Source organism: Duganella sp. Dugasp78, from assembly GCF_059491455.1.
This window is the reverse complement of sequence record NZ_CP168506.1, coordinates 2,444,422-2,500,976: the sequence shown is the minus strand read 5'-3', so window position 1 is coordinate 2,500,976 and position 56,555 is coordinate 2,444,422. Positions and strand designations below refer to the sequence as shown.

At 63.9% G+C, this 56,555-nt stretch carries 52 protein-coding genes (2 of these 52 only partly in view); 14 read left to right on the top strand and 38 right to left on the bottom strand.

Annotated elements, in window-relative coordinates:
- Positions 1–597 carry the final stretch of an FUSC family protein gene (locus ACEN9O_RS11030; protein WP_495617584.1) on the top strand. The gene continues 1,569 nt to the left of window position 1, outside the view, so 597 of the gene's 2,166 nt are visible here — the last part of the coding sequence; its start codon lies beyond the left edge, outside the window; its stop codon occupies positions 595–597.
- Positions 598–645: 48 nt separating this feature from the next.
- Complete coding sequence (locus ACEN9O_RS11025) at positions 646–1,569, top strand: EamA family transporter (RefSeq protein ID WP_495617583.1); 924 nt, start codon at positions 646–648, stop codon at positions 1,567–1,569.
- A 14-nt stretch (positions 1,570–1,583) separates the two neighbouring features.
- Here the strand turns inward: ACEN9O_RS11025 and ACEN9O_RS11020 are convergent, their stop codons facing one another.
- Positions 1,584–2,918 carry a GGDEF domain-containing protein gene (locus ACEN9O_RS11020; protein WP_495617582.1) on the bottom strand — a complete coding sequence of 445 codons (1,335 nt, stop codon included), beginning with the start codon at positions 2,916–2,918 and terminating at the stop codon, positions 1,584–1,586.
- 225 nt (positions 2,919–3,143) lie between these two features.
- Between ACEN9O_RS11020 and ACEN9O_RS11015 the strand changes: the two genes are divergently transcribed.
- Positions 3,144–3,398: a hypothetical protein gene (locus tag ACEN9O_RS11015; RefSeq protein ID WP_495617581.1), complete on the top strand. Its 255-nt coding sequence runs from the start codon at positions 3,144–3,146 to the stop codon at positions 3,396–3,398.
- 219 nt (positions 3,399–3,617) lie between these two features.
- Here the strand turns inward: ACEN9O_RS11015 and ACEN9O_RS11010 are convergent, their stop codons facing one another.
- The 14 genes from ACEN9O_RS11010 to ACEN9O_RS10945 all read right to left on the bottom strand — a co-directional run bounded on the left by ACEN9O_RS11010 (position 3,618) and on the right by ACEN9O_RS10945 (position 21,701).
- Complete coding sequence (locus ACEN9O_RS11010; RefSeq protein WP_495617580.1) at positions 3,618–5,084, bottom strand: APC family permease; 1,467 nt, start codon at positions 5,082–5,084, stop codon at positions 3,618–3,620.
- 341 nt (positions 5,085–5,425) lie between these two features.
- Entirely contained in the window at positions 5,426–5,935 is a 510-nt protein-coding gene (locus ACEN9O_RS11005; RefSeq protein ID WP_495617579.1) for a DUF1993 domain-containing protein, read from the bottom strand.
- 45 nt (positions 5,936–5,980) lie between these two features.
- On the bottom strand, positions 5,981–6,376 hold the full coding sequence (locus ACEN9O_RS11000) for a type II toxin-antitoxin system VapC family toxin (protein ID WP_495617578.1): 396 nt from the start codon (positions 6,374–6,376) through the stop codon (positions 5,981–5,983).
- Positions 6,373–6,618 carry an AbrB/MazE/SpoVT family DNA-binding domain-containing protein gene (locus tag ACEN9O_RS10995; RefSeq protein ID WP_495617577.1) on the bottom strand — a complete coding sequence of 82 codons (246 nt, stop codon included), beginning with the start codon at positions 6,616–6,618 and terminating at the stop codon, positions 6,373–6,375. The genes ACEN9O_RS11000 and ACEN9O_RS10995 overlap by 4 nt, the downstream gene beginning before the upstream one ends.
- 119 nt (positions 6,619–6,737) lie before the next feature.
- Complete coding sequence (locus tag ACEN9O_RS10990) at positions 6,738–7,262, bottom strand: EF-hand domain-containing protein (RefSeq protein ID WP_495617576.1); 525 nt, start codon at positions 7,260–7,262, stop codon at positions 6,738–6,740.
- A 90-nt stretch (positions 7,263–7,352) separates the two neighbouring features.
- The gene (locus ACEN9O_RS10985; RefSeq protein ID WP_495617575.1) at positions 7,353–8,342 is read right to left on the bottom strand and encodes a succinylglutamate desuccinylase; all 990 of its coding nucleotides are present in this window, start codon (positions 8,340–8,342) and stop codon (positions 7,353–7,355) included.
- Between the two features lie 4 nt (positions 8,343–8,346).
- On the bottom strand, positions 8,347–13,059 hold the full coding sequence (locus ACEN9O_RS10980) for an NAD-glutamate dehydrogenase domain-containing protein (protein WP_495617574.1): 4,713 nt from the start codon (positions 13,057–13,059) through the stop codon (positions 8,347–8,349).
- Between the two features lie 198 nt (positions 13,060–13,257).
- Positions 13,258–14,598 carry an N-succinylarginine dihydrolase gene (gene astB / locus ACEN9O_RS10975; protein ID WP_495617573.1) on the bottom strand — a complete coding sequence of 447 codons (1,341 nt, stop codon included), beginning with the start codon at positions 14,596–14,598 and terminating at the stop codon, positions 13,258–13,260.
- A 9-nt stretch (positions 14,599–14,607) separates the two neighbouring features.
- The gene (gene astD, locus ACEN9O_RS10970; protein ID WP_495617572.1) at positions 14,608–16,080 is read right to left on the bottom strand and encodes a succinylglutamate-semialdehyde dehydrogenase; all 1,473 of its coding nucleotides are present in this window, start codon (positions 16,078–16,080) and stop codon (positions 14,608–14,610) included.
- The gene (gene astA / locus ACEN9O_RS10965) at positions 16,073–17,131 is read right to left on the bottom strand and encodes an arginine N-succinyltransferase (RefSeq protein ID WP_495617571.1); all 1,059 of its coding nucleotides are present in this window, start codon (positions 17,129–17,131) and stop codon (positions 16,073–16,075) included. Before astA ends, astD begins: the two co-directional genes overlap by 8 nt.
- 13 nt (positions 17,132–17,144) lie before the next feature.
- Positions 17,145–18,182 carry an arginine N-succinyltransferase gene (locus tag ACEN9O_RS10960; RefSeq protein ID WP_495617570.1) on the bottom strand — a complete coding sequence of 346 codons (1,038 nt, stop codon included), beginning with the start codon at positions 18,180–18,182 and terminating at the stop codon, positions 17,145–17,147.
- A gap of 154 nt (positions 18,183–18,336) precedes the next feature.
- Positions 18,337–19,581 carry an acetylornithine/succinylornithine family transaminase gene (gene astC, locus ACEN9O_RS10955; protein ID WP_495617569.1) on the bottom strand — a complete coding sequence of 415 codons (1,245 nt, stop codon included), beginning with the start codon at positions 19,579–19,581 and terminating at the stop codon, positions 18,337–18,339.
- Between the two features lie 244 nt (positions 19,582–19,825).
- On the bottom strand, positions 19,826–20,779 hold the full coding sequence (locus ACEN9O_RS10950) for a GlxA family transcriptional regulator (RefSeq protein ID WP_495617568.1): 954 nt from the start codon (positions 20,777–20,779) through the stop codon (positions 19,826–19,828).
- A gap of 7 nt (positions 20,780–20,786) precedes the next feature.
- Positions 20,787–21,701, bottom strand: coding sequence for a DMT family transporter (locus ACEN9O_RS10945; protein ID WP_495617567.1), 915 nt, complete (start codon positions 21,699–21,701; stop codon positions 20,787–20,789).
- A gap of 80 nt (positions 21,702–21,781) precedes the next feature.
- Between ACEN9O_RS10945 and ACEN9O_RS10940 the strand changes: the two genes are divergently transcribed.
- From ACEN9O_RS10940 to ACEN9O_RS10930, 3 genes are all read left to right on the top strand, one after another.
- Entirely contained in the window at positions 21,782–22,255 is a 474-nt protein-coding gene (locus ACEN9O_RS10940; protein ID WP_495617566.1) for a MarR family winged helix-turn-helix transcriptional regulator, read from the top strand.
- Positions 22,252–22,533, top strand: coding sequence for a hypothetical protein (locus tag ACEN9O_RS10935; protein WP_020700711.1), 282 nt, complete (start codon positions 22,252–22,254; stop codon positions 22,531–22,533). Before ACEN9O_RS10940 ends, ACEN9O_RS10935 begins: the two co-directional genes overlap by 4 nt.
- Positions 22,534–22,632: 99 nt before the next feature.
- The gene (locus ACEN9O_RS10930; RefSeq protein ID WP_495617565.1) at positions 22,633–23,469 is read left to right on the top strand and encodes an HDOD domain-containing protein; all 837 of its coding nucleotides are present in this window, start codon (positions 22,633–22,635) and stop codon (positions 23,467–23,469) included.
- Positions 23,470–23,685: 216 nt separating this feature from the next.
- Here ACEN9O_RS10930 and ACEN9O_RS10925 read toward each other — a convergent pair whose 3' ends face one another.
- The 6 genes from ACEN9O_RS10925 to eat form a co-directional block, all read right to left on the bottom strand.
- Entirely contained in the window at positions 23,686–24,303 is a 618-nt protein-coding gene (locus ACEN9O_RS10925; protein ID WP_495617564.1) for a glutathione S-transferase family protein, read from the bottom strand.
- Between the two features lie 61 nt (positions 24,304–24,364).
- A complete protein-coding gene (locus ACEN9O_RS10920; RefSeq protein ID WP_495617563.1) occupies positions 24,365–25,060 on the bottom strand; it encodes a helix-turn-helix transcriptional regulator in 696 nt (231 codons plus the stop codon).
- 45 nt (positions 25,061–25,105) lie between these two features.
- On the bottom strand, positions 25,106–25,960 hold the full coding sequence (eutC, locus tag ACEN9O_RS10915) for an ethanolamine ammonia-lyase subunit EutC (protein ID WP_495617562.1): 855 nt from the start codon (positions 25,958–25,960) through the stop codon (positions 25,106–25,108).
- A gap of 11 nt (positions 25,961–25,971) precedes the next feature.
- Entirely contained in the window at positions 25,972–27,363 is a 1,392-nt protein-coding gene (locus tag ACEN9O_RS10910) for an ethanolamine ammonia-lyase subunit EutB (RefSeq protein ID WP_495617561.1), read from the bottom strand.
- A 118-nt stretch (positions 27,364–27,481) separates the two neighbouring features.
- Positions 27,482–28,309 carry a TorF family putative porin gene (locus ACEN9O_RS10905; RefSeq protein WP_495617560.1) on the bottom strand — a complete coding sequence of 276 codons (828 nt, stop codon included), beginning with the start codon at positions 28,307–28,309 and terminating at the stop codon, positions 27,482–27,484.
- Between the two features lie 23 nt (positions 28,310–28,332).
- Positions 28,333–29,712, bottom strand: coding sequence for an ethanolamine permease (gene eat, locus ACEN9O_RS10900; RefSeq protein ID WP_495617559.1), 1,380 nt, complete (start codon positions 29,710–29,712; stop codon positions 28,333–28,335).
- A 206-nt stretch (positions 29,713–29,918) separates the two neighbouring features.
- Between eat and ACEN9O_RS10895 the strand changes: the two genes are divergently transcribed.
- A complete protein-coding gene (locus ACEN9O_RS10895; RefSeq protein ID WP_495617558.1) occupies positions 29,919–30,827 on the top strand; it encodes a helix-turn-helix domain-containing protein in 909 nt (302 codons plus the stop codon).
- Here the strand turns inward: ACEN9O_RS10895 and ACEN9O_RS10890 are convergent.
- Entirely contained in the window at positions 30,820–31,353 is a 534-nt protein-coding gene (locus ACEN9O_RS10890) for a chromate transporter (protein WP_495617557.1), read from the bottom strand. The genes ACEN9O_RS10895 and ACEN9O_RS10890 overlap by 8 nt on opposite strands.
- Positions 31,350–31,904, bottom strand: coding sequence for a chromate transporter (locus ACEN9O_RS10885; RefSeq protein WP_495617556.1), 555 nt, complete (start codon positions 31,902–31,904; stop codon positions 31,350–31,352). Before ACEN9O_RS10885 ends, ACEN9O_RS10890 begins: the two co-directional genes overlap by 4 nt.
- Before the next feature lie 92 nt (positions 31,905–31,996).
- Here ACEN9O_RS10885 and ACEN9O_RS10880 point away from each other — a divergent pair, with 92 nt between their 5' ends.
- Positions 31,997–32,887, top strand: coding sequence for a LysR family transcriptional regulator (locus ACEN9O_RS10880; RefSeq protein ID WP_495617555.1), 891 nt, complete (start codon positions 31,997–31,999; stop codon positions 32,885–32,887).
- 98 nt (positions 32,888–32,985) lie between these two features.
- Here ACEN9O_RS10880 and ACEN9O_RS10875 read toward each other — a convergent pair whose 3' ends face one another.
- The 6 genes from ACEN9O_RS10875 to queA all read right to left on the bottom strand — a co-directional run bounded on the left by ACEN9O_RS10875 (position 32,986) and on the right by queA (position 40,845).
- Positions 32,986–35,055 carry a hypothetical protein gene (locus ACEN9O_RS10875; RefSeq protein WP_495617554.1) on the bottom strand — a complete coding sequence of 690 codons (2,070 nt, stop codon included), beginning with the start codon at positions 35,053–35,055 and terminating at the stop codon, positions 32,986–32,988.
- Positions 35,056–35,140: 85 nt separating this feature from the next.
- Entirely contained in the window at positions 35,141–36,163 is a 1,023-nt protein-coding gene (gene secF, locus ACEN9O_RS10870) for a protein translocase subunit SecF (RefSeq protein ID WP_495617553.1), read from the bottom strand.
- A gap of 12 nt (positions 36,164–36,175) precedes the next feature.
- Positions 36,176–38,038, bottom strand: coding sequence for a protein translocase subunit SecD (gene secD, locus ACEN9O_RS10865; protein ID WP_495617552.1), 1,863 nt, complete (start codon positions 38,036–38,038; stop codon positions 36,176–36,178).
- 65 nt (positions 38,039–38,103) lie between these two features.
- Entirely contained in the window at positions 38,104–38,439 is a 336-nt protein-coding gene (gene yajC, locus ACEN9O_RS10860; RefSeq protein ID WP_495617551.1) for a preprotein translocase subunit YajC, read from the bottom strand.
- 116 nt (positions 38,440–38,555) lie between these two features.
- Complete coding sequence (gene tgt, locus ACEN9O_RS10855) at positions 38,556–39,695, bottom strand: tRNA guanosine(34) transglycosylase Tgt (protein WP_495617550.1); 1,140 nt, start codon at positions 39,693–39,695, stop codon at positions 38,556–38,558.
- A gap of 124 nt (positions 39,696–39,819) precedes the next feature.
- On the bottom strand, positions 39,820–40,845 hold the full coding sequence (queA, locus tag ACEN9O_RS10850; protein WP_495617549.1) for a tRNA preQ1(34) S-adenosylmethionine ribosyltransferase-isomerase QueA: 1,026 nt from the start codon (positions 40,843–40,845) through the stop codon (positions 39,820–39,822).
- A 129-nt stretch (positions 40,846–40,974) separates the two neighbouring features.
- Between queA and recG the strand changes: the two genes are divergently transcribed.
- Positions 40,975–43,041 (top strand): ATP-dependent DNA helicase RecG, encoded by a 2,067-nt coding sequence (gene recG, locus ACEN9O_RS10845; RefSeq protein ID WP_495617548.1) that lies wholly within the window; start codon positions 40,975–40,977, stop codon positions 43,039–43,041.
- Between the two features lie 214 nt (positions 43,042–43,255).
- Here recG and ACEN9O_RS10840 read toward each other — a convergent pair whose 3' ends face one another.
- From ACEN9O_RS10840 to pyrC, 4 genes are all read right to left on the bottom strand, one after another.
- Complete coding sequence (locus tag ACEN9O_RS10840; protein WP_495617547.1) at positions 43,256–44,473, bottom strand: MFS transporter; 1,218 nt, start codon at positions 44,471–44,473, stop codon at positions 43,256–43,258.
- 70 nt (positions 44,474–44,543) lie between these two features.
- A complete protein-coding gene (locus ACEN9O_RS10835; RefSeq protein WP_495617546.1) occupies positions 44,544–45,539 on the bottom strand; it encodes a Gfo/Idh/MocA family protein in 996 nt (331 codons plus the stop codon).
- Positions 45,540–45,583: 44 nt separating this feature from the next.
- Positions 45,584–46,381: a DUF3025 domain-containing protein gene (locus tag ACEN9O_RS10830; RefSeq protein WP_495617545.1), complete on the bottom strand. Its 798-nt coding sequence runs from the start codon at positions 46,379–46,381 to the stop codon at positions 45,584–45,586.
- A 3-nt stretch (positions 46,382–46,384) separates the two neighbouring features.
- A complete protein-coding gene (gene pyrC / locus ACEN9O_RS10825) occupies positions 46,385–47,437 on the bottom strand; it encodes a dihydroorotase (RefSeq protein WP_161083517.1) in 1,053 nt (350 codons plus the stop codon).
- A gap of 116 nt (positions 47,438–47,553) precedes the next feature.
- Between pyrC and ACEN9O_RS10820 the strand changes: the two genes are divergently transcribed.
- Positions 47,554–47,796 carry a type II toxin-antitoxin system Phd/YefM family antitoxin gene (locus ACEN9O_RS10820; RefSeq protein WP_495617544.1) on the top strand — a complete coding sequence of 81 codons (243 nt, stop codon included), beginning with the start codon at positions 47,554–47,556 and terminating at the stop codon, positions 47,794–47,796.
- Complete coding sequence (locus ACEN9O_RS10815) at positions 47,793–48,056, top strand: Txe/YoeB family addiction module toxin (RefSeq protein ID WP_495617543.1); 264 nt, start codon at positions 47,793–47,795, stop codon at positions 48,054–48,056. The genes ACEN9O_RS10820 and ACEN9O_RS10815 overlap by 4 nt, the downstream gene beginning before the upstream one ends.
- A 14-nt stretch (positions 48,057–48,070) precedes the next feature.
- On the opposite strand, the gene ACEN9O_RS10810 is transcribed toward ACEN9O_RS10815, so the two are convergent.
- The gene (locus ACEN9O_RS10810; protein WP_495617542.1) at positions 48,071–50,074 is read right to left on the bottom strand and encodes an oxidoreductase; all 2,004 of its coding nucleotides are present in this window, start codon (positions 50,072–50,074) and stop codon (positions 48,071–48,073) included.
- A gap of 105 nt (positions 50,075–50,179) precedes the next feature.
- On the opposite strand from ACEN9O_RS10810, the gene ACEN9O_RS10805 reads away from it, so the two are divergent.
- Positions 50,180–51,082 carry a LysR family transcriptional regulator gene (locus ACEN9O_RS10805; protein WP_495617541.1) on the top strand — a complete coding sequence of 301 codons (903 nt, stop codon included), beginning with the start codon at positions 50,180–50,182 and terminating at the stop codon, positions 51,080–51,082.
- Between the two features lie 12 nt (positions 51,083–51,094).
- On the opposite strand, the gene ACEN9O_RS10800 is transcribed toward ACEN9O_RS10805, so the two are convergent.
- On the bottom strand, positions 51,095–51,820 hold the full coding sequence (locus ACEN9O_RS10800) for an amino acid ABC transporter ATP-binding protein (protein ID WP_495617540.1): 726 nt from the start codon (positions 51,818–51,820) through the stop codon (positions 51,095–51,097).
- Between the two features lie 217 nt (positions 51,821–52,037).
- On the opposite strand from ACEN9O_RS10800, the gene ACEN9O_RS10795 reads away from it, so the two are divergent.
- Positions 52,038–53,291, top strand: coding sequence for a dicarboxylate/amino acid:cation symporter (locus ACEN9O_RS10795; RefSeq protein WP_495617539.1), 1,254 nt, complete (start codon positions 52,038–52,040; stop codon positions 53,289–53,291).
- Between the two features lie 35 nt (positions 53,292–53,326).
- On the opposite strand, the gene ACEN9O_RS10790 is transcribed toward ACEN9O_RS10795, so the two are convergent.
- Positions 53,327–53,527, bottom strand: a complete 201-nt coding sequence (locus ACEN9O_RS10790; RefSeq protein WP_495617538.1) for a hypothetical protein — start codon at positions 53,525–53,527, stop codon at positions 53,327–53,329.
- A gap of 172 nt (positions 53,528–53,699) precedes the next feature.
- On the opposite strand from ACEN9O_RS10790, the gene ACEN9O_RS10785 reads away from it, so the two are divergent.
- Positions 53,700–55,259, top strand: coding sequence for a family 43 glycosylhydrolase (locus tag ACEN9O_RS10785; RefSeq protein ID WP_495617537.1), 1,560 nt, complete (start codon positions 53,700–53,702; stop codon positions 55,257–55,259).
- 4 nt (positions 55,260–55,263) lie between these two features.
- On the opposite strand, the gene ACEN9O_RS10780 is transcribed toward ACEN9O_RS10785, so the two are convergent.
- Together ACEN9O_RS10780 and ACEN9O_RS10775 are read right to left on the bottom strand one after the other, a co-directional pair.
- Entirely contained in the window at positions 55,264–55,416 is a 153-nt protein-coding gene (locus tag ACEN9O_RS10780) for a hypothetical protein (RefSeq protein WP_495617536.1), read from the bottom strand.
- Positions 55,417–55,443: 27 nt separating this feature from the next.
- Positions 55,444–56,555, bottom strand: partial view of an ABCB family ABC transporter ATP-binding protein/permease gene (locus tag ACEN9O_RS10775; RefSeq protein WP_495617535.1) — the 3' portion only. 745 nt of this gene lie beyond the right edge of the window; the window shows 1,112 of its 1,857 coding nt (coding positions 746–1,857); its start codon lies off the right edge, out of view — the gene reads right to left on this strand; it ends in the stop codon at positions 55,444–55,446.

The following is a 56,555-nucleotide window of genomic DNA, read 5'->3' as shown; positions in this document are numbered from 1 at the left end:
GTGGCGACGGCGTTCAGCTTCGTGCTGGCCAGCTGGGAATATCAAACCCTGCCAAGGTTGATCCGCGAAGTGCTGGATGTGAACCTGCGCTACATGCAGGCCAGCTTCGATCTGCTGCAAGGCAAAGGCAAGGACGATTTCGCCTACCGCATCGAACGCAAGCGCCTGATGGACAGCCTGGCCGCGCTCAGCTCCGCGCTGGTGCGCATGCTCGACGAGCCGGCCCGCAAGCAGCGCGCGGTGGAGGACATCAACCAGTTCATCGTGCAGAACTACCTGCTGGTGGCGCACGTAGCGGCGCTGCGCGCCATCCTGCGCCGCCATGTCAAGGAGCTGCCGACGGCGCCCGTCAACGCCATGCTGCGCGAGAGCCACGAGCAGGTCGTGCGCACGCTGGCGCAGGCGCTGGCGCCGCAGGCCGCAAGCGTCGCCGCTGCGTCGCCCGCAACCGCGCCGGCAAGCGCGCCCGCCGCCGTGGACGGCGCCAGCGTGCCGTGGTCCGGCTGGCCGCTGGTCCAGCGCCGCATCCGCCTGCTGCAGGCGGACGCCGTCAAGATCATCGTCCACAGCGAAGCCATCGTCCGCAACGTGGCCTGATCCGGCCCGTCGCCTGCGCGGCTGGCGCAGGCCTGCTAAGATGGCATCATGACCGCCTCCACCTCCCCGTCCTCCTTCAGCACCCGTGACCTGATCTCCGCCCTGTTCGTCGTCCTGATCTGGGGTACCAACTTCGTCGCGATGAAAGTCGGCCTGCGCAACCTGACGCCGTTCCAGATGGGCGCCGCGCGCTACATCTTCGCCGTGCTGCCGCTGATCGTGTTCATTCGCCCACCGAAGGTGCCGGGGAAGTGGATCATCGCTTACGGCCTGTGTCAGGGTGTCGGTCAATTCGGCCTGCTGTTCCTGTCGCTGAAAGTCGGCATGTCGGCGGCGCTGGCCTCCGTGATCCTGCAAACGCAGGTCTTCTTCACCGCCTTCTTCGGTTTCGCCCTGCTGCACGAACGCGCCAGCCGCCAGTTGCAAGCGGGCCTGGTGCTGGCCGCTGTGGGCCTGGTCTGCTTCGGCATGAACTACGTGCAGCCCGGCCACGCGGGCGCCACCACCGCCGGCGGCTTCGTGCTATGCCTGGCCGCCGCCGCGATGTGGGCGGCGTCGAACATCGTCGTGCGCCGCGCGCAGCAGGCCACGCCGCAATTCGATGTGGTGGGATTCATGGTCTGGTGCAGCCTGGTGCCGATACTGCCGTTCATCGGCCTGTCGCTGGCCTTCGACGATCCGGCCACGCGCTGGAGCTGGACCGGCGCGCCGCTGGCCACCTGGATCTCGGCCGCCTACCTGGGTTGGATGGCGACCATCCTCGGCTACGCCATGTGGACGCGCTTACTGAAACGCCACCCGGTCAATCGTGTGGCGCCGTTCAGCCTTGGGGTGCCGGTGGTCGGCATCAGCGCCGGCATGATCGCGCTGGGCGACGTCATCACCGGCTGGCAGTGGGCCGGCATCGCGCTGATCGTCGCCTCGCTGATCTGCACCATGTTCGGCGGACGCTGGTTCGGCCAGCGCGGCTAGCCAAGTAAATCAAATTAAGCGAAGCAGACCCGGTTGCGGCCCGTCTGTTTGGCGCGGTACAGCAGCGCATCGGCCTTTTGCAGCATGGCCTCGGCGGTGCCGGCGGCCAGGTCGGCGTACACGCCCATGCTCATCGTGACCTTCAGGTCCGGATGCACCTCGTGCCACGGGAAGCCTTCGATCAGGTTGCGCAGCTTGTCGCACAGCGCCGCCGCTTGCGGCAGCTCGGTCTCCGGGAAGGCGATCACGAATTCCTCGCCACCGTAGCGCGCCACCAGGTCGCTCAGGCGCATATGGCTGCGCAGGATCTCGCCGACCTGACGCAGCACCGCGTCGCCGGTGGCGTGCGAGAACTGGTCGTTGATACGCTTGAAGAAATCGATGTCCCCTATCACCACGCTCAACGGCCGCTTGTGGCGCACCGCGTGGCTGAACAGCGTGGTCGCATGCTCGTCGAAATGGCGGCGGTTGTGCAGCTTGGTCAGGGCGTCGCGCACGCTCAGTTCGCGCATCTGCTCGGCCTGCGCCAGGATGGTCTGGTGCGACTCCTTCAGCTCCGCGTGCGAGCGCGCCAATTGCTCGCTCATGTCGTTGAAGGCGCTGGCCAGCACTGCCACTTCGTCCCTGCCCTCGACCGGCACCCGTTGCAGCAGCGAGCCGCCGTGCATGGCGCGCACCGCGCCGGTCAGGTGACTGAGCTTGCGGCTCAGCCCCCGGCTCAGCAGAACGCCCAGCACCAGCGCCAGCGCCGCCGCGCCGGTCACGCCGGCCAGCAGCGCTTCGCGCATCGCATCCATGTATTGCTGTTCCTGTTTGCTGGGAGTGAAAATGCCTTCTGGCGAAATGTAGGCCATCACGCGCTCGCCCACCTTGACGGCGCGCGCATCCTTGCGGGCCGATTCAGGCAGCAATTCCTTGGGCCGGTACACGCCGGCTCCCAGCAGCACGCGGTAATCCTGGTCTGCCACAATGAAGTGATACGGCGGCTCGCCTCCGGCGCGGCGCGGCGGCGGACGGTCGCCGGGACGCGGCGGCCCTTCGCCCGGCGGCCCATCGCCCGGCGGCGGGCCGGGACGCTCCTCGCCATCCGGCGGCGGCGGCCGCGTGCCATGCGCGTCGTTGTAGCTGTGCATGAATTCGTCAAAGGGCTCGGCTGCGGTGGCCGCTTGCCAGCTGCCGTACTTTTGCAGATAGCCGCTCATGCCCTCGTAAAAGTTGTCAGCGGCATGCTGGCGACGGATGACGTCAACCTTCTTGGACATCCCCACGTAAGCCAGGCCGCCCACCATCGCCACCGCAGCCAGCCCGGTCAGCAGCAAGGCGAGCATGAATTTCGTGCGCAGGGACATCGGAGCTCCATCAAATTATTGCCAGTTGGACAGTAATCATACCCGATGGCGCCCGGCCCGTAAAAAATCTACAGCGAAAAAAGTTACTGCTCAGAACGCTTCCGTCATAGGGGAAATCTCCAGTTATATCGATTACTTATGGCGAGTATCATAAATCAAAATTTTATTTATTACTGAAAGACGCGCATACTGCACTGCAACAAACGAATATTTAAGGAGCTTCTCATGAGCGCATCGAACAACCTGACCTACAACGACTTCGCCACCCCTGGCTACGCAAGCAATGTTGCCGCCGCAGCGCGCCAGCTGTTTGCCGCACTGTTTGCCGTCAAGCCGCGTCCAGCCATCGTGGCGGACGAGGTTGTTTCGCAGCGCGAGATGGAAGCCTCCGCATCCTGGCTGAACCGCCTGGCCAATGACTGCGAACGTCATTCCCCTAACCTGTCCGCCGAACTGCGCTTCATGGCGTCACGCGGCTAATCGAAACCGAATTTAACTTCCTGGAGATCACCATGCTGACCATCATCGAAAACCTGCCTGCCGCCATCGCCCTGTCCGGCCTCGTACTGCGCCTCTACCTGGGCGCCAAGCCTGGCAAAGACGAAGCATAAGCAAACCGACGTAAAAAAGCCCCCATCAGCCTGAACGCGCTCAAGATCGCGCTCAGTGCCGATGGGGGCTTTTTTTCGTCTCGCCGTTTTATTGGGCGTGATTCAGTCGCGAATTGCGCATGCCGTACAGGAAGTAGGTCAGGATCGCCGCGCTCATCCAGATGATGAAGATGGTGTAGGTCGTCATCGACAGGCCGAACATCAGGTACAGGCAGGCGATAATGCTCAGGCCCGGCACCACATACGGGCCGAACGGCACGCGGAAGCCCTTGGTGCCCTTGCCGTTTTCCTTCTTGCGCATCACCGGCACCGCCAGCGACACCACGATGAAGGCGGTCAGCGTGCCCATGCTGACCATATCCCACAGGAAGGTCGCATCGACGAAACCGGCCACCAGGCCGACCACCATGCAGACGATCAGCGTGTTATGCACCGGCGACGCCGTACGCGGGTTGACCTTACGGAACGACGGCGAGATCAGGCCGTCCTTCGAGATCGCGTACAGGATGCGGGTCTGGCCGTAGATCGTCACCAGCGTCACGCTGAACACCGAGATCACGGCGCCGGCCGCCAGCACCAGCGCCGGCCAGGTCTTGCCCGTCACGTTTTGCAGGATCACGGCCAGGCCGGCTTCCTGCCCGGCGAACTTGTAGGCAGGCTGCGCACCCATCGCGGCCACGGCCACCAGCAGGTAGAACAGGGTCACGATGCCCAGCGCCGCCAGGATGCCGATCGGCACGTTGCGCTTGGGGTCGCGCACTTCCTCGCCGGCGGTGGCCACGGTGTCCAGCCCGATGAAGGAGAAGAACACGGTCGCCGCCGCCGCCGTCACGCCGGTCATGCCGGTGATGTGCACGCCGTTGTCCGGGCTGAAGAAAGGGTGGAAATTGTTTATATCAAAGCCGGCGAAGGCGATCACCACGAAGAAGATCAGGATCGCCAGCTTGATCATGACCATGATGGCGTTGGTGGTGGCCGATTCCTTGGTGCCGCGTATCAGCAGCAGGCAGCACAGGCCGACCAGCATCACCGGCGGCAGGTTGATATGCCCGGGATGGAACTCGATGCCCTTGGCCGTGGAGACGATCATCGGCGAGCGCAACACTTCGGGGATATGCCAGCCGAAGGCGTTGTTGAGGAAGTTGTTCAGGTAGTCGGACCAGCCGATCGCCGTCGCGCTGGCCGCCAATCCATATTCAAGCAGCAGGCAGGCCGCCATGATGAAGGCCAGGAACTCGCCGACCGTGGCATAGGCAAACGAATACGACGAGCCGGACGCCGGAATGCGGAACGACAGTTCGGCGTAGCACAGCGCGGTCAGGCCGGCGGTGATGGCGGCGAACAGGAAGGACAGGATCACGGAAGGCCCGGCTTTCGGCACGGCTTCCACCATCGTGAAGAAGATACCGGTGCCGATCGTGGCGCCGACACCTATCATTGTCAGGGGAAACAAGCCTATGGAGCGGTGCAGGCTATTGCTACTGGTATGAGCAGTTTCTACTGTGTTATCGACCGGCTTGGTACGGGTCAGTTTCTGGACCAGCGTTTGGTTCACAGGCTATCCTTGTGGGAAATATGTACGGGCAAAAAAACTAAGCGATTATAGGGCCTTCCGGTCCGTCGCATTACAGTAATTTTGTGTTAGAAAAACAACTCAAACCCCAGGCGGGGCAAGGGCTCCGTTACAGTTGCTTACTTTTGATACAGCCGGATGTATAGATTGGAAATTGTTGTCAAGCTACTCTAGGCTCAAGTATTACATCAAGCCAAGAGAGAGCCCATCATGCCAATTCAAAAGATCCCTACCGTATCCCGGCGTTTCCCTCCTGCCGTCGCGGGCGCCGCCGTTGTTTTGCTGGGCCTGGCGGGCACGCTGGCGGCCTGGCTGGTGCGCGGCTAAGCGAACGGTCCGAGATAGTCGCGCTTGCCGACCGGGACGCCCTGGTTGCGCAGGATGTCGTGGGCGGTGGCGATGTGGAAGAAGAAGTTCGGCAGCGCGAACGTCAGCAGATACTCGTCCCCTTTGAACTCCGGCTGGAACGAACCAAAATTAAGTTTGATCGCGCGCGCTTCGCTGCCGGCGAAATCGCTTTCCGCGACGCTGTTCAAGTAAGTGATGGTATCGGCTATCCGCTGTTGTAATTGCGCGAACGACGTTTCGTTGTCTTCAAACTTGGGGGCGGCCACGCCGCTCAAGCGCTCCACCGACAATTTCGACGTATCGCTGGCGCGCTGCACCTGCGCCGACAACGGCAACATATCGTCCGCCAGCCGCGCGGAGATCATCGCATCCGGCACCGAGCCATGCTGCTCGACATGCGCCTCCGCCTTCTTCAGTAAATCCGACAACACCTTCAAGCCACGCACAAACACGGGCACCGAAACCTGATGCATCGATAACGACATCGCGAACTCCAAACGATAGGAACAGGTTGTGAGTGTAACGCAAGCCTAGTCGACACGCAGCACGCCGGGAACCTTGGTAGCTTTTCGATCGAAGGTCGCAGTGTGGGAGCAGCCAGCTCGCTTGGCCACACTGACAATCAAGCAGTCGATAAAATCTGCCGACGACGTATTGCAGAGCCGAAGCGCCTGCAAGAAGACCACTATTTTTTCCAGCTTGAATTCCGGCATCCTGGATAGCCTGCCAAGCATTTCGTGAACATCATTTCTTGACAGCTGAAAGACATAACTCAAAACCCAGACGAACTCTGAAATCACAACCAGGCTGATAAAGCCTCTGTTCGATAACGAAAGCGAGTTAACCAACGCTCTGGCCTGAGCAGACTGACGAGCGTCGTCCTGCATAAAATATCGCACCAGCACATTGGTGTCCAGGCCTATCATTTGGACGCCAAAGCTGCACGCTTCGCCGCAATCTCAACCATCTCCTCAACTGAACAATTAAGATCCGGCTTGGGCAAAATTCCCTCCACCATCTTGGGAGACAAATTCATTGCAATCATAACGACCTGTCCATCGCCGAACGGTAGAAACTCAATACGGCCGCCATTCTCAAGACCAAGCGCTTTCCTCACTGAGCGCGGTACAGTTACCGTACCGTCTGGAGCCACAAAAGCAGTAGTCATGATTTGCTCCTCAACGCATATGCCCTTTACTCTAGGCGTATGCGCGGAAAAATCAAGAGAACGCAGCGTTGCCTTTGCGAGGCCTCAATTCATTAACTCAGGCCATTGTTGGCTAGCGCTCAGGCCAACTGGTCGACGTTGTTGCCGATCTTGCTGGCGTCGGACGTTTTGTCGGGATGGGAGATGCTGTAGACCAGCTGCTCCTGCGCGGAGACCGTGCCGTCCTTGTTGGTGTCGGCCGCTTCGTAGGTTTTGGTCGAGCTGCTGGAGCTGCTGACGCCGCCCGCGCCACCACCACCCGCGCCGCGCGCTCCTTCCGCATGCTGGCCGCCTTGCGGGCCGCCTGCACCGCCGTTGGGGCGCGGTGGCGCAAAGGTGCCGCTCTTGATCGCGGTTTCCAGATCGGACTGGGTGATCGAACCATTCTTCTGCGTATCGATCGCGTCGAACTGCTTGGTGGCGTCATCGGCCGACACGCCTTTCTTTTCCAAGCCGGATACGAATTCGTCTTTATTGACCTTGCCGTCCTTGTCGGCATCAAGGTCTTTGAAGACCTTGGCCGCAAAGCGCGCCGCCCCTTTCGCGGGATCGAAGGTGGGGGCCTGGGTACTGCCGCTTGTAACGCCGCTGATTGCTGTTGTCATGGTGATTGCTCCGTTGTGAGGACACTGTTGTCCTGTTAACGAACCAATCGATGTAACTATGACCCCGCAAAGTGTAAAGCGACGTAAAGATCAGGCGACGCGCACCACCATCAAACCGGCGCGCAGCCCGATGCGCACGTCCGGATTAGGAAACACCACCAGCTCCTCTGGATACTGGACGGTGTAGACGGTATCGCCATCGCGCGCGATTTCCTCGCCCTGCTTGAGCGCCGTGAAGTTGTGCGTGTCTTTGCCGAACGCCATCTGGAACTTGTCGCTCAACTTGATGATCTGGCGCGCCGTGTTGAACACGTGCGGCTGCTGCTTGGCCTCACGCTTGGCCGCGCCGCGCAGCAGGTCGTCCAGCGCCAGCGAGGCATCGGCAAACTGCGACAGATCGTTCTGCCCCAAGGTGCCGATGCGCCCCAACTCCACCGTGGTCCCAGCCGCCGCGTGATGCTCGGCCGAGTAGTAGCTGTACGTTCCGACCGAAGCCGGGTTCATGATGACCGCGCCGATGCCGGCCAAGCCGAGCCACTCGATCAACTCGCGGCGCGGCTGGTCGGGAATCAGCTCCGGCACGATGGCGAAGGTTGGATACACCGACGGCCGTATCGCCGTATGCAGATCCAGATGCCAGCGCACCGGCCCCGCGCCATCGAAGAACGCCGAGGTCGCGGCGATCATCACATCGGCGCGCGCCGCCTCGGACGTGCCTTCCAGCGAACCTCGCTCCTTGCGGAACATGCGGTTCAAGTCCGCATCGATGAAGCGCTTGCCGGCCCTGATCGCGCCGATATTGCCGACGCAAAGCATCAGGTTCACCGCCAGCGCGGAAGCCTGCTGTGACAAGGCGTCCAGCAGATACGCCACCACCTCGATCGGTCCGGTCTCGTCACCGTGCACGCCGACCGAAATCAGCACGCTCGGACGCTCGCCCCCGGCCTTGATCGTCAGGATACCGTCGGCCGGCTGCGTCACCGCAAAACCGGCCGCCGAAAAGCGCTGCGCGACGACGCTGAAATCCGCTTCAGCCAGCGCGCGCACAGATTCCGGCAAAGCCTTGGGCAAATCGCTCATCTACTTACACCGCCAGCATCGTGTTACTGGCGTTGGTCGCTTCGGACAAGGCCCAAACATCCAGCATCGCCTGTTCCAGATCGGTCGCCGCCGCATAGCCGGACAAGCCCAGCGTGTTGGCCACGACTTCCACCGCTTCCGCCGCCGTATGGTCGCCGGTCGCATGCTGCAGCACTTGCGACAGCAAGCGTTGCTGCGTGCGGCGCAGCGCGTTCTGCGCGTAGCTGCGCAGCTGCTCCTGCGAGCGACTGGTGGCCGGCAGCTTCAGGCCGCGCTCCAGCGTATCGATGCCAACTTGGCCGCGCAGCGCCAGGCCAACCTGCAGGAACGCCGGCAGGTCCATGCCCTGCGGACGCGATACCGACAGCGCCGCGAACACAAACGCCGCCACCGCATCGATCGCCTCGACAGCCTTCCAGGCCTGAACGAATTCGGCGCGCAGGCCGGAGGTGATGTCCGCATCCGACTGGCCGTCCGCTGGCGTCAGCTGCGCCAGCGTTTCCGGTTTGGCGAACAGCTTGGTCAGCTCGGCGACACCAGCACGCAACTGGTCGGTAGGCACCGTCAGCACGCCTTCGATGACGGACTTCTGCAGCACACGGGTACGGCCATCGACCTTGATCGACACGGCACGCGGCACCTTCAGCGCATCCGCATCCAGCGTCGTGAAGATCGGCGCCAGGTTCAATGCGGACCATGCCTGGCCCCACGCCAGGATCACATCCGATTCGTCCACGCCATGCTCGCCGGCCAACTGGCGCAGCATCAGCGGACCGCAACGGTTGACCGATTCATTGGCCAGCACGGTCGCCAGGATGGCGTTGGCCAGCGGGTGCGCCAGCGCAGGACGAGTGGCCACCAGCAGATCCGGGAAGTACGGCTTCAGCACCGACTCGGCCCAGCTCAGGTCCGTCAGCGGCAGTGCCGACAGGATGCGCTTGTAGCGGTTCTTGACGTTGGCGATCACCACCGCCAGTTCCGGCGTGGTCAGGCCACGGCCGTCGGCCTTGCGGCGCGCCAGCTCGGCCACCGATGGCAGCTGCTCCAGTTCACGCGACAGCGCGCCCTCCTCCTCCAGCGACGCGATCAGCGCGGCATAGCCGTCCTGCACCGCGGCGTCGGTCTGCGCCTGGGCTTCACGCACCAGCAGCTGCGTTTGCAGCGTGTTGTCGCGCAGGACCAGGCGTTCGATGTCGGCGGTCATTTCGTTCAGCACGCGGTTGCGGTCCGCTTCGCTCAGCTGGCCCGCGTTCATTTCCACGTCCAGCCACATCTTCGCGTTCACTTCATGGTCCGAGCAATCCACGCCGGCCGAATTGTCGATCGCATCGGTGAAGATACGGCCGCCCGCCAGCGCGAACTCGATACGGCCGGCCTGGGTCGCGCCCAGGTTGCCGCCTTCGGCCACGACCTTGCAGCGCAGCTGGTTGCCGTCGACGCGGATGTTGTCGTTGGCGCGGTCCTTCACCTGCGCGTGCGATTCGGTCGACGCCTTGATGTAGGTGCCGATGCCGCCGTTGTAGAACAGGTCCACAGGCGCCAGCAGGATGCGGTGCATCAGTTCTTCAGGCGGCAGCGAGGTTTCCTCGATGTCCAGCGCGGTGCGGATCTGCGGCGACAGTTCGATGCTGCGGGCAGTACGCGGGTACACGCCGCCGCCGGCCGAGATCAGTTCCTTGTTGTAGTCGTCCCACGAGGAGCGCGGCAGCGCGAACATGCGTTCGCGTTCGACGAAGGATTTTTCCATGTCCGGATTCGGATCGAGGAAGATATGACGGTGATCGAAGGCCGCCACGATTTTCAGTTTGCGCGACAGCAGCGCGCCGTTGCCGAACACGTCGCCGGACATGTCGCCCACGCCGACCATGGTCACCGGCGTGGCGTGGATGTCGTGGTCCATTTCATAGAAGTGGCGCTTGACCGCTTCGAACGCGCCCTTGGCGGTGATGCCCATCTTCTTGTGATCGTAGCCATTCGAGCCACCCGACGCGAACGCGTCGCCCAGCCAGAAACCGCGCTGCACGGCGATGCCGTTGGCGATGTCGGAGAAGGTCGCGGTGCCCTTGTCGGCCGCCACCACCAGGTACGGGTCGTTGCCGTCGTAGCACACGGTGTCGGCTGGCGAAACGATCTTGCCCAGCACGCGGTTGTCGGTCATTTCCAGCAGGCTGGCGATGAACAGGCGATACACTGCTTCGCCTTCGGCCGCGATGGTTTCACGCACGGCGTCTTTCGGCATCTGCTTGCAGACGAAGCCGCCCTTGGCGCCGGCCGGCACGATGACGGCGTTCTTCACCATCTGCGCCTTCACCAGGCCGAGGACCTCGGTGCGGTAGTCTTCCATGCGGTCCGACCAGCGCAGGCCGCCGCGGGCGACCGGGCCGCCGCGCAGGTGCACGCCTTCGAAGCGACGCGAGAACACGAAGATCTCGCGGAACGGACGCGGTTCCGGCACCAGCGACAGGCTGCTGGTGTCGAACTTGAAGATGATCTTGTCGCCCTTCTGATTATTCTGGAAGTAGTTGGTGCGCAGCGTGGCGACCATCAGGTCGGTCATCGCGCCCAGCACTTCTTCGGTATCGGCGTGGTTGATCGCCGGCAGACGGCTCTTGATGCCGGCCAGCTTGTCCAGCGCGGCGGTGCGGGTGGCTTCGTCCAGCGCCGGGTTGAAGCGCTGCAGGAAGGCCTCCACCAGCTCACGGATCACCACCGGCTGCTTGCGCAGCGTCTCGGCGATATAGCGCACCGAGAAACGGGTGCCGGTCTGGCGCCAGTAGCTCATGTAGGCACGCACCAGTTGTACCTGGCGCACGCTCAAGCCGCCCTCGATGACCAGGCCATTCAGGCGGCCGTCTTCGGCTTCGTTGTTGAACAGCGCGGCGAACAGTTCCTGCGCGACCGGCACGATCTCCGGCTTGGCCAGGTTGGCGCCGCTGACAGCATCCACCGACAGGCTGGTGACATAGTGACGCTGGCCGTCCACGCGCAGCGAGTGCGCCTGTTCGCGGTCGATCGCCACGCCGGCGTTATGCAGTGCAGGCAGGATGGTCGACAGCGACGGTACGCGGTCGACGGAATACAGACGGATGGTGGTCGCATCGGCGACCGTCTCCACACGCACGTCCACGCGCGATGGATCGGTATTGCGCAGGATGGTGCCCAGGTCGTGGAAGGCCGCTTCCGGCGCGGTGGAGGCGACGTAATCGGTCGGCAGCGTGGCGCACATCTTGCGCAGGCGGGCGCGCAGCGGCACGTCCGGCACGGCATCGGCCAGCGCGGAGAACTGGTCATGCCAGCCGTCCAGCACCGACACCAGCGGCAGCTGGATATCGGTTTCCAGGTCCAGCGGATAACGCGCGGCGTGGGCGATCAGGTACACGCGGGCCAGCGGGCCGTCGGCCACCAGCGTCTGCGAGCTGACATGCTGGGCGCCGGAGCTGGCCTGCAGCGCCTTGGCCAGCGACGAAGCGACGCTTGCGCTGTAACGCTCGCGCGGCAGGTAGACCAGCACGTTCAGGTGACGCGCGTACACGTCGCGGCGGGCGAACACCTTGGTACGCGGCTGCTTGTACAGCGAAACGACGGCGCCGCAGACTTCGGCCAGCCATTCAGGTTCCGCTTCCAGCGCCTCGGTGCGCGGCAGCGATTCCAGGATCTCGATGAATTTCTCGGCGCGGAAACCTTCCTGGCGCACGCCGGCGATGCTCAGCACCTTGGCCACGCGGCCGCGTGCGAACGGCAGGCGGTTCAGCGGCGTCGCGGTGGCGGCGCGGGTGAACAGGCCCACGAAGCAGTACTCGCCGAGAATCGCGCCTTGCGCGTCGGTGTGGCGGATGCCGATGAAGTCCAGTTGCTGGTCGCGGTGCAGCGTGCCCTCAACGTCGGCCTTGACGATGGAGAGCGTGTGGGCGCGCTTCGACAGCGTGTCGAAGTCGCCGGGGATATTGGCCAGGCAGGTGCCGTAGACCGGATGCGAAGTATCCTGCAGCACGCCGATGCGGCTGGGGATATCGCGTTCCAGCTCGCGCACGCCCGGTTTGACCTGGTAGTAGGCGTAGCCGAACGGCTCGAAGCCTTCGGTCTTGGCCCATTCCAGGAAGGCTGCGACTTCCTTGCCTTCGTCGCCGTGCGAGGCGGCTTCGGCGCCGATGCGGCTGAAGTGTTCCTGCATCGCGGCTTTGTCGCGGCGCACCACGGCGGCGTCGCGCGACACCATTTCGATACGCTCGACCAGCATGCCCAGTTCAGCTTCAGGCAGATCTTCGGCCAGCAGGCACAGTACATAGGATTCGAGTTTGCCGCCGCTCTGTCCAACTGCGGTGACCACGCCGTCGGCGTTGCGCGCGACCGGCAGCACCGAGTTCAATACACCGCTCACGCCCACGCGCAGTTTGCGCATCGCCATGACGATGGAGTCGACCAGGTAAGGCATGTCGTCGTTCAGCACCAGCAGCGCGGTGGCCATGCCGCCGCGGCCGTCCGCGTAGCGCAGCTTGGCGATCTGCGCGCCGGAGCCGGAACGCTTGGAGGCTTGAGTGAAACCGTCCCACAAGACCGGTGCAAGGCTATCGGGCGCGGTGCCCGCCAGGTCTTCGTCGTCCAGGGAACCGAGCCAGGCGCTGATCAGCGCCGCGACTTGTGTGCTGTCGCTGGCTGGCTTGCTGGCGTTGACCAATTCCAGCGTCTGTTTACGCAGGTCTTGTGGCATTTGTTTCATCGTTGCTTCTCCAATACGTTATAAGTATTTTATGTTGCAGGCGCCGCGCCGGCTTGTGGCTGCGCGGCAGTGGTTGAGCGCTATTAGACACCAAAATCCATATATGGGGATAGAACCCCCGATTACCAGCCCCGTCGTTCCCGCGCAGGCGGGAACCCATGCTGAGTATGGATTCCCGCCTGCGCGGGAACGACGTGGTTAACTCAAATCATACAGTCCTGGCAGGCCCAAAATCCGGCTCAAGTCCTCCAGCGCGGTGTGCACTTCGATCGCCAGCGCCGGATCGGCCAGGTCGGACGGTTCCAGGCGGTCGCGGTAGTGCTTCTCCACCCACGCCACCAGCGTGTGGTACAGCGCCTCGGTCATCACCACGCCTTGATGCATGGCCGCCGCCTCGGCGTCGGTCAGCGCCACGCGCAGGCGCAGGCACGCGGGGCCGCCGCCGTTGCGCATTGACTGGCGCAGGTCGAAGTGAATCAGTTCGTCGACCGCGTTGCCGCTGGCGACCAGGCCTTGCAGATAGGCCGCCACGGCGGCGTTTTCCTCGCACTCCTGCGGGATCACCAGCGCCATCTTGCCGTTGTCCTTGCTCAGCAGCTGGCTGTTGAACAGATAGCTGTGCACCGCGTCGGCCACCGACACCTTGGCGGTATCGACGCGGATCGCGTTCAGGTCCGCGCCCACGCCGCCCATCGCGCGGCGCAGCTGTTCCAGCGCGCCCGCCTCGTCGGCAAACGCCTGCTCGTGGTAGAACAGCACATTGCCGTTGCCGACCGCGATCACGTCGTTGTGGAACACGCCCTGGTCGATCACGTCCGGATTCTGCTGGATGTAGACGGTGCGCTCGGCCGACAGGCCGTGCAGACGCGCCACCGCCTGCGATGCTTCCAGCGTCTGGCGGGCCGGGTATTTTTTCGGCGCCGGCGCCGAGGCGTCGAACTCGGTGCGACCGTAGACAAACATCTCGACGGCGGCGCTGCCGTGGTCCTTGCACAGGCGGGTGTGGTTGGCCGCGCCTTCGTCGCCGAATGCCGGCGTGCCTGGCAGCGCGTCATGCACGGCGAAGTGCTTCTCGTCCTTGAAGATGGCGCGCAGCGAGCGCGCCGACTGCGCGTGCTCGAAGGCGCGGTGCAGCTTGTTATTCAGGTTAGCGGCGGTGAAGTGCGCGCGGCCGTCGGCACTGTCGGCGGACGGGCTGACCGTGGCCGCGTTGGCGGTCCACATCGGCGAGGCCGAATAAGCACACGCCAGGATCACCGGCGACTCCTTGGCGGCCTTGGCCAGCACCTCGGCATCGCTGCCGGTGAAACCGATACTGCGCAGCAGGCGGAAATTCGGACGGTCCTGCGGCGGCAGCAGCGCCTGGCCGAAGCCGCGCGCGGCCAGCGCGCGCATCTTGGCCAGCCCTTGCAGCGCCGCCAGCTTCGGATTCGAAGCGCTCTTGACGTTGCTGAACGAGGCCACATTGCCGAACGACAGACCGGCGTAGTTGTGCGATGGGCCTACCAGGCCGTCGAAGTTGAATTCGCGTGCGCGCATCTCGGTTCCTTAGAAGTGCATGCCCGGCGACAGTTTCGCAGGCATTTCAAGTACATTGTTTTCGATCGAGGCGACCGGATAGGCGCAGTAGTCGGCCGCGTAGTAGGCGCTCGGACGATGGTTGCCCGATTTGCCCACGCCGCCGAACGGCGCGCTGCTGGCGGCGCCGGTGGTCGGACGGTTCCAGTTGACGATGCCGGCGCGTGCGCGCACCTGGAAGATCTTCCACAGCTTTTCGTCGTTCGAGATCAGTGCCGAGGCCAGGCCGAATTCGGTGGCGTTGGCGGCTTTGATCGCGCTGTCGAAGTCCGCCACGCGGATCACCTGCAGCAGAGGACCGAACCATTCTTCATCCGGGATGCCTTTGGCGTCGGTCACGTCGACGATACCGGCGGAGACGAAGCCGGTGTTTTCATCCAGCTGCCTCATCGCCAGCAGGCTCTTGCCGCCCTTGGCAACCATGTCGGCCTGCGCCTGCACCAGACGCTTGGCGATCGCCGCCGAAACCACAGGGCCCATGAACGGCGCCGGTTCCGCGGCGGAGGCGCCGATGGTCAGGCGGCTGGCCACGTCGACCAGGCGCGCGATGATCGCCTCCCCCTCCGCGCCCTGCTTGACGATCAGGCGGCGCGCGCAGGTGCAGCGCTGGCCGGCCGAGATGAAGGCCGACGAAATCGCCATGAACACGGCGGCGTCGATATCCTTGACGTCCCACACCACCAGCGGATTGTTACCGCCCATTTCCAGCGCCAGCATCTTGCCTGGCTGGCCGCCGAACTGCTTGTGCAGCGCGGTGCCGGTCTGGCAGCTGCCGGTGAACAGCACGCCGTCCAGCAGCTCGTTCTGGCCCAGCGCGACGCCGGCATCGCGGCCGCCGTTGACCAGGTTGATCACGCCTTTAGGTACGCCGGCCTTTTCCCACAGCTGCACGGTTTTCACGGCGGTGCGCGGCGCGTATTCGCTCGGTTTGAAGACCACGGTGTTACCGGCGATCAGCGCAGGCACGATATGGCCGTTCGGCAGGTGGCCCGGGAAGTTATAGGGACCGAACACGCCGAACACGCCGTGCGGACGATGACGCAGCACGGCCTCGCCGTCGGCGACCTTGTTCTGGGTTTCGCCGGTGCGCGCGCCGTAGGCCTGCACCGAGATGTCGATCTTGTTGGCCATGGTGGTCACTTCGGTGCGGGCTTCCCACATTGGCTTGCCCACTTCCTCGGCGATCAGCAGCGCCAGCTCCTCGGCGTCCTGCTTGAGCAGGTCGCGGAAGCGGGTGCAGACGGCGATACGCTCGGCCAGCGGCGTCAAGGCCCAGGCCTCGAACGCGTCGCGCGCGGCGGCGCAGGCGTGGCCCACGTCCTGCGCGGTCGATTCGTTGCTGGCCCAGGTCTGCTTGCCGTTCGATGGATCGATGGTGACCAGTTCGGCGCCGCTACCGGCGAGCCATTCGCCGTTGATGAAGTTACTCAAAGCTTTAGACATGTGGATTCTTCCTCAAATTAAGGGACAGCGTGCGCACGGTATCGCCGGTGTGGCAGTGCAGGAGTTGTTGTTCGGCTTCCGGCAGCGCGATGGCGCCGTTGACCGGCACCGATTGCGACAGGATCATGCGGAAATCCTTGAGCGTGGTGTTCGACACCAGCATCGGTTCGGCGGCGGCGGATTCCGGCGCGCAGGCCGAATCCCAGTCCGTCGCCAGGCCGATCTCGGCCAGCGTGCTGTCGCGCATGGCGCGCAGTTCCGACACGCGCGCCTGCAGCACCGGGCCGGCGTCGAAGATGTCGACATAGCCTTCAAAGTACAGGCCCTCCTGCTCCAGCAGGCGGCGCGCCGGCGCGGTCGAGGTGTGGACCTTGCCGATCACCTGCTGCGCGTCTTCCGGCAGATAGTCCACGTACAGCGGCTGGCGCGGCATCAGTTCGGCGATGAAGGATTTCTTGCCGACGGCGGTCAGGTCGTCGACATGGTCGAAGTCCATCTTGAAGAAGTGGCGGCCCAGGCCTTCGTAGAACGGCGAACGGCCGCTCTCCTCCTGGTAGCCGCGCATCTCGGCGATCAGCTTTTCGGTGAACAGGTGCGGGAACTGCGCGATGAACAGGAAGCGGCTCTTCGACAGCAGCTTGCCGTTGTTACCGGTGCGGTAGTCCGGCGCCAGGAACAGCGAGCACAATTCGGTGCTGCCGGTCAGGTCGTTCGACAGGTACAGCGTCTCCATGCGGGTGAACACGTCCAGCTCGCGGCTGGAATGCACCAGCGTGCCGATGCGGTAGTTGTAGAACGGTTCGGTCAGGCCGACCGCGCCCTTGATCGCACACACGCCGGCGATGCGGCCGTTGCTGGTGTCCTCCATGACGAACATGTAGTCGCGCTTTTCGGGCGGGATAGTTTCGGCGAACGAGGCGACGGCGATCGCCAGGCGGTCGCCCATCATCTTCATGTCCGGCTTGAGGGTGGTCATGCCGCTGCCGACCTGCGTGGCCATCACGTACAGGGCGTCGAGGTCGTTGGCTGTGATTGCGCGTACTACTAGCATAGTTGGTCCACTCTTAGATTCTGACGCAGATGACGGTATCGCCTTCGGCGATCTGGAGCGCTTCCTGCACGTCGGCCGGCAGCGCCACATTGACTTGCGATTCCAGCGACGCGCAATGCGTGATCACGGCGCGGAAGTTGTGTTCGGAGCCGGAGGCCACCGCGTAGCGCAGCTGCGGTTCGCGGCCGCGGTCCGGCGACTCGGCGGCGGTGATCACGCGGCGCTGCAGCGCGCCGGTGAAGGTGCGCAGCGAATTCTTGTGCGCCTGCAGGATCGGGCCGCCGTCGAAGATGTCGATGTAGTCGTCGGCTTCGAAGCCTTCGGCCGTCAGCAGGTTGAACGCCAATTCGCCCGACGGATGGATCTGGCCCATGGCCGCCTGGGCGTCGCCCGGCAGCAGCGGCACGTAGACCGGATAGTGCGGCATCAGCTCGACGATCAGCGTGCGGTTACGGGCGCCGCCGATGACGCGTTCGGCGTCGAGGAAATCCATCTTGAAGAATTTGCGGCCCAGCGCATCCCAGAACGGCGAACCGCCGTCGGCATCGGTCACGCCGGCCAGCGGCACGAAGAAGCGGTCGGCGAAGCGGTGTGGCGCCAGCACGGCGAACATCAGGCGCGCGCGCGACAGCAGGGCCGCTTCCGGCGTGCCGTGTTCGCGCTCGCCGACGTAAAAGCTCGACAGCTGCGAATAGCCGGTCAGCTCGGAGCACAGCGTCAGCGCGTGCACGCTGTGGCTGATGTTCAGGTCGCGCGAGACCTGCTGGATCACGTCGTTACGGAAGGAGAAATAGGTGCCGTTGGAACCGGCGGCGGCGAAGATCGCGGCGGTGCCGACGATGGTCTTGTCCTTCGGCGACTCCAGCACCAGCAGGTAGGATTCCTCGCTGGGGATGTCGACGTGCGCGGCGAACGAGGCGATCGAACGCTCGATCATGTCGGCGATCTTCTCTCGCGTTTTCGGCAAGGTGTGCACACCCGGCATGGTCACTGCGGCCAGCGCTTCGAGGGCAGCGATATCCGCAAGTTCGACCGGACGGACTACATACATGTGAACTCCTTAGTGCTTTAAATGCATGCTAGCCCGTGGCGGGCGCCCGGGCCGTTAACGCGTCGTTCCCGCGAAAGCGGGAATCCATGCTGAGCCTGCAGGCCAGCGTTCTATGGATTCCCGCTTTCGCGGGAATGACGGCGGTGATAGCGCGTTAGGCCGCCTTGAGCATGCCGTCCAGCGACAGGCGCAGGATGCGGTCGGCTTCGGCGATCTGCGCGTCGGTGACGATCAGCGCCGGGGCCAGACGCACAACGTCCATGCCGGCGATCAGCACCATCAGGCCGTTCGCTTCGGCGGCGCGCTGGATGTCTTTCGAACGGCCTTTCCAGGCATCGGTCACGACCAGACCCAGCAGCAGGCCGGCGCCACGCACCAGCGTGAACACCTGCGAGTAGTCAGCCACCAGTTTTTCCATCGTCGCACGCAGCTTGGCGCTGGCCTCCTTGACGCGGGCCAGGAAGGCCGGCTGGTTGATCGTGTCCAGCACGGTCAGCGCCACGGTCGCGGCCAGCGGGTTGCCGCCGTAGGTGGTGCCGTGGGTGCCCACGCCCAGCGTCTTGGCCAGTTCTTCGGTGGTCAGCATGGCGCCGATCGGATAGCCGTTGCCCAGCGCCTTGGCGGCGGTCAGGATGTCCGGGGTGATGCCGTAGGTCATGTAGTGGAACAGGTCGCCGGTACGGCCCATGCCCGATTGCACTTCGTCGAAGATCAGCAGCGCGCCGGTCTTGGTGCACAGGTCGCGCAGCGCTTGCAGGAAAGCCTTGTCGCCAGGGACCACGCCGCCTTCGCCTTGCAGCGGTTCGACGATCACGGCGCAGACGTCGTCGCCGATGGCGGCGCGTGCGGACTCGATGTCGTTATAGGTGACGTGCTCGATTGCTGGTGGCAGCGGCTCGAAGCCTTCGGTGTACTTGGACTGGCCGCCCACCGACACGGTGAACAGCGTGCGGCCGTGGAACGACTGGTAGCACGACACGATGCGCGACTTGTGCGGACCGAACTTGGTGTGGGCGTACTTGCGGGCCAGCTTCAGCGCCGCTTCGTTGGCTTCGGCGCCGGAGTTGCAGAAGAAGGCGCGGTCAGCGAAGGTCGCTTCGGTCAGCGCCGTGGCCAGGCGCAGCACTGGCTCGTTGGTGTAGCCGTTACCGAGGTGCCACAGGGTGTTGGCCTGACGGGTCAGCGCTTCCACCACGATCGGGTTGCAGTGGCCCAGCGCGGCCACGGCGATGCCGGACGTGAAGTCCAGGTAGTGCTTGCCATTCTGGTCCCACAGGTCCAGGCCAGCGCCTCGGACCGGTACCATCGCTGCTGGTGCATAGGTTGGCACCAGGACTTCATCAAAGGTCTGACGAGTTACAGGACGGGTGGTTACGGTCGTATCAAGCTTGGCGTTCATGGCATTCCCTATCAATGTTGGGTAAGGCGCGGCACAGCACCGCGTGGACCCATTATAAAAAGCGGCATGCTAAAACTCTTTTCTAATGGCGACAAGGATTTTCACTTTTGGCCGCAAAGTAAGCTTGTCAGAACAACCACGTCATTCCCGCGCAGGCGAGAATCCAGGCATTGCCTGAATTCCCTCCATACGCCGCGTCCTGTCCAGCTCAGCATGGGTTCCCGCCTGCGCGGGAACGACGGCTCTATGGCATGAGCTTGCGCTGGCGCTCCTCGCGCGGGGTGTTGCCAAACAAGGCGCCGAAGGCGGTCGAGAAGTGCGAGCCGGACGAGAAGCCACACATCAGCCCGACCTGCACGATGGAATGGTTGGTTTCCAGCAGCAACTGCCGGGCGCGCTGCAGGCGCAGCTCCAGGTAGTAGCGCGACGGCAGGCTGCCCAGGTATTGCTTGAACAGCCGCTCCAGCTGGCGGCGCGACAGGCCGACCAGGTTGGCGATGTCGTCGGTGGACAGCGGCTCCTCGATATTGGTTTCCATCAGCGTCACCGCTTCGGACAGGCGCGGCTGCAAGGCGCCGAAGCGCGCCTGCAGGGCGACCCGCTGGCGCTCCTCGTGACCACGCACGCGCTCGATGCACAGGCTTTCCTTGATGCCGGCCTGCACGGTGGCGCCAAACAGCTGCTCGATCAAGGTCAGCGAGAAGTCGATGCTGGCGGCGCCGCCGCAGCAGCTCAGGTGGCGGCCGTCCAGCTCGAACAGGTGCGGCGTCAGGATGGCGCGCTCGGAGATGCCTTCGGTGTCGGCGTACAAGGCCCACGGCAGCGCGATGCGCACGCCCGCCATCAGCCCGGCGGCGGCCAGCCACAGCACGCCGGCGCCGACGCCGCCCCAGTACTCGGCCGAGCGGCAGCGTTCGATGACGGCGCGGCTCAACTCGGGCGCCATCGGCGACTGGCCCTCGTCGGCCACCAGCAGCGCAAGGTGGGGATTGTGCGGCGGCCAGCCCGGCTGCGCCAGCACCACTTGCGCCGGGGTCATGGTTTCCAGATGCAGCACGTCGCGGCCCAGCGCGGCGGCAGCCAGGCGCAATGGCTGCACCAGGCCGGCCCAGCTGATCGCGTCGGCCTCGCCCGCGTTCACCAGCAGCATGCGCAGCGGCCGCTCCTGGACGACGCGGGACAAATTATCGAAAGACATGGGACACTTACTCCGGAGCCAGCACGGCGGCGGGCCGCTCGGTGCTCCACTGGCTGACGATCATGCCGGAGATCAGCAGCGCCGCGCCAAGCAGCCCGTTCCAGGCCAGCGTCTCGCCCAGCCAGAAATACGCGAAGATCGCCGCGCAGGCCGGTTCGAACGCGTAGATCACCGCCGCCTCGTTGGCGCTGCTGTGGCTCTGGCCCCAGGTTTGCAGCGAAATAATGGCCGCCGTGGCGACCACGCCCAGGTAGGCCAGGTTCAGGCCGTAGATCTGCAAACCCTTCCAGATATAGCTCACGTAGTCCGGCAGGTCCTGGCTGCGCTCGGCCAGGCCCAGCGGCACTTCGCGGATCAGCAGCCACACGGCGGCGCACACGGCCACCGTCAGGATCTGCGACGCCGTCAGCACCATCAGCTTCTCGACCTTGCGGGTGGTGCTTTCCATTAACTTGACGTAAATGCCGAAGAACAGCGCGCACAGCAGCGCCAGCGTATCGCCGCGGCCCCAGGTGAAGCTGCCTTCCCAGCACAGCGAGAACAGGCCGGCCAGCGCCAGCACCAGCGCGACGACGATGCGGCGCTCCAGCCGCGCGCCCATCAGCACGCCCAGCAGCGGCGGCACCAGCACGTTGAGGCCGGTGACGAAGGCGTTGCGGTTGGAGCTGGTCAGCGCCAGCCCCTCGATCTGGAACACGTAGCACAGGAACAACACCGCGCCGGCCACGATGCCCCATCGGATATCGTTCCATTTGGCGCGCCACATAAACGGCAACAACAGCAGGCCGGCCAGCGCGAAGCGGCACAGCACGATCCAGCTGGCCGACAGGTAGCCGGTCATATTCTTCATCGCGGGAAAAGTCGTGCCCCAAACCAGGGTCACGATCAGCAAAGCGGCAATGCCGCGCAGGTGTTGAGGCATGGTTTTTTTATTATGAATGTGCGTCCTCCATTATAGTACCGGCCAAGATTGCCCGTGCGAACCGGCTATAATCATGGTCTATGGGTGAACGATTTTTGAAAAGCATCCGGCTGCTGGCCGATTGCTTACAGAGCTATGAACGGCTCTCTGGCCAGTACGTGCGCCAGAGCGGCTTGACGCACGCCCAGTTCGATATCATCGCCACGCTGGGCAATACGCCCGGCATGTCCTATAAAGAATTAGGCGACAAGACGCTGATCACCAAGGGCACGCTAACCGGCGTGATCGAGCGCCTGGAGCAAAAAGGTTTGGTGGAGCGTCAGCGCAACGACTACGACAAACGTTCCTTCTTTGTCCGGCTGACGGCGGAGGGCGAGCAGGTGTTCTGCACGGTCTTCCCGGCGGTCGTGAAGGAAAGCGGAAAAGTGTTCGCGCATTACAGCGAAGACGATTTCGCCGCCCTTGAAAAAACCCTGACCGAACTTAAAACTGTGATCATGGCCGGCCATACCGAATGCCCGTCCACCCACGACTCAACCAAGGAAATCATTTGAAAACGACTCTGCTCGAAGGCAAAAAGCCTGCCAAATTCGACAAACACATTATCGGCAACCTGCTGTTGAACCAGTCCACGCCGGACGAAGTGCGCCAGGAAAAACTGATCATCGGCGTACGCAACGAAGACGGCGAGATCTACCGCCTGATCGGCGCGACCAAGCACAACAGCTTTATGAACGCCATCGAAGAACTGTTCGACCTGGGCCTGACCGACGAACTGCAAGACACCGACGCCACCCAGGACGGCTGCGACGCCATCTTCAGCGAGCAATAATCCCGCTGAAGGGGCGTGCCGAAGGCGAGCCGTTGCGCCGGGCAAAAGTATTTTCAGAAAAAGTGCCATGTGGCAATATTCCGGGTATAATTTTTTGCAATGGACAGACTCGACGCCTTCAAGACCATCGCTGCTCAGGCGAGCCGGGGGGAACTCTCGTTCCCGGCCAACGTCAACGCCTCGCTGCGCTTGCAGCAGGCGCTGAGCGATCCCGATTGCCACATCGAGGCGGCAGCCAAACTCATCCAGGCAGACCCGTTGCTGGCGGCGCGCAGCGTCGCCATCGCCAACTCGGTGGCCTACAACCGTTCCGGTACTGAAATCTCCAGCGTGCGCGCGGCCGTGCAGCGGCTGGGCGTGCGCACCCTGCAATCGCTGGTGGCGGCGCTGATCGTGCGCCAGATCGGCAGCCAGGTCACCGATCCCGTCCTGCTGGCCAAGGTCAATCAACTGTGGGAACACACGGCGCACGTGGCGGCCCTGTCGCAGGTGATCGCACGCCGCGTCACCCACGTCGATCCGGACACGGCGCTGTTTGCCGGCATCGTGCACGAGGTGGCGGGCTTCTACATGCTGTCCTGCGCCGGCGACCACCCGGAAGTGATGGACGGCGAACCGGAGGACTGGGTCGAGCACGGCGAGGTGGAAATCGGCCGAGGCGTGCTGACCAAGCTGGATGTGCCGGAAGGCGTCTACCGGGCGATCGAATCGATGTGGGTCGGCCTGCGCGCGCTGCCGCCGGAAACGCTGGGCGACACGCTGTTGCTGGCCAATGATTTGTCGCCGGTGCATTCGCCGCTGTACCAGCGTCCGGGCGCGACCACGCTGCAGGGCGCGCGCACCATCGACTTCGTGGTCGGCGAAGGCACGCTGCACGCCATCATGAGCGAATCGGCGCTGGAGGTGCAGTCGCTGTATGCGGTGCTGATGCTGTAACCCCGTCATTCCCGCGCAGGCGGGAATCCATACACAGTGTCCGAAGCACGCTCAGCATGGGTTCCCGCCTGCGCGGGAACGACGGCATAAAAAAAAGCCCGCTGGGGAGCGGGCAAAGTCCAAAACTAGGGATCTCCTCCAGAGGAGACAAGTCCAGAATACCCTCCCCGCCCCGCTCGCTCTGTGCGCCAGTTCACATATGGAACCACATTTCCATCACCACACAGGCTCCGATTGTTTCCAGGCATCGAGCTGCTGAATACGCCCCAGCCAAGCCATCAACTTCGGATATTGAGTGACCGGCAACTTAGCTTGCTCGACATACATCAGCGACGACGCCAGCGCGAAGTCCGCCAGGCTGAGCTTGTCGCCGACGATCCAGCTGCGCCCCGCCAGATGCTGCTCCAGCACGGCAGCAAACTGCGCCACCTGGCGGCCGTAGCGCTCCAGTTCCTGCGCGTCGGCAGCGCCGCCGCCGGTCAAGCCCTTCCAGATGTTTTCATAGACGATGCCGCCCAGCGCCGGCGCGAAATGCTGCGACGACCACAGCAGCCAGCGGTTGATGTCGGCCCGCACCAGGATATTGTCCGGATACAGCGTCTGGCCCAGGGTGCGGTCGGCCAAGTATTGCATGATGGCGCAGGATTCCCACAAAATGAAATCGCCGTCCTGCAGCACCGGCACCTTGCTGTTGGGGTTGAGCGCGACCAGGCGGCGCCGGTCCTCCTGGCTCATCAGGTTTACTTCGGTCAGTTCCAACGGCGTGCCCATGTGCAGGGCGGCCAGCATCACACGGCGCGAGCTGGTGGAAGCGGGGTGGTGGTATAAGCGCATGACAGGTCTCCGATGAATGGGTTGAGGACTTCATCGTAGACCCGCCGCGCGACAGTTTTTGTCAGTAGTCTTCGCGCAGGTTCTGTTCCTTGCGCCAGGTCTTGAGCAGGTCGCTGCGGCGGGCCGGGTAGCGCACGCCCAGCGACTCCACCGCCGCGATCCGATCGATGCGGAAATGGCGGAAGGCCATGCGCAGCTCGCACCACGCGGCCAGCAGCCGCTTGCCCTCCAGGAAGGCCAGCGCGAACGGCCACACCACCCGCTCCGACGGCTTGCCGTGCTCGTCCTGGTAGGCCATGCGCAGGCGGTGCTGGTAGCGGATCGCCTCGCGCACCGGGCGCACGTGGACGTCGCTGGCGGTGTCCTGGTCCTGGCCCAGCGGCACCCACAGGCTGGTCTCGGCCATGTCGTCGCGCAGGTCCTTGGGCGTGGCGGCGGCAATCTTGGCCAGCGCGTTATTGGCGGCGGCGGCCAGCGCCTCGTCGCCCTGCCTTCGCACCCAGCGCGCCCCCAGCACCAGCGCCTCCAGCTCGTCGGCGCCGAACATCAGCGGCGGCAGGAAGAAGCCGGCCTTGAGCATGTAGCCGACCCCGGCCTCGCCCTCCAGCGGCGCGCCCAGGCCGGACAAGGTCTGGATGTCGCGGTAGATGGTGCGTTCTGATACACCCAGCTGCTCGGCCAAGCGGGCGGCGGTGACGGGACGGCGGTAGCCGCGCATCGCGTCCATCAATAGAAAAAGTCGGCCGGTACGGCTCATCGCTGCTCTCTCACTGGTCGGTCGGGCGGGACGTCCGCCTGCCGACTAATCGAGGTCGAGCAGGAAATTGCGCGGCGGTGCGTCCAGCGTGGTGTTGTCGGTGGCTGTTTCATCCTTCAGCGCGACGCCGGACAACTGCCGCTGGCGCGATTCGGATAACAGGTAGTGAAGCTTGAAGGCTGCGTCGTCGTAGGTCAAGCCCGCCGGACGCACATTCGAGATGCAATTGCGGGCGGCGTCGGTCAGGCCGGTGCGCGGCGCCCAGGTCAGGTACAGGCCCATGCTGTCCGGGGAGCTGAGGCCGGGGCGTTCGCCGACCAGCACCACCACCGCGCGCGCGCCCAGCAGCTCGCCCACCTCGTCGCCGACCGCCACCCGCCCCTGCCGCACGATGGACAGCGGCGCCAGCGACCACGATTCGGCGGCCAGGCGCGCCATCAGCACCTTCAGGAAGGGCAAGGCGTTTTGCTCGATGGCCAGCGCCGACAGGCCGTCGGCGATGACGAAGGCCAGGTCGTAGCCCGCACCATCGCGCGGGTGCTCCAGCAGCGCCTGGCGCGAGGCCTCGTCAAGCCGACGGCCCAAGTCGGGACGCTGCAGGTAAATGTCGCGGCTGGCGGCGGCGCTATGCAGCGGCAGGCAAGGCAAGCCGCTTGCGGCCTGCAGGGCATCGCCCAGCGCGGCATGATCCAGCGCCAGATGCACGGCGTCGCGCGCGCGCGCATGCGCCAGCTGGAACTCCAGTTGCGGCACGGTCGGCTGGCTGACGCCGCTGCGCCCAAGCGCGATGCGCGCCGCCGTGAAGCGCCGCAGCGATCGCCACGGATTGCTGGTCACCACGCTGTCGTCACTGGCGGCGGTGACAGGGCTGGCGGGCAGCAGGTGCTCGTCGTCGTTCATACGCATTCCCATCAGTTCAGGCTAGCCAGCGCGCGCTGGAAGGACGCCGGCAGCGCTTTGCCCAGTGTAACGTAATCGTCGCGGGTGAAGATTTCCATCTCCTGCAGCCAAGCCTCGAATTCCGGCGCCGGCTTCAGGCCCAGCACGCGGCGCGCGTACAGCGCATCGTGGAAGGACGTGGTCTGGTAATTGAGCATGATATCGTCGGAGCCGGGGATGCCCATGACGAAGGTGCAGCCTGCCGTGCCCAACAGGGTCAGCAGGATGTCCATGTCGTTCTGGTCGGCCTCGGCGTGGTTGGTGTAGCAGACGTCGCAGCCCATCGGCAGGCCAAGCAGCTTGGCGCAGAAGTGGTCCTCCAGTCCCGCGCGCACGATCTGCTTGCCGTCGTACAGGTACTCCGGCCCGATGAAGCCGACCACCGAATTGACCAGCAGCGGCTGGAACTTGCGCGCCACCGCGTAGGCGCGCGTCTCGCAGGTCTGCTGGTCGACGCCGTGATGGGCGTTGGCCGACAGCGCGCTGCCCTGCCCCGTCTCGAAATACATGACGTTGTTGCCCACCGTACCCCGCTGCAGCGACAGCGCCGCCTGCTGCGCCTCGCCCAGCAAGGCCAGGTTGATGCCGAAGCTGGCGTTGGCCGCCTCGGTGCCGGCAATCGACTGGAACACCAGGTCGATCGGCGCGCCGCGCTCGATGGCGGCGATGGTGTTGGTCACGTGGGTCAGCACGCACGATTGCGTAGGGATGCCGTAGCGGTCGATGATCTCGTCGAGCATGGTGACGATCTTGATCACCTGCGGCACATTGTCGGTGGCCGGGTTGATGCCGATCACCGCGTCGCCGCTGCCGTACAACAGGCCGTCCAGCACGCTGGCGGCGATGCCGGTGGCGTCGTCGGTCGGGTGATTGGGTTGCAAGCGGGTCGACATGCGTCCCGCCAGGCCGACGGTGTTGCGGAAGCGGGTGATGACGCGGCATTTCTTCGCCACCAGGATCAGGTCCTGGATGCGCATGATCTTGGAAACAGCCGCCGCCATCTCCGGCGTGATGCCGGGCGCGACGGCGGCCAGCACGGCTTCATCGGCGGTGTCGCCCAGCAGCCAGTTACGGAAGTCGCCCACGGTCAGGTGGGCGATGCGGGAGAAGGCGATGCGGTCGTGATCGTCGATGATCAAGCGCGTCACCTCGTCCTGCTCGTACGGCACCACCATCTGGTTCAGGAACAGCGACAACGGCAGCTCGGCCAGCGCCATCTGCGCCGCCACCCGCTCCTCGGCGCTGGCCGCCGCCAGCCCCGCCAGATAGTCACCGGAACGCGCCGGCGTCGCCTTCGCCATCAAGTCCTTCAGGTCGCGGAACTGATATGTCCTGCTGCCTACCGTATGTGCAAAGCTGCTCATTGCCGTCTCCCGATGCTACTAAACGCCGTCGCTCCCGCGTAGGCGGGAGCCCATACGCCATGTGGTCAGAGGCTCAGTATGGATTCCCGCCTACGCGGGAATGACGAAGTTACAGTTACTAAAAATTGCGCGCGGCGGTCACGACCAGGCGCTTCTGTGCCACGTTCTTGCCGCTGCCGTCGGCGTTGAAGAAGGTCCACAAGGGCGTGCCGTTCTTGCTGGCGTCGCCGCTATTGTAGGTCCCCGCCGCCGTGAACGCCCAAACGTCCATCGTCTTGGTCACGCCCGCCTTGATGTCGAAGAAATTGAAATCGCTCATGTTGCGCACTTGCTGGCGGCCCGCGTGCAGATTCAGCACCAGGCCCGGCATCAACTCGGGATTCCAGTTCACTTCGGCGTAGGCGGTGCCGCGCGTGTTGGCCAGCTTGCCGCTGTCCGGCTGCACCGCGAAGCCGAACCAGTACTGGCTCAGCGCCACCCAGGCGTAGGCGTTGAAGGTACCGAGATTCACACCCAGCTTGGCCTCCTGGGTATGGTACTTGATGTCCTTGCCGCCCGCCGCATAGTGCGCGCCGGGATACCAGTAGGTGACCAGGCCGGCGTCGATATTGCTGTCCGCGCTCAATGGATAGCGGTAGCCGCCGTAGACGTCGATCTCCGAACCGCTGCCGTTGTTATAGGCCGCGTGCGAGACGCCGGAACCGAACAGGCCGAGGTAGATGCCGCTGACATGGGTGAAGTCCAGATTGGCCTGCGCGGTCGGTTTGGCCTGCGTCTGCGAAATGCCGCGGAAAATATAGTCGGACACCAGCGTCACGTTGCCGGTGTTGGTCCAGTCGGGTGCGGGCGCAGCCGGTGCCGGTGCAGCATCGGCGGCCAGTGCGCTGCCTGCCGCGCAAGCCAGGCATCCGGCCGCGGCCAGCAGGGAGAAAATGGTTTTGGACATGGATAGTACTCCGTTGATGTAAGTTAGACGGCGTCGTACGCCGCGTGCTGCTGGCGGTTGCCCTTGGTGGCCAGGAAGAATGCATAGCCCACGACCATGAAGCCGACGAACACGCCGAAGATCAGCAGGTTGTAATAGATCATCGTCACCAGGCAGATCAGAGCGCCGATCAGCGCAATCGCCGGGAACAATGGATAGAACGGTGCGCGGAAAGGACGCGCCATGTTCGGTTCCTCGCGGCGCAGTTTGAACAGGCTGAGCATGCTGAGGATGTACATGGTGATGGCGCCGAACACCGACATGGTGACGATGTTGGCGGTCAGGGTCTGGCCGCCGATCTTGATCAGCTCATCGCTATAGATGGCAGCGATACCGATCACGCCGCCCGCAAGGATGGCGCGGTGCGGCGTCTTGAAACGTGGGTGGATCTTGGCGAAGTAATGCGGCAGGTAAGCCTCGCGGGCCAGCGCAAAGATCTGGCGCGAATAGCCGAGGATGATGCCGTGGAAGGAAGCGATCAAACCGAACAGGCCCAGCCACACCAGCATGTGCAGCCAGTTGCTGTGCTCGCCGACGATGATCTTCATCGCCTGCGGCAGCGGATCGTTGATGTTGGCCAGCTTGGTCCAGTCGCCCGCACCGCCGGCAAACACCATCACGCCGATCGCCAGCAGCACCAGCGTAATGATGCCGGCGATGTAGGCGATGGGAATCGAACGTTTCGGGTCCTTGGCTTCCTCGGCCGCCATGGCCACGCCCTCGATCGCCAGGAAAAACCAGATCGCAAACGGAATCGCCGCGAACATGCCGGGGATGGACGCGACGCTGAAATGATCCTGCCCCGACCAGCCACCCTTGACGAAGTTCACCACCGAGAAGCCCGGCGACACCACGCCCATAAACACCAGCAATTCAAAGATCGCCAGCAGCGTCATCAGCAACTCGAAGGTGGCCGCCACCTGCACGCCGACGATGTTCAAGGTCATGAATACGAGATAGGCGCCGACCGCCGCCGTCTTCGGATCGACGGTGGGGAACTGCACGTTCAGATAGGCACCAATCGCCAGCGCAATCGCCGGCGGCGCGAACACGAACTCGATCAGCGTGGCCGCGCCGGCCAGGTAGCCGCCGGTCGGACCGAAGGCGCGCTTGCTGTAGGCGAACGGGCCGCCCGCGTGCGGGATCGACGTGGTCAGCTCGGTGAAGCTGAAGATAAAGGTGGTATACATGGCTGCGATAAACAGCGCGGTGATGGTAAAGCCCAGCGTCCCCGCCGAGGCCCAGCCGTAGCTCCAGCCGAAGTATTCGCCCGAGATCACCAGGCCTACCGCGATGCCCCACAACTGGAAGGTGCCTAGCGACTGTTGCAGCGCCGGTTGCCCGGCCGCCTGTTTTGCGTTCATGTGATTCTCCCTAAGATAAAGCGCGTCTGGTATGGAAGTTGCAGCAGAATCGAGTATAGGAGCCAGCCAAATGCCAGCGTTATCGAAAATCGGCAAACTTGCGGGGGGCTAGCGTCCACGGGAAGAAATAACAACAGTGGGAGAAAAATAATATGCACCAGACTGCGACAGCCTTGGTACACAGTGCGCCAGATTTGCGCACTGTGATGGCGCATGACGCCGATGAACTGGCCAGCAAGCTCACTAACTGGCAACAGAGTTACGACCAGATCAGCTCCGGCCTGTTCCGCGGCGCGCTGACCGAGTTGCGCCTGCCGCAGCTGCAAGTGTTCCGGGAAAGCCTGAGCCAGTCGGTGCGCCAGTCCTGCCGCGTGTGGCCGGACGCCATCTGGTTCGGCCTGCCCGACCACGGCGCCAGCACCCGCATCAACGGCCGCCAGACCGAGGCCGACTGGATGATGGTGCAGCCCGGCAACGTTGAGTTCGAACTGGTAACACCGTGCGCCTACAGCATCTTCGGCATTGTCGCCAGCCGCGAGCTATTGGCCGAGACAGCGCAGCGCTATGGCTGCGAGATAGACTGGCAGCGGGTGCAGTCGGCCGAGCTGTTGCAGGTCGATGCACAAGCCCAGGCCAAATGCCTGCGCCTGCTGTCGCAGCTGCTGCCACCCGATGGGCTGGTCGCGGGCGGCTGTGACGGACAGTGGCAGGAGCTGGTGCTGGGCGCGCTGATCGAGATGCTCGACCATAGCTGCGTGGAGCCGGCGCTGGCCGCCAGCCTGCAACGCCGGCGCCACGTCGTCTCGCTGGCGCGCGAGTACATCATGGCGCACTGCAGCGAATCGATCACGGTGCCGGAGTTGTGCGAGCGCGTGCACGTGAGCCGCCGCACGCTGCAATACTGCTTCGAGGACGTGCTGGGCATGAGCCCCATGCTGTACCTGCGCATGGTGCGCCTGAACGGCGTGCGCCGGCAGCTGCAGGACGGCGGCGCCATCGGCGACGTGGCCGGCTCCTGGGGGCTGAGCAACTTCAGCCAGTTCTCCAGCGACTACCGCAAGCTGTTCGGCCAGTGCCCGTCGGCGTCGCGTTCGACACCGCAAGCGCTCAGATGATGCGCAGCGCGCCGGCCAACGCACCGGCCGCGATCAGCATCACCGGATTGATTTTGGACCGCAGTAGTATCAACGCCGCAAGTACCGTCAGCACATCGGCATGCCAGTTGACGTTGGAGATGCGGGTGAACAGCCAGGCGGTGGCGGCCAGGAAGCCTATCGATATCGGCGCGAAGGCGTTGCCCAGCGCTTGCGTCCATCGTCCGCCGGCATGGCGCGCCTGCAGGCGGATCGCGGTCAGCGTCAGCAGCGTCGACGGCACCAGTACCGCCAGCGTGGTGACGATGGCGCCCGCCCAGCCGGCGATCAGCCAGCCCACCAGCGAAATGAACAACAGGTTGGGGCCGGGCGCCGCCTGCGCTATCGCATAGGCGGCCGAGAACTGCTCGTTGTTCAGCCACTGCTTGCCCTCGACAACGTAGTGTCCGACCTGCGGCCCTAGCAGCACCACGCCGCCGCCCACCGCCATCAACGACATCAACGCTATGTGCAGTGACAGTTCCGCCACTGGAGATTGCTCGTTCATTTCTGTTCTCCCACCATATAATTCGCACCGGTGCCCAATGGCGCCAGCACACAGAACACCAGCGCCAGCTGCCATTGCAGCAGTCCCAGTCCGATAAAGGCCAGCGTCAGCAACGCCGCCTGCAACAGCGTGCGGTGCTCGCGCCAGTCGGCCCTGGCGAACATGGACTTCGCCATCTTCACGGCGGTGGCCAGGATCAGCCCCGCCGCCACCGCCGCCATGCCGCGTATCGCGTGGCGGAATATCTCGATCTCGCCAAAGCGCTGGTACACCATGCCCAAGGCGATGACCACCATGAACGGACCGGCGACCAGGCCGCACAGCGCCGCCAACGCGCCGCCCGTGCCGGCGTAGCGGTTGCCCACCATCAGCGCGACGTTGCAGATCGTCGGACCGGGCAGCATCTGGCTGGTAGCGAGATACTTCGCAAACTCCTCGGCCGTCAGCCACTTGTGCTGTTCGACCAGGGCGCGGTAGGCGAACGGCATCACACCACCAAAGCCCATCAGCGCCAGCTTGGAGAACACCAGGAAAATTGTTGATAGCGGCATGATCCTCTCCTTCTGTTTCAATGAGGCGAATTTTCCGCCTCCATCAAATATAAGTACAATGAATTTATTTAGACCATTCATTCATAATTCTGATGAAAATCGACATACTCGGCGTGCAGGCTTTTGTCGCGATTGCGGACTTCGGCGGATTTCAAAAAGCGGCGGAGACGCTGCATGTCACGCAGACCGCCGTCACGCAACGGCTACGCAATCTGGAGGACTTCCTGGGCGTGATGCTGGTTGAGCGCACCACACGCTCCGTCGCGCTGACCCGCATCGGCAATGACTTTCTTCCGCAGGCGCGGCGCTTGCTGCAGGAGCTGTCGTCCACGCTGAACGAGATCCGCGAGACCGGCAAGGCGCAGCGCGGCGACGTGGCGATCGCCTGCGTGCCGACGATGGGCATACAGTACCTGCCGCAGATCATCCAGGAGTATTCGGCGCGCTTTCCCGAGAACCGCATCAAGATCCTCGACCACGCCTCCTCGCGCGTGGCGGAGGCGGTGCAGCGCAGGGAGGCGGAGTTCGGCATCGGGCTCGGTGGCGGCATGCATCCCGACCTGGTATCGGTGCCGCTGATGGAGGATCACTTCGTGCTGGTGTGCCGCGACGATCATCCGTTGGCCAAACGGCGCTCGCTGACGTGGGCGCAGATCCAGCCCTATCCACTGATCTTCTCCGGCGACGTCAACGGCAACCGCGCGCTGCTGGACAGCTATTTGGGCAGCAAGAGCGCGGAGCTGAACCTGCACTTCCAGTACGACGTGCAGCGCAGTGCGACGGCGGTGGGTTTGGTGGCATCGGGCATCGCCGCCGCCATCGTGCCCAAGCTGGCGATCATCAAGGGCAGCTATCCGCGCCTGCGGGCCATCAATCTGAAGGAGCCGACCATCTCGCGCCAGCTGGTGCTCATCACCCGCAAGGCCGGCCACCTGTCGCCGGCCGCGCAGGCCTTGTACGACATGATCAAAACGGAGCGCTAACGCATCGGATGCTCAGCATGGGTTCCCGCCTTCGCGGGAACGACGGCGCGGATACCGTCATTCCCGCGAAAGCGGGAATCCATAGAACCGCCGAACAATCAGAAACTGATTCCGTACTCGCGGAACTTGGCCGACATCGTGCGGCGTTCCTGCTCTTCCGCCTCGCGTTGCGCCGGCTCACGGCTGGTGATCTCGGCCGGCATGCGGCCGGCGGCGGTTTCGAACTGGCCGCGCGCTTCCTCGCGGCGGCCCAGCGCTTCGTAGGCCAGCCCGCGCTGGAAGTAGGCCGGCGCGTAACCAGGCTGCGACTGCAATCCCAGCGACAGCGCCTGCAACGCTTCGTCATAACGCTTCATGGCATGCAGCGTCAGGCCGAGGTGGTACTGCACCATCATCGACGGTTTGCTGAACAATACGCGGTTCAACTCCTCGGCCTTGCGCACAATGCGCAGGCTCTCGCCGTACTTGCCATCCTTACGCGTCTGCGCCGCGTAGTTGATGTAGCGGTAGAAGGTGCGCAACTGGCGCTTCTTGACCGTCTCGCGCAGATCGGCCAGATAGTGGCTGGTGTCGTCGCCGGCATGGCTGGCGCAGTCCTCGTAGGCGCGCGCGCCGCGCTTGCCCCAGCTGGCGTATTCGCGCCGCTCACCGATGCGGTTCAACAGACCAGCCATCGTGGCGTAGTCGCCGGCCTGGCAGGCGAAGTAGGCGTAGGCGTTCAGGTTCCACGGATCGGGATAGCGGTCCACCAGCGCATCGAAGCTGGTCTTCATCTCGCTCCAGTCGGCGAGGCTGTTGTCGAACAGCTTGTCGTCGTAGGCCATCTGGCTCATGTACCAGTAGACGCGGGCGTACATCGCGTCGGAATCGGCAGTCCGCATCGTCATGGCACTACGGGCGATGTCGTCCACCGCGTCCGGCGCGCTGGCCCACATCTCGGTCGAGAAGAAGGCGGCTGTGAAGTAGGTCTCGTGATAGTTGGGGAACGCCTTGCGCGCATCGGCCAGGGTGTTCATCACGCCAAGGAAGCTGTAGTGATCCGTGTACGGCAGCACTTGCAGCAGGGCCTTGTAGAACTCAGGATCGCGCTCCTTCAGCATCGGCTTTTCAAGCGTGTTGAGGATGCTCATCGCCTCGCGCGTGGCGGCCAGCATGCGCTCGACGTCCTCCTTGGGCACGTCCTTGTAGCTGGCCGTTCCGCGGAAGGCAGTGCCGCGCCCGAGCAGCACATAGACGCGATACATGCGCGCCGCGTTCGATTTGGGGAACTGCTTCTCCCAAGCCTTGGCTTCGTTCTCGATGCTGGTCCAATACGCCATGTCGCGCGTATTCCGCGGACGCCAGTGCAGCTGGTTGTAGAAAATCGCCAGCTTCCAGACGCCGCTGCCGGTGCGCTGGGTCGGGTCCAGCAAGCGCTTGCGCAGTGCCTCCAGGTTCTTGTAGTCGCCTTTATCGAGATAGCCCTGCACTTCTGCGATCAAGGCATTGCGGGCATTCAGTTCGGTGCTCTCCGGCGCGACGCTTGCCGGCTTGGCCGCAGCGACAGGCGCCGGCTCCACCGCGCCCTCCATCGCATGCGCCAAAGCCTCCTGCATGCGCCCCGCTTCCGGCCCTGCAGGGCGCGACTTGTCGAGCCGCTCCTTCCACTCGTCGCCACCGATAGGGCGCTGCGACGACACGCCGTCCACGTACACGCTGACATAACCGAGGTAATTGAACAGCAGCGGCTTGCCGGGACCGAAGTAGTCCTTCTCTGCCACCAGTCCGTCGCCGCGCGGCGGCCAAGGATCGGACATATGCAGCACATCGCGGATGGCCGCCTCCACGCGCGCAGGATCGAGCTTCTTGCATGGCTCGTTCATACGCTTGGGATGGAAGCTGCACAACTGCGCGGTGTTGCGCGTCTTGATGAACCACTGGGCGAAGGCATCGCCGGCGTGGCCGTCCGGCTGCTCGATCAGCATCGACGCCTCGATCGGCTCGCCCGCGTACTCCGCCAGCTTTTGGTGGATGGGCCGCTGCGGGTGCTGCTGCGGCCAGATGCGCATGAACTCATTGTCCGCGATCGGATGATCGCGCAACGCCGACGTGTAGCTCAGGTCCCACGGCAGTTCAGCGCCGTGCGCGGCGCAGCAGACCAGCAAGCTGGCTAAAAATCTATACGACATAAAAAAAATCCCCCTTCTGCACTGAGCGCGATCTTGAGCGCGTTCAGGCTGAAGGGGGATTTTACTACCTAATCGACAACGTTGTTTAAACTACAGCGCCATCGGTTTCGTCTTTTTCCTTGATCGGCTTGATCAGGTCTTCGCGCTTCACGCCCAACCACATGGCCACTGCGGCAGCCACGAACACCGACGAGTAAATACCGAAGCAGATACCGATGGTCAGCGCGATGGCGAAGTAGTGCAGCGTAGGACCGCCCAGGAACAGCATCGACAGCACCATCATCTGCGTGCAGCCGTGGGTGATGATGGTACGCGAGATGGTCGAGGTGATCGCGTTGTCGATCACTTCATGCACCGACGACTTGCGCTGCTTGCGGAAGTTTTCACGGATACGGTCGAAGATAACCACCGACTCGTTGACCGAGTAACCCAGCACCGCCAGAACCGCCGCCAGAACCGTCAGCGAGAACTCCCACTGGAAGAACGCGAAGAAGCCGAGAATGATGACCACGTCGTGCAAGTTGGCGATAATCGCCGCCACCGCGAACTTCCATTCGAAGCGCACGGCCAGGTAGATCATCACGCCGATAATCACCATCACCAGTGCGTTCAGGCCGTTCTGCGCCAGCTCGTCGCCGACCTGCGGGCCGACGAATTCGACTTTTTGCAGCGACACCGTTTCGGCGCCGGCGGCATCCATGCAGGCGGATTTGACCACGTGTTCGCCCTTGGCGGTCACGGTGTCGATCTGCTTGGTCGAGCCCTGCTCGGCCGCGCACAGCGTGTTGAACACCAGCTGCGACGCATCCTTGGAGGTGATCGACTTGATCACCGGCAGGCGCAGCATGACGTCATGCGCGGTGCCGAAGCTGGTCACTTCCGGCTGTTCGTAGCCGATCTTCTCCAGCGAGTGACGGATCTGCTCCAGCTTTGCAGGCTGCTGGTAGCGCAGTTCCATCACGGTGCCGCCGGTGAACTCCACCGAGAAGTGCAGCTTATTGTGGATCAGGAAGAACACGGCCGCGACGAAGGTCAACGCGGAAATCACGTTGAACACCAGCGCGTGGCGCATGAACGGTATGTCTTTTTTGATGCGGAAAAATTCCATGTGAGCCCCTGTTTATTTCAGACCCGGTACCCAAACGGTACCGATGGCGAGCGATTGCAGCTTCTTCTTGCGGCCGTACCAGAGGTTGACCACACCGCGCGAGATGAACACGGCGGAGAACATCGAGGTCAAAATGCCCAGGCAGTGCACCACGGCGAAGCCGCGGATCGGACCGGAACCGAACACCCACAGGGCGATACCGACGATCAGCGTGGTCACGTTGGAGTCGATGATGGTTGCCCATGCGCGGTCGAAGCCGGCGGAAATCGCCGCCTGCGGCGTGGCGCCGGAACGCAGCTCCTCACGGATACGCTCGTTAATCAGCACGTTGGCGTCAATCGCCATACCCAGCGCCAGCGCGATAGCGGCGATACCAGGCAGGGTCAGGGTCGCCTGCATCAGCGACAGCAATGCCAGCAGCAACAACAGGTTGCAGGCCAGTGCCAGCACGCTGAAGAAGCCGAACATCATGTAGTAGACGATCATGAAGATGGCGATGGCGGCGAAGCCGTACATCGTCGAATGCAGACCTTTGTTGATGTTCTCGGCGCCCAGTTGCGGGCCGATGGTGCGTTCTTCGATCACGTCCATTGGTGCGGACAGCGCGCCGGAGCGCAGCAGCAGCGCCAGCTCGGCGGAGTTTTCCGCGGTACCCATGCCAGTGATCTGGAAGCTGCTGCCAAATTCGCTCTGGATGGTGGCGACCGACAGCACTTCCGGCTTGCCCTTCTCGAACAGCACGATGGCCATGCGCTTGCCGACGTTGTCGCGGGTCAGGTCGCGCATTTTGCGGCCGCCGTCGCCGTTCAGCGTGATGCTGACGGCAGGCTGCTGGTTCTGGTCGAAGGTGGCGGTGGCGCTGGAGATCGAGTCGCCGGTGATGACCACATCCTTGCTCAGCACGACCGGCACGTTGCGACCGACGGTGAACAGCTCGGAGTTGAACGGAATCGGCGAGGTCAGCTCGGTACCCGGCGTGACCGAGTTGTCGGTCATGCGCACTTCCAGCGTCGCGGTGCGGCCGATCACGGCGCGCGCACGCGCCACGTCCTGCACACCCGGCAGCTGGACCACGATGCGGTCAGGGCCTTGCTGCTGGATGATAGGTTCGGCCACGCCCAGCTCATTCACGCGCTTGGACAGCGTCGAGATGTTCTGCTTGACGCCATCGTCGACGGTTTGCTTGAGCGCGATCGGCTTCAGCGTGACGGTGGTCTTCAGCGCATCGCCTTCGCCCGAATCGACGAACAGCAGGTCGTTCATCTGGCCTTGCAGTACGTCCTTGGCCTTCTGGCGGGTGGCGTCGTCGCGGAATTTGATTTCGATGGCGTCGCCCACGCGGTCGATGCCGGCGTGACGCACGTTCTTATCGCGCAGCAGGGTGCGGGCCGCAGCCTGGATGCCTTGAACGCGCTTGGTCAGCACGGCCTTGGTGTCGACCTGCATCAGGAAGTGCACGCCGCCGCGCAAGTCCAGGCCGAGGTACATCGGCAGCGCATGCAATGCCTGCATCCATTTCGGCGTGTCTTTTTGCAGGTTCAGCGCGACCAGGTAGGTCGGATCGGCCGGATCGGCGTTCAGGCCTTTTTCCAGCACCGACTTGGCGCGGAACTGGGTGTCCGGATCGGCGAAGCGGGCGCGCACCGAAGCGTAGGTGCCGGTGCCGTCGAAGGCGATGCCGTTGGTGGCGATGCCGGCGCCCTTGAGCACCGCTTCCACCTTGGCGGTCATGTCGGACGACATCTTGACGGTCGATTTGCCGCTCGTAACCTGGACCGCAGGCGATTCGCCATAATAGTTAGGCGCGGTGTATAGCGCGCCCAGCAGAATGGCGACTACGATCAGTATGTATTTCCAGAGAGGATAGCGATTCATATTGTTCAACGTTCAGTGTTAGGCGTCGGACGCAATAAGGCCCGCGTAGCGCGGGCCTGGCCTGATTACAGCGCCTTCAGCGTGCCCTTAGGCAGCAGCATGGTGACGGAGTTCTTTTGCACCGTCATTTCGGCGCCGCTGGAGATTTCCAGGGTCACGTACAGGTCGGTCACCTTGGTCACCTTGCCCAGCACGCCGCCGGCGGTCACGATTTCGTCACCCTTGGCCAGCGCTTCCATCATGGCCTTCTGTTCTTTCGCGCGCTTCTGCTGAGGACGGATCATCAGGAAGTACATCGCGACAAACATCAGGATCAGCGGCAGGAAGCTGGTGAGGTTACCGCCCAGGCCGAGTGCGTCGAGTGGGGAAGCCGATTGGGCGTAAGCGTTGGAAATGAACACAGGTGACTCCGATAATAGTTTGAAAAAATAGCGCTGTATTCTAGCACTGGCCGGAAGCTGGCAGGACTTCCGGCTATCTGGGTGGCATAAATCTTTTTACAAGAGTTACAACAGATTTAAACGCCGCGCGCCCGGTCGGCGTGGAATTGCAGGGTCCAGGCGTGGAAACGGTCCTCATCCAGCGCCTCGCGCATCTGGCGCATGATGTCCAGGTAGTAGTGCAGGTTATGGATGGTGTTCAGGCGCGCGCCGAGGATCTCCTGGGTGCGGTTCAGGTGATGCAGGTAGGCGCGCGAGAAGTTGCGGCAAGCATAGCAGGAGCAGGTGCTGTCCAGCGGTTCCTTGTCTTCCTTATAACGGGCGTTCTTGATTTTCACGTCGCCGAAGCGGGTGAAGATCCAGCCGTTGCGGGCATTCCTGGTCGGCATCACGCAGTCGAACATGTCGACGCCGTTGGATACGCCGTTGACCAGGTCCTCCGGCGTGCCGACGCCCATCAGGTAATGCGGCTTGTTGGCCGGCATTTTCGGGCCGACGTGGGCCAGGATGCGCATCATATCTTCCTTCGGCTCGCCCACCGACAGACCGCCGATGGCCAGGCCGGGGAAGTCGATCTCTTCCAGCTTGGCCAGCGATTCGTCGCGCAGGTTCTCGAACATGCCGCCCTGGACGATGCCGAACAGCGCGTTCGGGTTCTCGCCGCGCTGGAACTCGTCCATCGAGCGCTGCGCCCAGCGCAGGGACATGCGCATCGACTTGGCCGCCTCGTCCAAGGTGGCCGGACGGTTGTCGATTTCATAAGGCGTGCATTCGTCGAACTGCATGACGATGTCCGAGTTCAACACGCGCTGGATCTGCATCGACACTTCCGGCGACAGGAACAGCTTGTCGCCGTTGATCGGCGAGTTGAAGTGCACGCCCTCTTCCGTGATCTTGCGCATCGCGCCCAGCGAAAACACCTGGAAACCGCCGGAATCGGTGAGAATGGGCTTGTCCCAGCCCATGAAGTCGTGCAAGCCGCCGAACTTGGCCATGACGTCATTGCCCGGACGCAGCCACAGGTGGAAGGTGTTGCCCAGGATGATCTGGGCGTCGATTTCCTTCAACTCCAGCGGCGACATTGCCTTGACCGAACCGTAGGTGCCGACCGGCATGAAGATCGGGGTCTGGACCACGCCGTGGTTCAGTTTGACTTCGCCGCGGCGGGCCTTCGTCAGGCCGCTGCTATCGGTCTTGTGCAGTTTAAATTCCAACATTATTCATTCCTTATTGTTGCCTCCCGCCCGTCATTCCCGCGCAGGCGGGAATCCATACTGAGCCGGCTTGGCTCACTCAGCATGGATCCCCGCCTGCGCGGGGATGACGCGCGCGCGGGCGGTGTTAAGCGCGATTCCGGGTTGTCAGCAGCATGGCGTCGCCATAGCTGAAGAAACGGTATTCATTGGCGATCGCATGGGCATAGGCCTTGCGGATCTCTTCAAACCCGGCGAAGGCCGACACCAGCATCAGCAGGGTCGACTTCGGCAGGTGGAAATTGGTGATCAGGCGGGTGACCGTCTTGAACTGGTAGCCGGGCGTGATGAACAGCGCGGTATCGGCGCTGCCGGCCTCCAGCTGGCCGCTCTGCGAGGCCGATTCCAGCGCGCGCAGGCTGGTGGTGCCGACCGCCACCACATCGCGGCCGGCGGCGCGGGTGGCGCGCACGGCGTCCACGGTTTCCTGCGGCATGGTGTACCACTCAGTGTGCATCTTGTGCTCGGCCAGCACCTCGGCGCGCACCGGCTGGAAGGTGCCGGCGCCCACGTGCAGCGTGACGTAGGCGAAGTTGACGCCCTTGGCCTTCAGCTCGGCCAGCAACTTCTCGTCGAAGTGCAGGCCAGCGGTCGGCGCGGCCACGGCGCCCGGCACCTTGTTGAACACGGTCTGATAGCGGGTTTCGTCGAACGAGTCGGCGTCGTGCTCGATGTACGGCGGCAGCGGCAGGCGGCCGTGGGCTTCGATCAGCTCGAACACGTCGGCCTCGAAATGCAGGGTATAGAACTCGCCGGCACGCTCGCCGACGGTGACGTCGAAGGCGTCCGCCAGGCGGATCCTGACGCCGGGGCCGGGCGACTTGGAGGCGCGCACCTGGGCCAGCACGGTGCGGTTGTCCAGCACGCGCTCGACCAGCGCCTCGATCTTGCCGCCGCTTTCCTTGACACCGAAGAAGCGCGCCTTCAGCACGCGGGTATTGTTCATCACCAGCAGGTCGCCGGCCTGCAGCAGGCCGACGATGTCGGCAAACTGGCGGTCGATGATCTGCTCGCCGTCCAGGTGCAGCAGGCGGGAAGCGCTGCGGTCTGGCAGCGGGAATTGCGCAATACGCTCTTGCGGCAAGTTAAAATCGAAATCGGAAAGCGAGTACATTTGCGGACTTCTGGAAACTGTTGAAGAAAATTCGGATAGGCCCGATGGCGGTGCAAGTCGTACAATACCGGCGTTGCTTTGCTGCGGCCAACCCTCTATTTTACGCTAGTGCCCGAAAAACGCTCCAATATGCCTGTTTCAACCTCCAAAACCGTCAAGAAGGCAGTCAGTCCGGAAGCCAAGCTGGCCAAGCTGGGCCTGCACACCGATATGGACCTGGTGCTGCACCTGCCCATGCGCTACGAGGACGAGACCCAGGTCATCACCATCGAAGAGGCGCGCCTGCATGGCGGCGAGACCTCGCAGGTCGAGGGCCTGGTGGTCAAGAATGAAATCACCTACAAGCCACGCAAGCAGCTGCTGGTGCATATCGCCGACGAGACGGGCGATTTGCAGCTGCGCTTCATGAACTTCTACGGCAGCCAGGTCAAGCAGCTGGCCGAGGGCACACGGGTGCGCGCGCGCGGTGAACTGAAACATGGCTTCTTCGGCGCCGAGATGGTGCACCCTGCGTACAAGGTGGTCAACGAAGGCGCGCCGCTGCCCACTTCCCTGACGCCGGTGTATCCGTCGGGCGAAGGCCTGTCGCAGCCGATACTGCGGCGCGCCATCGGCGATGCGATGAAGCGCGTCGACTGGACCGACACGCTGCCGGAGCAGCTGCGCGCGCGGATGCAGCTGTCCGACTTCGAACCGGCGGTGCGGCTGCTGCACTATCCGCCGCAGCAGGTGGACGAACACGCGCTGCTCGACCGTTCGCATCCCGCGTGGACCCGCATGAAGTTCGACGAGCTGCTGGCGCAGCAGCTGTCGTTGAAGCGTGCGCAGCGTGCGCGCCGTTCCAAGGGCGCGGCGGCGTTGACGGTGATCGGCGCGCTGTCGGACAGCTTCCAGGCCGCGCTGCCGTTCAAGCTGACCGGCGCGCAGCAGCGCGTGCTCAACGAAATCCGCGCCGACCTGCGCCATCCGTATCCGATGCAGCGACTGCTGCAGGGCGACGTCGGCAGCGGCAAGACGGTGGTGTCGGCGCTGGCGGCCGCGCAGGCGATCGACAGCGGCTTCCAGGCCGCGCTGATGGCGCCGACCGAGATCCTGGCCGACCAGCACTTCCGCAAGATCGCCGCGTGGATGGAGCCGCTGGGCGTGAAGGTCGCGTGGCTGACCGGTAGTCTGAAGAAAAAAGAGAAGCTGGCAGCGTATGCGCTGATCGAATCGGGCAAAGCACAGCTGGTGATCGGCACGCACGCACTGATCCAGGACGCGGTGAACTTCGCCAACCTGGGGCTGGTGATCGTCGACGAGCAGCACCGCTTCGGCGTGGGCCAGCGCCTGACCTTGCGCAACAAGGGCGTCGAGGGCGCGGTCCCGCACCAGCTGATGATGTCGGCCACGCCGATCCCGCGCACGCTGGCGATGACCTACTACGCCGACCTGGAAGTATCGGTGATCGACGAGCTGCCGCCGGGCCGCAGCCCCATCGTCACGCGTGCCGTCGACCAGAACCGGCGCGATGAAGTGATCGAGCGCGTGCATGCGGCCGCGCTGGAAGGACGGCAGATCTACTGGGTCTGTCCGCTGATCGAAGAATCGGAAGCGCTGCAGCTGCAGACCGCGACCGACACCCACGCGCTGCTGGCCGAAGCGCTGCCGGACCTGAACGTAGGCCTGGTACACGGCCGCCTCAAGCCAGCCGAGAAGCAGGCGGTGATGGATGCCTTCAGCGCCAACGAGGTGCAGGTGCTGGTCGCCACCACAGTGATCGAGGTGGGCGTGGACGTGCCGAATGCATCGCTGATGGTGATCGAGCATGCGGAGCGTTTCGGCCTGTCGCAGCTGCACCAGCTGCGCGGGCGTGTGGGCCGGGGCTCGGCGGCGTCGGTGTGCCTGCTGCTGTACCAAAGCCCGTTGGGAGGCGTCGCCAAGCAGCGCCTGATGACGATGCGCGAAACCACCGACGGCTTCGAGATCGCGCGGCGCGACCTGGAGATTCGTGGCCCCGGCGAATTCCTCGGCGCCCGCCAATCCGGCCAGGCCATGCTGCGCTTCGCCGACCTGGAGACGGACGGCTGGCTGGTCGACCAGGCGCGCGACGTCGCCCACGACCTCCTGCACGCCAACACACCAGAAAAAGCCGCCACCGTCGAAGCCCACCTGGCCCGCTGGCTAGGCGGCCGCGAAGAGTTCCTTAAAGTCTGACCCCATCGTCATTCCCGCGCAGGCGGGAATCCATGCTGAGCAAGATTGGACAGGTTCTATGGGTTCCCGCCTGCGCGGGAACGACGATGGCTGGGTCAGAAGCACAGGTAGATGCGGTTGGCGAGGTCCAGCAGGAAGTCTGGCGTCAGGTAGGCCATGAACACCAGCGCCAGCACCACGACGCCGGCCGCGCGCAGCAGCCAGGTTTTCATCGCTAGGCCGCCCTCAAGACGCCACGCTCGATGGCGCGCTCGTTGATCGGCAGATTAATCAGCCCCGCCATGATGCTTAGCCCGATCGCGATGCCCCAGACGATGTCGTAGCTGCCCAGCCTGGCGAACAGGTAGCCGCCCAGCCACACGCCGGCGAAGCTGCCCATCTGGTGCGAAAAGAACACCACGCCCGCCAGCATCGACATGTGCTTGACGCCAAAGATGCCGGCGATGATGCCGTTCGTCAGAGGCACCGTCGACAGCCAGATGAATCCCATCGCCGCCGCAAACACGTACACCGAGTACGGCGTCAATGGCGCCAGCAGGAACAGGCCGATGATCACCGCCCGCGTGAAGTAAATCGACGACAGCAGGTAGCGCTTGGGGAAGCGTCCTCCCAGCTTGCCCGCGTAGTACGAGCCGAAGATATTGAACAAGCCAATCAGCGCCAGCGCCATCACGGCCACGCCCGGACTGGCGATACCCTTGTCCTTCAAATACGCCGGCATGTGCACGCCGATGAACACCAGCTGGAAACCGCACACAAAATAGCCCGCGACCAGGAACAGGAAGGAGCGGTTGCCCAACGCCTCGCTCATCGCCTCGCGCACGCTTTGCTGCGGACCGCCGCCATGCTCCACCGCCGGCTCGCGCAGGTAGAAGGCCATCGGTATCATCAGCGCCACCACCAGCCCGGCCAGCAGATAGAAGGCGTTCTGCCAGCCCACGACGGAAATCAGCTGCTGCTCCACCGGCATCATCAGGAACTGACCGAAGGAACCGGCCGCGCCGGAGATGCCGAACGCCCACGAACGTTTTTCCATAGGCGCCGCGCGGCCGATGATGCCGCTGACCGCGCCGAACGCGGTGCACGCCAGTGCCAGGCCAATGAACACACCCGATCCGATAACGAACAAGGTGGAGTCCTTCACCAGCGCCATCCACACCAGCCCCGCCATGTAGCTGACCGCGCCCACCAGCACCACGCGCATGGTGCCGAAGCGGTCCGCCGCCATGCCGGCGAACGGGCCGAACGCGCCCCACAACAGGTTCTGCAAGGCCATCGCCAGCGAGTAGGTTTCGCGCGTCCAGCCATTGGCCTGGGAGATCGGCTGCAGCCAGAAGCCGAAGCCGTGGCGCACGCCCATCGCCAGCGTCAGGACGACGCCGCTGGCCAGCAGGACGGTTTTAAGCGAGGGCGTACGGGAGGCGACGAACATGATAGGGACCCGATTGTGGAAACGACATCTGCCGATTCTACCCAGTTCCCGCCGCCCGCGCTTGAAGGCCCTAAACGTCGGCGGGGTACTTCAAGCCGATCTGCGCGCGGATGTCGTCCAGCGTGCCCATGATGGACAGCGTTTCCTCATGCGGCATCACGGGGCTTTCGATCAAGCCGGCGCGGATGCAGCGCCCTACTTCCTGCGCCTCGTGCGTGTAGCCATTGCCGCTGCGCGGCAGGTTGATGGTGCGCTCGCTGCGCGAGACGCCGTCCACCAGCGTGACCGTGATGGTCTCGGTGTTGTGGAAGCGGTCGTGCAGGCGCAGGTAGCCCTTGGTGCCGGAGATCGTCAGCTCGGTCGGCGTGCGCGAACGCAGGCTGCACGCGCAGGACGATACGCCGCCATCCTTGTGCGTCAGCGCGAACGCGGTCTGCATGTCGACGCCGGTGGCGCCCATCTCCGCCTGCGCTTTCACGCCCGTTACCGGACCGAGGAAGAACGACGCCATCGACAAGGGATAGATGCCCAGGTCCAGCAGCGCGCCGCCGCCCAGTTCAGGAGCGAACAGGCGGTGCTCAGGTCCCGCATCCGCGGTAAAACCGAAATCCGCGCTGACGTTGGCCGGCACACCGATCTCGCCGCTGTCGACGATGCGCTTGGCCTCCACCACGGCCGGCATAAAGCGCGTCCACATCGCCTCCATGACGAACAGCTTCTTCTGGCGCGCCAGGTTGATGATGTCCTCGGCCTGGCGGCGGTTCATGGTGAACGACTTCTCCACCAGCACGCCCTTGCCACCGTTGAGGCACATTAGCGCGTTCTCGTGGTGCATGGGGTGCGGCGTGCCGATGTAGATGACGTCCACCTCGGGATCGTCCGCCAGCGCCTGGTAGCTGCCATGGCAGCGCTCCACGCCGTATTCGGCGCCGAAGCTGGTAGCGCTATCTACACTGCGCGAAGCAACGGCGGCCAGCTTGGCGCCCGGGGTCTCCTGCAAGGCGATGGCGAAAGCCTTGGCGATCTTGCCGGTGCCGAGTATCCCCCAGCGAATTACCTGCGTCATGGCGTGCTCTTTCTGCCGCATCGGCGGCGAAGTCGGTTAAAAAGCTATTTTACCGCTGGTGCGCGTTTGGGGCGGAACACCGTTGCGTCGTCATAGAAGGCGTCGTCCTGCTGCGGCCACCAGCCCGGCACGCCCAGCGCCTGCATCGGCGTGAAGTCGGCGGTGCTGAGGCCATGGTCGGCCAGGTCGCGCGCCACGGTGGCGTCGATCCAATGACGGCGGGCGTCGTGCTCCATCGCGAAGAAGTCGTCGCCGGCTACCACCACGCGGGTGTGCGCGGTGATTGCCTTGCGCGGCGCGACCAGCTTCTCCATCAATGCGTGGCCGAACAGCCAGACCTGCGCGTCCGGCCCGAAGCTGGCGCGCTGCCCGATGAAGGCGGCGCGCCATTGATGGTCGTGCAGCGCGGCCGTCAGCGCATGGCCGGCGTCACAGTCGCGCACCACCAGCAGGGCGGCGTTTTCGTCGAAGATGGTGGCGCCGTCACGCGCGGGGCCGCGCGATTTGCCGACGCCGTCGCGCGCGATCTGCGCCGCCTGCAAGGCGTTCAGCTGCACTTTGATGCGCGGGAAGCTAAGCCACACAAGGCCGTTGAAGAAGTCATGCAGATTGTCGCGCGTGGGCACGCCGCCGGTGGCGTCGATGAAGGCTTCGTAGGCAGTACCTTCCGGCAGAGACTCCTGCGGCACGAAGTGAATCGGCAAGCCCTGGTGATTGCGCAGGCCCAGTGCGGCGGCTTGCGCGTTGAACGTGTCCAAAAAGGGCACGTCCGCCGAAAGGTGGCCGGCCGCGGTGCGTATCGAATCGTACCAGGGACGCGGCCAGTCTATCGCTTGCAGCACTGCTTATACCATTTTCCAGTTGATGGTTTCGCCGGCGTTGAGCGGCACCACCTGCTGGTCCGCCAGCGGCAGGGTTTCCGGCAGCGTCCACTGCTCGCGCTTGAGCGTGATGGTGTCGGTGTTGCGCGGCAGGCCGTAGAAGGCCGGGCCGTTGAAGCTGGCGAAGGCTTCCAGCTTGTCGAGCGCGCCGGCGCGCTCGAAGGCTTCGGCGTACAGCTCCATCGCGTGCAGTGCGGTGTAGCAGCCGGCGCAGCCGCAGGCGGCTTCCTTGGCGCCCTGCGCGTGCGGCGCGGAGTCGGTGCCGAGGAAGAAGCGCTCGTCGCCGCTGGTGGCGGCGGTGACCAGCGCCAGACGGTGTTCTTCGCGCTTGAGCACCGGCAGGCAGTAGTAGTGCGGACGGATGCCGCCCTTGAAGATGTCGTTGCGGTTGTACAGCAGGTGATGCGCGGTGATGGTCGCGGCGATCGGACCTTCGGCTTCCGCCACGTACTGCGCGGCGTGCTTGGTGGTGATGTGTTCGAAGACGATGTTCAGCGCCGGGAAGTCGCGGCGCAGCGGGCGCATCACGCGTTCGATGAAGACGGCTTCGCGGTCGAACAGGTCGATGTCCTGGTCGGTGACTTCGCCGTGGACCAGGAAGGGCATGCCCACTTCCTGCATCATCTCCAGCGTCTTGTAGCAGTTGGACAGGTCGGTCACGCCGGCGTCCGAGTTGGTGGTGGCGCCGGCAGGGTACAGCTTGACCGCGTGGACGATGCCGCTTTCCTGCGCGCGCAGGATCTCGTCCGGCGGCGTGTTGTTGGTCAGGTAGAGCGTCATCAGCGGCTCAAATTTCATGCCAGCTGGGAGCGCGGCCATGATGCGGTTGCGATAGGCCTCGGCGGCGGCGGTGGTGGTGACCGGCGGCTTCAGGTTGGGCATCACGATGGCGCGGCCGAACTGACGGGCGCTATGTGGCAGCACGCTGGCCAGGGTGGCGCCGTCGCGCAGGTGCAAATGCCAGTCGTCGGGACGGGCGATGGTGATGCTGTCTGGGGTGTGTTCGAGGTCGGACATGGCGGCGGGCTTTCAGGCTATCAATGGCGAATCCCGCCATTTTACCCTCTCGCGCCGCTCGCTTGACAGTGCGTACGTTAAGGCGTACGTTTTGTTCACGCCACAAGGGAACAATCATGGATACCATCTCCGCCAGCGACGCCCGTGCACGCCTCTATAATTTGATCGATGAAACCGCAGCCAGCCACACGCCGGTCACTATCACCGGCAAGCGCAACAACGCGGTGCTGGTCTCGGCTGAGGACTGGAGCGCAATACAGGAAACGCTGTACTTGCTGTCCGTGCCAGGGATGCGCGAGTCCATCCTTGCCGCACGGGCGGAGCCATTAAGTGACAGCGATAAGGAATTAATCTGGTGAGCTGGCAGCTGGTGTACTCCCACCAGGCGCAGAAAGACGCTAAAAAGGTAGCCGCCGCCGGCATGAAGAAGCAAGTGCAGTCACTGCTCGACTTGCTGGCCAACGATCCTTTCGCGCGTCCACCGCCTTTTGAGAAACTTGTCGGGGACTTGGCGGGAGCCTACTCGCGCAGGATCAACATACATCACCGCCTCGTCTATGAGGTTTTCCCGGATCAGCATATTGTCCGCATCCTGCGCATGTGGACGCACTACGCGTAACGCGTCCGGGCTCCTTAGAAGCGTATCACCGTCTTCCCTGCGCCGTGGCCGGTTTTGTTGCGTTCGATGGCGGCCGCCGCCTCCCCGGCCGCGACAACCTCCGACACCACCACGGTCAACTCGCCGCTGCCCGCCTGCTTGGCGATCCGCGCCAGCAGTTCGCCGTCGGGGTGCCTCGTGTGCCAGCTGCCGCTGCGGCCGGCCGGTGTGCGATTGGCGATATCCGGCGCGGCGATGCTGACGATGCGGCCCCGAGGCGACAGCACCTGCCACGAACGGTCCAGCGTTTCGCCGCCCACCAGGTCGAACACCAGGTCGACATCCTTCACCACCTCTTCGAAGCGGGTGGTTTTGTAGTCGATGACTTCATCGGCGCCAAGGCGGCGCAGCAGGTCGGCATTGCGGCCTTGCGCGGTGACCAGCACACGGACGCCGGCCCGCTTGGCAAACTGCACCGCGTAGCTGCCGACACCGCCGGCGGCGCCATGGATCAGCACTGTCTCGCCGCGTTGCAACTGGCCCGTTTCAAACATCGCCTGCCATGCCGTCGTCGAGGCGATCGGAATCGCCGCGGCAGTGGCGTCCTCGATGGCGGCAGGTATCGGCGCCAGCTTCGAGGCGGCAACCGTCACGTAGCTGGCGTAGGCGCCCAGGCCGTCCAACGCGCCAAACACACGGTCGCCGGCCACAAAGCTGTCGACTTCTGCGCCAACCGCAACCACCTCGCCGGCCAATTCCAAACCCAGCGTGGCGGGCAGCGGCAGCTGGAAAACATCCTTGACCAGGCCATCGCGGATTTTCCAGTCGAGGCCATTGACGCCGGCGGCGGTAACCCGCACCAGCACTTCGCCCGGACCTGGCTGCGGCATCGGCACTTCATCCCACCGCATCACCTCCTCGCCGCCGTAGGCATGAATGCGCAGCGCGCGGTTGGCGCGGTTGGCGCGGTTGGATACCGCATCGGCCAGCGCCGGATAATCGATATAGCCCTGCGCCCCCGGCGCATAGAACAACGCCGGATTCGGCGTGTTGAGCGGCGCCTTCAACGCGAAGCGGCGCGGCAGGTCGGGGTTGGCGAGGAAGGCACTGCCATAGGCCACGGCATCGGCCTCGCCGGCCGCGATGCGCTGCTCGCCGGACTCGCGGGTCTGGCCGCCGCCCAGGATGTAGGCGCCGTTAAACAAAGGCCGCAACTCGCCATGATAGTCATATTCAGCCTGGAACTTGGCCACGTGCAGATAGGCCAGGCCCAGCGGCGCGAGCTGGCGCACCAGGTAGGTGTAGGTCTCCACCGGCGTATCGTCCTTGATGTCGTTGAACCCCATCTCCGGCGAGATCTTGATGCCGACACGGTCGCTGCCCGCCTCCGCGATCATCGCGCCGAGCACCTCCAGAATGAAGCGGGCACGGTTGGGAATCGAGCCGCCATACTGGTCGCTGCGCTGGTTGCTGCCCGACGCCAGGAACTGCTCCGGCAGATAGCCCGACGCCGCATGCAGCTCCACACCGTCGAAGCCCGCCTCCAGCGCGCGCCGTGTCGCCAGGCGGTATTCCGCCACCACGTCCGCCACCTCGGAAGTCTCCAGCGCACGTGGCGTGACGAAATCGGCCATGCCGTTGGCAGTGAATGACTGCCCCGCAGGCTTGATGGCGGAAGGCGCCACCGGCAGCGCGCCGCCTGGCAGCATGCTTGGATGCGAGATGCGGCCAGTGTGCATCACCTGCATGAAGATGCGGCCACCTTCGGCATGCACCGCCGCCGTCACCTTCTTCCACGCGGCCACCTGCTCGTCGCTGTAGATGCCCGGCGTGCGCACATAACCCTTGCCCATCGCGCTGGGGAAGACGCCTTCGGTGACGATCAAGCCCGCCGTGGCGCGCTGGCGGTAGTAGGTCACGGCCAGTTCGGACTGCACACCGTCCGCATCGCTGGCGCGCGAACGGGTCATGGGCGCCATCACCATGCGGTTGCGCAGGAGGTAAGGGCCGATTTGCACTGCTGTCGATAAGGTGTTCATGGAGAGCCTCGCTAAGTGAGTGAATGTGCAGCCATCATCCATTGATTCCCTCACGGGATAAATAGCTTAAAATGAAATCACTGATCCACTGATGGAGCAATCGAGATGTCACTCTTATCGAGCATGGAATTATTCGTGGCGGTCGCCAACGCCAAAGGGTTCCGGCGCGCCGCCGAGACGCTCGACATGCCCAACTCCACGCTGTCGCGCCGCATCTCGGAGCTGGAGAAGGAAATCGGCGTGCGCCTGTTCCACCGCTCCACCCGCAAGGTCGAGCTGACCGAGGCCGGGCAAGCCTATTTCCGCCGCTGCGAAAGCATCGTCGCCGAGGCGCGCATCGCTCACGAATCGCTGCAGGAACTGGCGGAGCACCCCACCGGCACGCTGCGGGTATCGATGCCGGTGGACCTGGCGATCGCCTACCTGGCGCCGTCGCTGAAGGCGTTCAGCGCGCAGTATCCGCAAATCGACTTTGAAATGGACCTGACGCCGCGCCGCGTCGACCTCGTGACCGACGGCTTCGATTGCGCGATCCGCATGGGCACGCCGCCGCCCACGCCGTCGACGCTGATCGCCCGCCAGGTGGGCCTGCTGCCGCGCTTCCTGTTGGCGTCGCCGGAGTATCTGCGCGGCGCGCCGCCGCTGAGGCATCCCGAGGACCTGGTCAACCACCAGTGCATGATCCAGTTCCCGGGCGGAGGCAGGGCGCAATGGACCCTGTCTTCGCGCACGAAGACGGTCACCGTCGACGTCGGTGGGCGCTACACCGCCAACAACGTCAGCATGTGCAGGAAACTGGCGTCGCTGGGCATGGGCGTGGCGATTTCCGCCGGCCCGGAGGCGATCGGGGCACTGGAACGAGACCAGTTGCAGCGGGTGCTGCCGGAATGGGACTTCGCGCCGATACCGGTGTATGCGATCATCGAATCGCGCCTGATCCCGTCGCGGGTGCGGCTGTTCATCGATTTCGTGCAGGCCAGCCTGAGGGGATACTCCACGCCTTTGTAGATAAAATATTAATTAATGAATTATCCGGGCGAGAAAATCGCGGGCCCGCTCCGAGCGGGGCGCTCCAAAGAATTCGTCCTTGCCACAATCCTCCAGGATGCGGCCCTTGTCCATGAACACCACGCGGTTGGCCACCTTGCGGGCGAAGCCCATTTCGTGGGTGACCACCATCATGGTCATGCCTTCCTGCGCCAGGCCGACCATCACGTCCAGCACCTCGTTGATCATTTCCGGGTCCAGCGCGGAGGTGGGCTCGTCGAACAGCATGGCGATCGGGTCCATCGACAGCGCCCTGGCGATGGCCACGCGCTGCTGCTGGCCGCCGGACAGCTGGCCGGGGAACTTGTCCTGCTGCGCCAGCAGGCCGACCCGATCCAGGTACTTCAGGCCACGCGCGGTGGCTTCGTCGACGCTGCGGCCCAGCACCTTGACCTGGGCCAGGTTCAGGTTGTCGCGCACCGATAAATGGGGAAACAGCTCGAAATTCTGGAAAACCATGCCGATACGGGCCCGCAAGGCCGGTAAATCGGTGTTTTTGTCGCCGACGGCGACGCCATCGACAGTAATTTGTCCCTGCTGGAACGGTTCCAGCCCGTTGACGGTCTTGATCAGCGTGGATTTGCCGGAGCCGGAAGGCCCGCAAATGACCATCACATCCCCCTTTTCCACCCTGGTGCTGCACTCGCCCAGCACCTGAAACTGGCCATACCACTTGCTGACGTTGTTGATTTCGATCATATGTCCGCTGAATAAAAAAGCCGGTCCGAACCCGCACGGGCGCGGCCCAGCAGGCGCTTGACAGCGCCCCTGCCCACAAGGATACTGCGGAACTTGCCCATAGTTTCATCAACCGGACCATAAAATACCGGTTGCAGCCAATGCAGAATACCCGCAGCGGCGGACACCCCGCCCTCTGCGCAGGCCCAGAGAGACACTACCACAGGAAGCTCATAACATGCATAAACAAAGCCGATTGACCACCTACATCCTCGTCGGACTGGCGCTGGGTATCTTCGCCGGTTACCTGGCCAACACCAACCTGGCCAAGCCGACGGAATTCGCCGACTACATGTCGCTGATCACCACGCTGTTCCTGCGTCTGATCAAGATGATCATCGCTCCGCTGGTATTCTCGACGCTGGTCTGCGGCATCGCCAAGATGGGCGACGCCTCCGAGGTGGGCCGCATCGGCATCAAGACGCTGGGCTGGTTCTTCATCGCCTCGGTGATGTCGCTGAGCCTGGGCCTGGTGCTGGTCAACATGTTCCGCCCCGGCGACGCGCTGCTGGGCCACATGGCCGCCACCACCGCCAAGTCCGACCTGGTGGTCTCCGGCCTGACACTGAAGGAATTCGTCACCCACCTGGTGCCGGCCTCCATCGTCGAAGGCATGAGCAAGAACGAGATTTTGCAGATCGTGATCTTCTCGCTGTTCTTCGGTTCGGCCGCCGCGGCGGTCGGCGAAAAGGCCAACGTCATGGTCGCCGCGCTGGACGGCGTGGCCCACGTGATGCTCAAGGTTACCGGCTACGTGATGCAGTTCGCGCCGATCGCCGTGTTCGCGGCGGTGTCGGGCGTGATCGCCAAGAGCGGCCTGGGCGTGCTGTCGACCTACGGCGTGTTCATGGCCGAGTTCTACCTCGGCATTGGGCTGCTGTGGCTGTTGCTGGTCGTGATCGGCTTCGCCTTCCTCAAGGGCCGCATCTTCGGCCTGCTCAAAGAGCTGCGCAGCCCGGTGCTGCTGGCTTTCTCGACCGCCTCGAGCGAAGCGGCTTATCCCAAGACGCTGGAAGGCCTGGAACGTTTCGGTGTGCGTAATCGCCTGGCCGCCTTCGTGCTGCCGATCGGCTACTCGTTCAACCTGGACGGCTCGATGATGTACTGCACCTTCGCCACCGTGTTCATCGCGCAGGCTTACGGCATCGAGATGTCGCTGGGCCAGCAGATGTCGATGATGATGGTGCTGATGCTGACCTCCAAGGGCATGGCAGGCGTGCCGCGCGCCTCGCTGGTGGTGATCGCCGCGACGCTGGGCCAGTTCAACATTCCTGAAGCGGGCATGCTGCTGTTGCTGGGCATCGACCACTTCCTCGACATGGCGCGCTCCGCGACCAACGTCATCGGCAACGGCGTGGCCACCGCGGTGGTCGCCAAGTGGGAGGGCGAGCTGGCCGCTCCCGGCGAGGTCGAGCTAGTCAAAGCCGCATAAGAACCAAGGCCACCTCACGTGAGGTGGCCTTTTTTTTAGAACCAGGTACGCTTCCCTTCAGGTTTATAGCCCATCTCACGCAATCTGCGCCGCAATCGTACATTATCGATAAGGACGGACACCAGCGTCAGCAAAGTGATGACGTTGAAAGCCTCGCTGCCGAAAATCCTGAAGAACAGCGCCGCGCCACCCGCGCAAACCAAGCCGGCAATCAATAGCATCAAACCATCTTTCATTGGATTCTCCTCATCTTCCTCGATTCATCATGCGCCTTGCACGGCCTCGCAGCAAGCGAATGCAGCCACGCAGTTGCGCAGAATCGTTATCCGGCTTAGTAAGTTTCGCAATTGCGCGCCCGTTTCACTCGGGGCACCATTTGCCGCAACGATATCGAGACACGGGGACACCATGAAATCAACACGGCGCACCGCGCTGAAAACACTGCTGTCGGGCGCAGCGCTGGCGCCGCTGGCGGCCAGCGCCAAGCCCACCTGGGGACGCGGCGTCGAAGGCCAGCGCAAGGCCGACCTGGGCAACGGCACCTACCTCAACCCCATCCTGTCCGGCGACCACCCCGATCCCACCATCCTCAAGGACGGCGCGGATTACTACATGACGTTTTCGTCCTTCCTGTCCTACCCCGGCGCCGTCATCTGGCATTCGCGCGACCTGGTGAACTGGGAGCCCATCGTGGCCGCGCTGACCAAGCCGATCGGCGACGTCTGGGCGATGGACCTCGTCAAGCACAACGGCCGCTATTTCATCTACATCCCCGCCAAGGCCAGCATCTACGTCATCTGGGCCGACAACATCCGCGGCCCGTGGAGCGATCCGGTCGACCTGCACATCGACGCCATCGATCCCGGCCACGCTGTCGGCGAGGACGGCAAGCGCTACCTGTTCGTCAACGGTGTGCGCCGCATCGGCCTGACCGACGACGGCCTGGCGACCGTCGGCACACTTGAAAAAGTCTACGAGCCGTGGCGCTATCCGTCCGACTGGGTGGTGGAGATGTTCGCGCCCGAAGGACCGAAGCTGTTGCGCCGCAACGGCTGGTACTACCTGGTGCTGGCGGTCGGTGGCACCTCTGGCCCGCCGACCAGCCACATGGTGATCGCCGCCCGCTCGCGCTCCATCCACGGCCCGTGGGAGAACTGCCCGCACAACCCGCTGGTGCGCACCCGCAGCGCCGACGAGATGTGGTGGTCGCGCGGCCACGCCACGCTGGTCGAAGGCCCGGCCGGCGATTGGTGGATGGTTTACCACGGCTACGAAAACGGCTACCGCACGCTGGGACGCCAAACCCTGCTGGAGCCGATCGAGTGGACCAGCGACGGCTGGTTCAAGGCCAAGGGCGGCGACCTGTCGTCGCCGCTGCCGATGCCGAAAAAAGGCAGCGCGGTCCCGCACGGCCACGCCAAGTCCGACGACTTTACGCAGGACCGCTTCGGTATGCAGTGGAGCTTTTTCAATCCGGGACCGAACGAGATGCAGCGCGTACACCGCGCGGCGGGCAGCCTGACCATCGCCGGCAAGGGAGAGTCACCAACCGACTGCTCGCCGCTCACCTGCACCGCCGGCGACCGCAGCTACGAAGCCACCGTCACGCTCGACATTTCCGGCGAAGGCCACGGCGGCCTGCTGCTACACTACAACGAGCGCATGTTCGTCGGCATCGGCTTCAGCGCCACCCACATGAGGACTTACAACTACGGCCAGGAGCAGAGCTGGATGCGCCAGAAGATGGCCGTGTCCACCGTGCGCATCCGCATGCGCAATGACCAGAATGTCGTCACCTTCTGGTATGCGCACGGCGACGGCGAGTGGATCCAGCATCCGTGGCAAATGGAGGTATCGGGCATACACCACAACGTGTTCGGCGGCTTCCTCAGCCTCAAGCCGGGCGTCTACAGCGCCGGCGAGGGCGCTGTGTGCATGCGCGATTTCCGCTACCGCGCGCTGGCCTAGTTCACTAGTTCTGGCCGGCGTGGACCTTCACCAGGTCGTACAGGGACGTACGGCCTTCCATCAGCGACTGCACGCCGATATATTCGTTCAGGCCGTGGATGTTGCCGCCGGTCTCCTCGCCGCAGGTCAGCGCCATCTTCAGCGTGTGGCGCGGCACAGTCGCTTCCTTAGTTGGACCGCGTAGTTAGACCGCATCCACGACGTCGTCGGGGGACGACGCCAATTCTTCATCGGCCTTGGCCTGCTGCCGCTGCCACATCTGCGCGTACAAACCGTCCGCCGCCAGCAGCGACTGGTGCGTGCCGCGTTCAACGATGCGGCCGTGGTCCAGCACCAGGATCTGCTGCGCGTCCGCCACCGTGGACAGGCGGTGCGCGATCACCATCGTCGTGCGGCTTCTGGCGATTTCCTTCAGCTGCGCCTGGATCGCCTGCTCGGCCTTGGAATCCAGCGCGGACGTAGCCTCGTCGAAGATCAGGATGGCGGGATTCTTCAGCAGCGTGCGGGCGATGGCCACGCGCTGCTTCTCGCCGCCGGAGAGTTTGAGACCGCGCTCGCCGACCATGGTCGCGTAGCCGTCCGGCAGGCTGTCGATAAAGTCGTGGATCGACGCCGCGCGTGCCGCCGCCACAATCTGCTCCTTGGTCGCGCCGGGCTGGCCGTAGGCGATGTTGTATTCGATGGTGTCGTTGAACAGCACCGTATCCTGCGGCACGATGCCGATCGCGTGGCGCAGCGTGTCCTGCGTGACGGAGCGCAGGTCCTGGCCGTCGATCGTGATGCCGCCGGCGTTGACCTCGTAGAAGCGGAACAGCAATCGCGACAAGGTCGACTTGCCCGAGCCGCTATGGCCCACCACCGCCGTCGTCGTGCCCGGCGCGATGGTGAAGTCCACATCGAACAGGATCTGGCGCTTGGATTCGTAGCTGAAGTCCACGTGGTTGAAGCGCACCTGCGCGCCATGCGTGAGCAGCGGCTGGGCGTCCGGCGCGTCGGCCACTTCGCGGTTCTGGTCCAGCAGCGCGAACAGCTTCTCCATATCGGCCAGGCTTTGCTTGATCTCGCGGTAGATCACGCCGAGGAAGTTGAGCGGTATGTACAGCTGGATCATGAAGGAGTTCACCAGCACCAGGTCGCCCAGGGTCATCTTGCCGTCGATGACGCCCTGCGTGGCGCGCCACAGGATCAGCGTGACGGCGGTGGCGATGATCAGCGACTGTCCGGTGTTCAGCAGCGACAGCGAGGTCTGCGATTTGACGGCGGCCGATTCGTAGCGCTGCAGGCCTTCGTCGTAGC

What these genes read in the sequence shown, in the direction of transcription:
- ACEN9O_RS11000 (WP_495617578.1), bottom strand. Translation starts at nt 6,376, where the DNA reads ATGATAGGCCTGGACACCAATGTGCTGGTGCGATATTTTATGCAGGAC.
- ACEN9O_RS10940 (WP_495617566.1), top strand. Translation starts at nt 21,782, where the DNA reads ATGGGTGAACGATTTTTGAAAAGCATCCGGCTGCTGGCCGATTGCTTA.
- queA (WP_495617549.1), bottom strand. Translation starts at nt 40,845, where the DNA reads ATGTACTCGCTTTCCGATTTCGATTTTAACTTGCCGCAAGAGCGTATT.
- ACEN9O_RS10835 (WP_495617546.1), bottom strand. Translation starts at nt 45,539, where the DNA reads ATGACGCAGGTAATTCGCTGGGGGATACTCGGCACCGGCAAGATCGCC.
- ACEN9O_RS10920 (WP_495617563.1), bottom strand. Translation starts at nt 25,060, where the DNA reads ATGAGCCGTACCGGCCGACTTTTTCTATTGATGGACGCGATGCGCGGC.
- astD (WP_495617572.1), bottom strand. Translation starts at nt 16,080, where the DNA reads ATGTCTAAAGCTTTGAGTAACTTCATCAACGGCGAATGGCTCGCCGGT.
- secD (WP_495617552.1), bottom strand. Translation starts at nt 38,038, where the DNA reads ATGAATCGCTATCCTCTCTGGAAATACATACTGATCGTAGTCGCCATT.
- ACEN9O_RS10805 (WP_495617541.1), top strand. Translation starts at nt 50,180, where the DNA reads ATGTCACTCTTATCGAGCATGGAATTATTCGTGGCGGTCGCCAACGCC.
- ACEN9O_RS11025 (WP_495617583.1), top strand. Translation starts at nt 646, where the DNA reads ATGACCGCCTCCACCTCCCCGTCCTCCTTCAGCACCCGTGACCTGATC.
- eat (WP_495617559.1), bottom strand. Translation starts at nt 29,712, where the DNA reads ATGAACGCAAAACAGGCGGCCGGGCAACCGGCGCTGCAACAGTCGCTA.
- ACEN9O_RS10950 (WP_495617568.1), bottom strand. Translation starts at nt 20,779, where the DNA reads ATGTCTTTCGATAATTTGTCCCGCGTCGTCCAGGAGCGGCCGCTGCGC.
- ACEN9O_RS10945 (WP_495617567.1), bottom strand. Translation starts at nt 21,701, where the DNA reads ATGCCTCAACACCTGCGCGGCATTGCCGCTTTGCTGATCGTGACCCTG.
- ACEN9O_RS10795 (WP_495617539.1), top strand. Translation starts at nt 52,038, where the DNA reads ATGCATAAACAAAGCCGATTGACCACCTACATCCTCGTCGGACTGGCG.
- ACEN9O_RS10880 (WP_495617555.1), top strand. Translation starts at nt 31,997, where the DNA reads ATGAAAATCGACATACTCGGCGTGCAGGCTTTTGTCGCGATTGCGGAC.
- ACEN9O_RS10960 (WP_495617570.1), bottom strand. Translation starts at nt 18,182, where the DNA reads ATGTATGTAGTCCGTCCGGTCGAACTTGCGGATATCGCTGCCCTCGAA.
- ACEN9O_RS10905 (WP_495617560.1), bottom strand. Translation starts at nt 28,309, where the DNA reads ATGTCCAAAACCATTTTCTCCCTGCTGGCCGCGGCCGGATGCCTGGCT.
- secF (WP_495617553.1), bottom strand. Translation starts at nt 36,163, where the DNA reads ATGGAATTTTTCCGCATCAAAAAAGACATACCGTTCATGCGCCACGCG.
- ACEN9O_RS10890 (WP_495617557.1), bottom strand. Translation starts at nt 31,353, where the DNA reads ATGAACGAGCAATCTCCAGTGGCGGAACTGTCACTGCACATAGCGTTG.
- astB (WP_495617573.1), bottom strand. Translation starts at nt 14,598, where the DNA reads ATGCGCGCACGCGAATTCAACTTCGACGGCCTGGTAGGCCCATCGCAC.
- ACEN9O_RS10875 (WP_495617554.1), bottom strand. Translation starts at nt 35,055, where the DNA reads ATGTCGTATAGATTTTTAGCCAGCTTGCTGGTCTGCTGCGCCGCGCAC.
- ACEN9O_RS10925 (WP_495617564.1), bottom strand. Translation starts at nt 24,303, where the DNA reads ATGCGCTTATACCACCACCCCGCTTCCACCAGCTCGCGCCGTGTGATG.
- ACEN9O_RS11005 (WP_495617579.1), bottom strand. Translation starts at nt 5,935, where the DNA reads ATGTCGTTATCGATGCATCAGGTTTCGGTGCCCGTGTTTGTGCGTGGC.
- recG (WP_495617548.1), top strand. Translation starts at nt 40,975, where the DNA reads ATGCCTGTTTCAACCTCCAAAACCGTCAAGAAGGCAGTCAGTCCGGAA.
- ACEN9O_RS10990 (WP_495617576.1), bottom strand. Translation starts at nt 7,262, where the DNA reads ATGACAACAGCAATCAGCGGCGTTACAAGCGGCAGTACCCAGGCCCCC.
- astA (WP_495617571.1), bottom strand. Translation starts at nt 17,131, where the DNA reads ATGCTAGTAGTACGCGCAATCACAGCCAACGACCTCGACGCCCTGTAC.
- ACEN9O_RS10895 (WP_495617558.1), top strand. Translation starts at nt 29,919, where the DNA reads ATGGCGCATGACGCCGATGAACTGGCCAGCAAGCTCACTAACTGGCAA.
- ACEN9O_RS10810 (WP_495617542.1), bottom strand. Translation starts at nt 50,074, where the DNA reads ATGAACACCTTATCGACAGCAGTGCAAATCGGCCCTTACCTCCTGCGC.
- ACEN9O_RS10910 (WP_495617561.1), bottom strand. Translation starts at nt 27,363, where the DNA reads ATGAGCAGCTTTGCACATACGGTAGGCAGCAGGACATATCAGTTCCGC.
- ACEN9O_RS10985 (WP_495617575.1), bottom strand. Translation starts at nt 8,342, where the DNA reads ATGAGCGATTTGCCCAAGGCTTTGCCGGAATCTGTGCGCGCGCTGGCT.
- ACEN9O_RS10840 (WP_495617547.1), bottom strand. Translation starts at nt 44,473, where the DNA reads ATGTTCGTCGCCTCCCGTACGCCCTCGCTTAAAACCGTCCTGCTGGCC.
- ACEN9O_RS10885 (WP_495617556.1), bottom strand. Translation starts at nt 31,904, where the DNA reads ATGCCGCTATCAACAATTTTCCTGGTGTTCTCCAAGCTGGCGCTGATG.
- ACEN9O_RS10820 (WP_495617544.1), top strand. Translation starts at nt 47,554, where the DNA reads ATGGATACCATCTCCGCCAGCGACGCCCGTGCACGCCTCTATAATTTG.
- ACEN9O_RS10930 (WP_495617565.1), top strand. Translation starts at nt 22,633, where the DNA reads ATGGACAGACTCGACGCCTTCAAGACCATCGCTGCTCAGGCGAGCCGG.
- astC (WP_495617569.1), bottom strand. Translation starts at nt 19,581, where the DNA reads ATGAACGCCAAGCTTGATACGACCGTAACCACCCGTCCTGTAACTCGT.
- pyrC (WP_161083517.1), bottom strand. Translation starts at nt 47,437, where the DNA reads ATGTCCGACCTCGAACACACCCCAGACAGCATCACCATCGCCCGTCCC.
- ACEN9O_RS10980 (WP_495617574.1), bottom strand. Translation starts at nt 13,059, where the DNA reads ATGAAACAAATGCCACAAGACCTGCGTAAACAGACGCTGGAATTGGTC.
- ACEN9O_RS11015 (WP_495617581.1), top strand. Translation starts at nt 3,144, where the DNA reads ATGAGCGCATCGAACAACCTGACCTACAACGACTTCGCCACCCCTGGC.
- ACEN9O_RS11020 (WP_495617582.1), bottom strand. Translation starts at nt 2,918, where the DNA reads ATGTCCCTGCGCACGAAATTCATGCTCGCCTTGCTGCTGACCGGGCTG.
- ACEN9O_RS10785 (WP_495617537.1), top strand. Translation starts at nt 53,700, where the DNA reads ATGAAATCAACACGGCGCACCGCGCTGAAAACACTGCTGTCGGGCGCA.
- tgt (WP_495617550.1), bottom strand. Translation starts at nt 39,695, where the DNA reads ATGTTGGAATTTAAACTGCACAAGACCGATAGCAGCGGCCTGACGAAG.
- eutC (WP_495617562.1), bottom strand. Translation starts at nt 25,960, where the DNA reads ATGAACGACGACGAGCACCTGCTGCCCGCCAGCCCTGTCACCGCCGCC.
- ACEN9O_RS10995 (WP_495617577.1), bottom strand. Translation starts at nt 6,618, where the DNA reads ATGACTACTGCTTTTGTGGCTCCAGACGGTACGGTAACTGTACCGCGC.
- ACEN9O_RS10800 (WP_495617540.1), bottom strand. Translation starts at nt 51,820, where the DNA reads ATGATCGAAATCAACAACGTCAGCAAGTGGTATGGCCAGTTTCAGGTG.
- ACEN9O_RS10790 (WP_495617538.1), bottom strand. Translation starts at nt 53,527, where the DNA reads ATGAAAGATGGTTTGATGCTATTGATTGCCGGCTTGGTTTGCGCGGGT.